The sequence below is a fragment of the Acinetobacter sp. CY81 genome (assembly GCF_059515925.1).
The window spans coordinates 1-57,671 of record NZ_JCAKNC010000012.1; the positions used below are offsets into that span (position 1 = coordinate 1).

The 57,671-nt window shown below is 39.6% G+C and carries 53 protein-coding genes, 4 tRNA genes, 2 pseudogenes and 1 riboswitch (1 of these 60 running past the window's edge); of the genes and pseudogenes, 22 read left to right on the forward strand and 37 right to left on the reverse strand.

Annotated elements, in window-relative coordinates:
- The 19 genes from tuf to AC5YDM_RS12555 form a co-directional block, all read right to left on the reverse strand.
- Complete coding sequence (tuf, locus tag AC5YDM_RS12465; RefSeq protein ID WP_496151238.1) at positions 1 to 1,191, reverse strand: elongation factor Tu; 1,191 nt, start codon at positions 1,189 to 1,191, stop codon at positions 1 to 3.
- A gap of 145 nt (positions 1,192 to 1,336) precedes the next feature.
- Positions 1,337 to 1,411, reverse strand: a tRNA-Thr gene (locus AC5YDM_RS12470).
- Between the two features lie 16 nt (positions 1,412 to 1,427).
- Positions 1,428 to 1,503, reverse strand: a tRNA-Gly gene (locus AC5YDM_RS12475).
- Between the two features lie 38 nt (positions 1,504 to 1,541).
- Positions 1,542 to 1,625 (reverse strand) — tRNA-Tyr (locus tag AC5YDM_RS12480).
- A gap of 57 nt (positions 1,626 to 1,682) precedes the next feature.
- Positions 1,683 to 1,758: transfer RNA gene (locus AC5YDM_RS12485), tRNA-Thr, on the reverse strand.
- Positions 1,759 to 1,856: 98 nt separating this feature from the next.
- Positions 1,857 to 3,350 (reverse strand): anthranilate synthase component I, encoded by a 1,494-nt coding sequence (gene trpE, locus AC5YDM_RS12490; RefSeq protein WP_496152415.1) that lies wholly within the window; start codon positions 3,348 to 3,350, stop codon positions 1,857 to 1,859.
- Positions 3,351 to 3,567: 217 nt separating this feature from the next.
- Positions 3,568 to 4,236 carry a phosphoglycolate phosphatase gene (gene gph / locus AC5YDM_RS12495; RefSeq protein ID WP_496152416.1) on the reverse strand — a complete coding sequence of 223 codons (669 nt, stop codon included), beginning with the start codon at positions 4,234 to 4,236 and terminating at the stop codon, positions 3,568 to 3,570.
- Between the two features lie 85 nt (positions 4,237 to 4,321).
- Positions 4,322 to 5,098 (reverse strand): FHA domain-containing protein, encoded by a 777-nt coding sequence (locus AC5YDM_RS12500; RefSeq protein ID WP_496152417.1) that lies wholly within the window; start codon positions 5,096 to 5,098, stop codon positions 4,322 to 4,324.
- A gap of 68 nt (positions 5,099 to 5,166) precedes the next feature.
- On the reverse strand, positions 5,167 to 7,440 hold the full coding sequence (gene gspD, locus AC5YDM_RS12505; protein ID WP_496152418.1) for a type II secretion system secretin GspD: 2,274 nt from the start codon (positions 7,438 to 7,440) through the stop codon (positions 5,167 to 5,169).
- 41 nt (positions 7,441 to 7,481) lie between these two features.
- Positions 7,482 to 8,348 (reverse strand): type II secretion system protein N, encoded by an 867-nt coding sequence (locus tag AC5YDM_RS12510; RefSeq protein ID WP_496152419.1) that lies wholly within the window; start codon positions 8,346 to 8,348, stop codon positions 7,482 to 7,484.
- Complete coding sequence (gspN, locus tag AC5YDM_RS12515) at positions 8,348 to 9,091, reverse strand: type II secretion system protein N (protein WP_496152420.1); 744 nt, start codon at positions 9,089 to 9,091, stop codon at positions 8,348 to 8,350. Before gspN ends, AC5YDM_RS12510 begins: the two co-directional genes overlap by 1 nt.
- A 169-nt stretch (positions 9,092 to 9,260) precedes the next feature.
- Complete coding sequence (locus AC5YDM_RS12520) at positions 9,261 to 9,587, reverse strand: H-NS histone family protein (RefSeq protein ID WP_496152491.1); 327 nt, start codon at positions 9,585 to 9,587, stop codon at positions 9,261 to 9,263.
- A 136-nt stretch (positions 9,588 to 9,723) separates the two neighbouring features.
- The gene (locus tag AC5YDM_RS12525; RefSeq protein ID WP_496152421.1) at positions 9,724 to 10,152 is read right to left on the reverse strand and encodes an acyl-CoA thioesterase; all 429 of its coding nucleotides are present in this window, start codon (positions 10,150 to 10,152) and stop codon (positions 9,724 to 9,726) included.
- Between the two features lie 7 nt (positions 10,153 to 10,159).
- Entirely contained in the window at positions 10,160 to 11,353 is a 1,194-nt protein-coding gene (locus AC5YDM_RS12530) for a heme biosynthesis protein HemY (protein ID WP_496152422.1), read from the reverse strand.
- A gap of 1 nt (position 11,354) precedes the next feature.
- Complete coding sequence (locus tag AC5YDM_RS12535) at positions 11,355 to 12,197, reverse strand: hypothetical protein (protein WP_496152423.1); 843 nt, start codon at positions 12,195 to 12,197, stop codon at positions 11,355 to 11,357.
- The gene (locus AC5YDM_RS12540) at positions 12,194 to 12,976 is read right to left on the reverse strand and encodes a uroporphyrinogen-III synthase (protein WP_496152424.1); all 783 of its coding nucleotides are present in this window, start codon (positions 12,974 to 12,976) and stop codon (positions 12,194 to 12,196) included. Before AC5YDM_RS12540 ends, AC5YDM_RS12535 begins: the two co-directional genes overlap by 4 nt.
- Before the next feature lie 15 nt (positions 12,977 to 12,991).
- The gene (gene hemC / locus AC5YDM_RS12545) at positions 12,992 to 13,912 is read right to left on the reverse strand and encodes a hydroxymethylbilane synthase (protein WP_496152492.1); all 921 of its coding nucleotides are present in this window, start codon (positions 13,910 to 13,912) and stop codon (positions 12,992 to 12,994) included.
- Positions 13,913 to 14,005: 93 nt separating this feature from the next.
- Complete coding sequence (locus tag AC5YDM_RS12550; RefSeq protein ID WP_496152425.1) at positions 14,006 to 14,743, reverse strand: LytR/AlgR family response regulator transcription factor; 738 nt, start codon at positions 14,741 to 14,743, stop codon at positions 14,006 to 14,008.
- 56 nt (positions 14,744 to 14,799) lie between these two features.
- Positions 14,800 to 15,810, reverse strand: a complete 1,011-nt coding sequence (locus AC5YDM_RS12555) for a sensor histidine kinase (protein ID WP_496152493.1) — start codon at positions 15,808 to 15,810, stop codon at positions 14,800 to 14,802.
- Between the two features lie 134 nt (positions 15,811 to 15,944).
- Here AC5YDM_RS12555 and argH point away from each other — a divergent pair, with 134 nt between their 5' ends.
- Positions 15,945 to 17,375 (forward strand): argininosuccinate lyase, encoded by a 1,431-nt coding sequence (argH, locus tag AC5YDM_RS12560; protein ID WP_496152426.1) that lies wholly within the window; start codon positions 15,945 to 15,947, stop codon positions 17,373 to 17,375.
- Between the two features lie 10 nt (positions 17,376 to 17,385).
- Complete coding sequence (locus tag AC5YDM_RS12565) at positions 17,386 to 17,655, forward strand: oxidative damage protection protein (protein WP_496152427.1); 270 nt, start codon at positions 17,386 to 17,388, stop codon at positions 17,653 to 17,655.
- Between the two features lie 719 nt (positions 17,656 to 18,374).
- On the opposite strand, the gene phoU is transcribed toward AC5YDM_RS12565, so the two are convergent.
- Both phoU and abuO read right to left on the reverse strand, forming a co-directional pair.
- Entirely contained in the window at positions 18,375 to 19,100 is a 726-nt protein-coding gene (gene phoU, locus AC5YDM_RS12570; protein ID WP_496152428.1) for a phosphate signaling complex protein PhoU, read from the reverse strand.
- Positions 19,101 to 19,336: 236 nt separating this feature from the next.
- Positions 19,337 to 20,671, reverse strand: coding sequence for a multidrug efflux outer membrane protein AbuO (abuO, locus tag AC5YDM_RS12575; RefSeq protein WP_496152494.1), 1,335 nt, complete (start codon positions 20,669 to 20,671; stop codon positions 19,337 to 19,339).
- A gap of 285 nt (positions 20,672 to 20,956) precedes the next feature.
- On the opposite strand from abuO, the gene AC5YDM_RS12580 reads away from it, so the two are divergent.
- From AC5YDM_RS12580 to AC5YDM_RS12615, 8 genes are all read left to right on the forward strand, one after another.
- On the forward strand, positions 20,957 to 22,015 hold the full coding sequence (locus tag AC5YDM_RS12580) for a hypothetical protein (protein WP_496152429.1): 1,059 nt from the start codon (positions 20,957 to 20,959) through the stop codon (positions 22,013 to 22,015).
- Positions 22,016 to 22,177: 162 nt separating this feature from the next.
- Entirely contained in the window at positions 22,178 to 23,221 is a 1,044-nt protein-coding gene (locus tag AC5YDM_RS12585; protein WP_496152430.1) for a hypothetical protein, read from the forward strand.
- Positions 23,222 to 23,272: 51 nt separating this feature from the next.
- Positions 23,273 to 23,399: riboswitch (TPP riboswitch) on the forward strand.
- A gap of 88 nt (positions 23,400 to 23,487) precedes the next feature.
- Positions 23,488 to 25,383 (forward strand): phosphomethylpyrimidine synthase ThiC, encoded by a 1,896-nt coding sequence (gene thiC / locus AC5YDM_RS12590; protein ID WP_496152431.1) that lies wholly within the window; start codon positions 23,488 to 23,490, stop codon positions 25,381 to 25,383.
- 76 nt (positions 25,384 to 25,459) lie between these two features.
- Positions 25,460 to 26,080 carry an NUDIX domain-containing protein gene (locus AC5YDM_RS12595; protein ID WP_496152432.1) on the forward strand — a complete coding sequence of 207 codons (621 nt, stop codon included), beginning with the start codon at positions 25,460 to 25,462 and terminating at the stop codon, positions 26,078 to 26,080.
- Positions 26,081 to 26,091: 11 nt separating this feature from the next.
- Positions 26,092 to 26,898, forward strand: coding sequence for a 3',5'-cyclic-AMP phosphodiesterase (cpdA, locus tag AC5YDM_RS12600; protein ID WP_496152433.1), 807 nt, complete (start codon positions 26,092 to 26,094; stop codon positions 26,896 to 26,898).
- Positions 26,899 to 27,107: 209 nt separating this feature from the next.
- Positions 27,108 to 27,632, forward strand: a complete 525-nt coding sequence (dksA, locus tag AC5YDM_RS12605) for an RNA polymerase-binding protein DksA (RefSeq protein ID WP_496152434.1) — start codon at positions 27,108 to 27,110, stop codon at positions 27,630 to 27,632.
- Between the two features lie 61 nt (positions 27,633 to 27,693).
- Entirely contained in the window at positions 27,694 to 28,557 is an 864-nt protein-coding gene (gene gluQRS, locus AC5YDM_RS12610) for a tRNA glutamyl-Q(34) synthetase GluQRS (RefSeq protein ID WP_496152435.1), read from the forward strand.
- A 313-nt stretch (positions 28,558 to 28,870) separates the two neighbouring features.
- A complete protein-coding gene (locus AC5YDM_RS12615; RefSeq protein WP_496152436.1) occupies positions 28,871 to 29,098 on the forward strand; it encodes a zinc-ribbon domain-containing protein in 228 nt (75 codons plus the stop codon).
- Between the two features lie 100 nt (positions 29,099 to 29,198).
- Here the strand turns inward: AC5YDM_RS12615 and ftsW are convergent, their stop codons facing one another.
- The 5 genes from ftsW to AC5YDM_RS12640 form a co-directional block, all read right to left on the reverse strand.
- On the reverse strand, positions 29,199 to 30,395 hold the full coding sequence (ftsW, locus tag AC5YDM_RS12620; protein ID WP_496152437.1) for a putative lipid II flippase FtsW: 1,197 nt from the start codon (positions 30,393 to 30,395) through the stop codon (positions 29,199 to 29,201).
- A gap of 20 nt (positions 30,396 to 30,415) precedes the next feature.
- Positions 30,416 to 31,762, reverse strand: a complete 1,347-nt coding sequence (gene murD, locus AC5YDM_RS12625) for a UDP-N-acetylmuramoyl-L-alanine--D-glutamate ligase (RefSeq protein ID WP_496152438.1) — start codon at positions 31,760 to 31,762, stop codon at positions 30,416 to 30,418.
- A gap of 159 nt (positions 31,763 to 31,921) precedes the next feature.
- Positions 31,922 to 32,173 (reverse strand): DUF6587 family protein, encoded by a 252-nt coding sequence (locus AC5YDM_RS12630; RefSeq protein WP_496152439.1) that lies wholly within the window; start codon positions 32,171 to 32,173, stop codon positions 31,922 to 31,924.
- Between the two features lie 32 nt (positions 32,174 to 32,205).
- Positions 32,206 to 34,062 carry a ferrous iron transporter B gene (gene feoB, locus AC5YDM_RS12635; RefSeq protein WP_496152440.1) on the reverse strand — a complete coding sequence of 619 codons (1,857 nt, stop codon included), beginning with the start codon at positions 34,060 to 34,062 and terminating at the stop codon, positions 32,206 to 32,208.
- Positions 34,059 to 34,319 (reverse strand): FeoA family protein, encoded by a 261-nt coding sequence (locus AC5YDM_RS12640; protein WP_496152441.1) that lies wholly within the window; start codon positions 34,317 to 34,319, stop codon positions 34,059 to 34,061. Before AC5YDM_RS12640 ends, feoB begins: the two co-directional genes overlap by 4 nt.
- Before the next feature lie 173 nt (positions 34,320 to 34,492).
- On the opposite strand from AC5YDM_RS12640, the gene xerD reads away from it, so the two are divergent.
- From xerD to thrC, 4 genes are all read left to right on the forward strand, one after another.
- On the forward strand, positions 34,493 to 35,410 hold the full coding sequence (gene xerD, locus AC5YDM_RS12645; protein ID WP_496152442.1) for a site-specific tyrosine recombinase XerD: 918 nt from the start codon (positions 34,493 to 34,495) through the stop codon (positions 35,408 to 35,410).
- Positions 35,411 to 35,602: 192 nt separating this feature from the next.
- Positions 35,603 to 36,418: a DsbC family protein gene (locus tag AC5YDM_RS12650; protein ID WP_496152443.1), complete on the forward strand. Its 816-nt coding sequence runs from the start codon at positions 35,603 to 35,605 to the stop codon at positions 36,416 to 36,418.
- A gap of 123 nt (positions 36,419 to 36,541) precedes the next feature.
- Positions 36,542 to 37,846: a homoserine dehydrogenase gene (locus AC5YDM_RS12655; protein ID WP_496152444.1), complete on the forward strand. Its 1,305-nt coding sequence runs from the start codon at positions 36,542 to 36,544 to the stop codon at positions 37,844 to 37,846.
- A 56-nt stretch (positions 37,847 to 37,902) separates the two neighbouring features.
- Positions 37,903 to 39,042 (forward strand): threonine synthase, encoded by a 1,140-nt coding sequence (gene thrC / locus AC5YDM_RS12660; RefSeq protein ID WP_496152445.1) that lies wholly within the window; start codon positions 37,903 to 37,905, stop codon positions 39,040 to 39,042.
- A gap of 83 nt (positions 39,043 to 39,125) precedes the next feature.
- Here the strand turns inward: thrC and AC5YDM_RS12665 are convergent, their stop codons facing one another.
- Entirely contained in the window at positions 39,126 to 40,181 is a 1,056-nt protein-coding gene (locus AC5YDM_RS12665; protein WP_496152446.1) for a serine hydrolase family protein, read from the reverse strand.
- A gap of 220 nt (positions 40,182 to 40,401) precedes the next feature.
- On the opposite strand from AC5YDM_RS12665, the gene gacA reads away from it, so the two are divergent.
- From gacA to AC5YDM_RS12685, 4 genes and pseudogenes are all read left to right on the forward strand, one after another.
- Positions 40,402 to 41,037, forward strand: coding sequence for a response regulator transcription factor GacA (gene gacA, locus AC5YDM_RS12670; protein ID WP_496152447.1), 636 nt, complete (start codon positions 40,402 to 40,404; stop codon positions 41,035 to 41,037).
- 68 nt (positions 41,038 to 41,105) lie between these two features.
- Positions 41,106 to 42,674 carry a sensor histidine kinase gene (locus AC5YDM_RS12675; protein WP_496152448.1) on the forward strand — a complete coding sequence of 523 codons (1,569 nt, stop codon included), beginning with the start codon at positions 41,106 to 41,108 and terminating at the stop codon, positions 42,672 to 42,674.
- A 24-nt stretch (positions 42,675 to 42,698) separates the two neighbouring features.
- Positions 42,699 to 43,863: pseudogene (locus AC5YDM_RS12680) on the forward strand (sigma-54-dependent transcriptional regulator); the annotation flags it as partial.
- Positions 43,864 to 43,955: 92 nt separating this feature from the next.
- Positions 43,956 to 44,126, forward strand: a pseudogene (locus tag AC5YDM_RS12685) (helix-turn-helix domain-containing protein); the annotation flags it as partial.
- Between the two features lie 52 nt (positions 44,127 to 44,178).
- Here the strand turns inward: AC5YDM_RS12685 and AC5YDM_RS12690 are convergent.
- The 4 genes from AC5YDM_RS12690 to lptF form a co-directional block, all read right to left on the reverse strand.
- Positions 44,179 to 45,354, reverse strand: a complete 1,176-nt coding sequence (locus AC5YDM_RS12690) for a S41 family peptidase (protein ID WP_496152449.1) — start codon at positions 45,352 to 45,354, stop codon at positions 44,179 to 44,181.
- A 36-nt stretch (positions 45,355 to 45,390) separates the two neighbouring features.
- Positions 45,391 to 46,938, reverse strand: a complete 1,548-nt coding sequence (gpmI, locus tag AC5YDM_RS12695) for a 2,3-bisphosphoglycerate-independent phosphoglycerate mutase (protein ID WP_496152450.1) — start codon at positions 46,936 to 46,938, stop codon at positions 45,391 to 45,393.
- Positions 46,939 to 47,111: 173 nt separating this feature from the next.
- On the reverse strand, positions 47,112 to 48,182 hold the full coding sequence (lptG, locus tag AC5YDM_RS12700; protein WP_496152451.1) for an LPS export ABC transporter permease LptG: 1,071 nt from the start codon (positions 48,180 to 48,182) through the stop codon (positions 47,112 to 47,114).
- Positions 48,182 to 49,282 carry an LPS export ABC transporter permease LptF gene (lptF, locus tag AC5YDM_RS12705; RefSeq protein WP_496152452.1) on the reverse strand — a complete coding sequence of 367 codons (1,101 nt, stop codon included), beginning with the start codon at positions 49,280 to 49,282 and terminating at the stop codon, positions 48,182 to 48,184. Before lptF ends, lptG begins: the two co-directional genes overlap by 1 nt.
- 142 nt (positions 49,283 to 49,424) lie before the next feature.
- Between lptF and AC5YDM_RS12710 the strand changes: the two genes are divergently transcribed.
- From AC5YDM_RS12710 to AC5YDM_RS12725, 4 genes are all read left to right on the forward strand, one after another.
- Positions 49,425 to 50,864, forward strand: a complete 1,440-nt coding sequence (locus tag AC5YDM_RS12710; protein ID WP_496152453.1) for a leucyl aminopeptidase — start codon at positions 49,425 to 49,427, stop codon at positions 50,862 to 50,864.
- Positions 50,857 to 51,264: a DNA polymerase III subunit chi gene (locus tag AC5YDM_RS12715; protein WP_496152455.1), complete on the forward strand. Its 408-nt coding sequence runs from the start codon at positions 50,857 to 50,859 to the stop codon at positions 51,262 to 51,264. The genes AC5YDM_RS12710 and AC5YDM_RS12715 overlap by 8 nt, the downstream gene beginning before the upstream one ends.
- 37 nt (positions 51,265 to 51,301) lie before the next feature.
- Positions 51,302 to 51,922 (forward strand): cell division protein BlhA, encoded by a 621-nt coding sequence (gene blhA, locus AC5YDM_RS12720; protein WP_496152456.1) that lies wholly within the window; start codon positions 51,302 to 51,304, stop codon positions 51,920 to 51,922.
- A gap of 137 nt (positions 51,923 to 52,059) precedes the next feature.
- A complete protein-coding gene (locus tag AC5YDM_RS12725) occupies positions 52,060 to 52,197 on the forward strand; it encodes a hypothetical protein (RefSeq protein WP_496152457.1) in 138 nt (45 codons plus the stop codon).
- Between the two features lie 147 nt (positions 52,198 to 52,344).
- Here the strand turns inward: AC5YDM_RS12725 and AC5YDM_RS12730 are convergent, their stop codons facing one another.
- The 6 genes from AC5YDM_RS12730 to AC5YDM_RS12755 form a co-directional block, all read right to left on the reverse strand.
- Entirely contained in the window at positions 52,345 to 52,890 is a 546-nt protein-coding gene (locus AC5YDM_RS12730; protein ID WP_496152458.1) for a VTT domain-containing protein, read from the reverse strand.
- Between the two features lie 113 nt (positions 52,891 to 53,003).
- Positions 53,004 to 53,663 (reverse strand): riboflavin synthase, encoded by a 660-nt coding sequence (locus tag AC5YDM_RS12735; RefSeq protein WP_496152459.1) that lies wholly within the window; start codon positions 53,661 to 53,663, stop codon positions 53,004 to 53,006.
- A 28-nt stretch (positions 53,664 to 53,691) separates the two neighbouring features.
- Entirely contained in the window at positions 53,692 to 54,984 is a 1,293-nt protein-coding gene (locus tag AC5YDM_RS12740) for a DNA adenine methylase (RefSeq protein WP_496152460.1), read from the reverse strand.
- 1 nt (position 54,985) lies between these two features.
- A complete protein-coding gene (ribD, locus tag AC5YDM_RS12745) occupies positions 54,986 to 56,092 on the reverse strand; it encodes a bifunctional diaminohydroxyphosphoribosylaminopyrimidine deaminase/5-amino-6-(5-phosphoribosylamino)uracil reductase RibD (protein WP_496152461.1) in 1,107 nt (368 codons plus the stop codon).
- A 41-nt stretch (positions 56,093 to 56,133) separates the two neighbouring features.
- The gene (gene nrdR, locus AC5YDM_RS12750; RefSeq protein ID WP_496125953.1) at positions 56,134 to 56,595 is read right to left on the reverse strand and encodes a transcriptional regulator NrdR; all 462 of its coding nucleotides are present in this window, start codon (positions 56,593 to 56,595) and stop codon (positions 56,134 to 56,136) included.
- A 170-nt stretch (positions 56,596 to 56,765) separates the two neighbouring features.
- Positions 56,766 to 57,671: the 3' portion of an ammonium transporter gene (locus tag AC5YDM_RS12755; protein ID WP_496152462.1), read on the reverse strand. The gene runs 492 nt beyond the window's last position; only the last 906 of its 1,398 coding nucleotides appear in the window; its start codon lies off the right edge, out of view; it ends in the stop codon at positions 56,766 to 56,768.

Consider the following 57,671-nt stretch of genomic DNA (forward strand, 5'->3'; position numbering starts at 1 on the left):
TTATGCAGTTACTTTAGCAACAACACCAGCACCAACTGTACGACCACCTTCACGGATCGCAAAACGTAGACCTGGGTCCATTGCGATTGGGTGGATTAATTCTACTGACATTTCTACGTTGTCACCAGGCATAACCATTTCAACGCCATCTTGAAGAGCGATAGCGCCAGTTACGTCAGTTGTACGGAAGTAGAACTGTGGACGGTAACCGTTAAGGAATGGAGTATGACGACCACCTTCTTCTTTAGAAAGTACGTATACTTCTGCATCGAATTTAGTATGCGGTTTGATCGCACCTGGTTTAGTCAATACTTGACCACGTTGAACGTCTTCACGCTTAGTACCACGTAGAAGTACACCACAGTTCTCGCCAGCACGACCTTCGTCAAGCAATTTACGGAACATTTCAACACCAGTAACTGTAGTTACTTGTGTATCACGGATACCAACGATTTCAACTGATTCGCCTACTTTAACGATACCAGACTCAACACGGCCAGTTACTACTGTACCACGACCTGAGATAGAGAATACGTCTTCGATTGGCATAAGGAATGCTTTATCGATAGCACGCTCTGGCTCTGGAATGTAAGAGTCAAGCGCTTCAACAAGAGCAACTACAGCTGGCTCGCCGTACTGACCTTGGTCACCGTTAAGTGCAAGAAGAGCAGAACCACGGATAACTGGAGTATCATCACCTGGGAAATCATAAGTAGAAAGAAGCTCACGAACTTCCATTTCTACTAATTCAAGAAGCTCTTCGTCATCAACAAGGTCGCATTTGTTTAAGAATACAACGATGTAAGGTACACCTACCTGACGAGAAAGAAGGATGTGTTCACGAGTTTGTGGCATTGGACCATCAGTCGCAGCACATACAAGGATCGCACCATCCATCTGAGCAGCACCAGTAATCATGTTTTTAACATAATCGGCGTGACCTGGGCAGTCTACGTGTGCGTAGTGACGAATAACTGAGTCATACTCAACGTGTGAAGTATTAATTGTAATACCACGTGCTTTTTCTTCAGGTGCAGAGTCAATTGCAGCGTAGTCTTTCGCTTCGCCACCGAATTGTTTAGCACAAACAGTTGCAATCGCAGCTGTTAAAGTTGTTTTACCATGGTCGACGTGACCAATTGTGCCCACGTTAACGTGTGGCTTATTACGTTCAAACTTAGCCTTAGCCATGAGATTCTCCTCGTTTACGTCGACACAATTCTTAGATTGCTAAAATCGACTAATCGCCTAAAAAATAGACACCCTGAATACTTAAAAAGCAGACTAAATAGCCTGCTTTATTTAACTTTGTGATAAAAATCACTAAACTGTAATCTGGAGCTCTTATCGAGATTTGAACTCGAGACCTCTCCCTTACCAAGGGAGTGCTCTACCACTGAGCTATAAGAGCAAAATTTTCGCTTCAATGGAGCGGGAGACGAGGGTCGAACTCGCGACATGCAGCTTGGAAGGCTGCCGCTCTACCAACTGAGCTACTCCCGCACGATGTTGGTACATCCACTTATTGAAGTCTTAAAAATTGGTGGTGAGGGAAGGATTCGAACCTTCGAAACTTTCGTAGCGGAGTTACAGTCCGCCCCCTTTGACCGCTCGGGAACCTCACCATTTTTACACTTACTTTCAGTGTTATTCTTTTACTTAATTTCTCAAACTTTCCAAGATGGTGCCGGCACACGGATTCGAACTGTGGACCTACTGATTACAAGTCAGTTGCTCTACCAACTGAGCTATGCCGGCGCTTCTTAGTGTTTGATACGTTTCGTATCGGAACGGTGTGCAGTTTAGCAAAACTTGAAATCCGTGCAAGTGTTTTTTTCAAAAAAAACGCTAAAAACTCACAAAATCAATCCGTTTGACGATAATTCAACCGCTTTGATCACTGCGCGAGCTTTTATTTGAGTTTCATTCCATTCAGATTCAGGATTTGAGTCCGCAACAAGCCCTGCTCCAGCCTGAACATAGACCTTATTTTCACGAATTACACAGGTTCGAATCGCAATTGACATGTCCATTTCACCATGCCAACCTAAATAACCAACAGCCCCACCAAAAATTCCACGTTTTACTGGCTCAACTTCGTCAATAATTTCCATTGCACGAATTTTTGGTGCACCTGAAAGCGTCCCGGCAGGGAAAGTTGCTTTAAAAACATCCAAAGCATCAACATCGTCACGTACTTCACCCTGTACATTTGAAACAATATGCATGACATGCGAATATCGTTCGATCACCATTTGATCAGTGACTTGCACCTTTCCAATTTTAGAAATACGACCAACATCATTTCGACCCAAATCGATTAACATCAAGTGCTCTGCAATCTCTTTTTCATCAGACAGCAAATCTTGCTCTAAAGCTAAATCTTCTTCTTTGGTTTTTCCACGTGGTCTGGTTCCCGCCAATGGACGCACAGTGGCAATACCATTTTCTAAACGAGATAAGATTTCAGGAGAAGAACCTACAATATGGAATGGTTTGTTATCACCCAGCGTTCTCCCCTGCACTAAGAATAAATATGGAGAAGGATTAAGATGTCTAAGGGCACGATACACCTGTAATGGATCACCATCGAAGTCAGAGACCATACGATGCCCAGGGACAACTTGCATCACATCCCCCGCACGGATGTATTCCTTGACGATTTCGATCGATTCTAAATACTTTTCTTTGCCTGTAAGCGACTCGAAATGTGGTGGGGTGTGTTTCTTCGCTTGTAAGCTAATCGGTGTAGCCAGTAATGCTTCTATATCATCGAGTTTGGTCTGTGCTTGAATGAATGCATCCTCATCTTGAGTATCTGCATGCACAATAATAAATAAAGTGTCTTTTAGATTATCAAATACAATGACTGTTTTTGATAACATCAACCATAGATCAGGAATCCCCACAGGATCGGCCTGTGGTACATTTTTCAAACGTGGCTCGATATAGCGAACAGAGTCATAACCCAAGTAACCTACAAGACCACCCGTAAAGCTCGGTAAGTTTGGTAATTCTTTTTGGGTCGGCACTTTAAACTGTGACTGAAAATCACGGATATATTGAAAAGGATCACTACAAGCTTGAGTTTCTACAGAACCATTCGCTTGCTGAATCGTCAACTGTCCTTCATTACATGAAAAAACGGTTGATTCTCCTAATCCAATAATCGAATAGCGCGCCCAGTTTTCACCACCTTCTACAGATTCAAATAAATAGGCTTGCTGGTGTTCTTTTAAACGCGCAAAAACAGATAAAGGTGTATCTGTATCAGCTAAACGCTGGCGATACACAGGAATAAGGTTATAGCCTTGTGATTGTAATTGTTGGAATTGAATTTGAGTGGTCATGAGGAATATCTCTTAAGTTTTCAATAGATCTAAGTTAAATAAAATGATGTCTAACTTAGCAACGCCATCGAAAAATGCTTTTACTTTCCATCCCTCTTCCCTTCTAACATTATTTTCAAAAATAAAGCTTCTAAAAGATTTAGCTTTCAGTTTTAATAATCAACCATCTTTGACTAAAGCCAAATTTAACCCACAAACTTCTTTTGCATAATTTCGCTTAAATGAGTAATGCCGTTAAATCATCAACCACTTGCTGCGGATGACAAAGCTGAATATCTTCGCCATGATTATAGCCATAGCTGACCACAATACAATCGATACCCGCACGTCGTGCAGCTTCTACATCATTACTTGAGTCACCAATCATTAAAGTTTGAGCAGGTGTTGTATCAAAAGCCTCAACACAATGTAAAAGTGGCTTAGGATCAGGCTTACGCACTTCAAATCGGTCACCACCGATCACATCTGCGAAATAATGATCCATCTTGAGTACTTCAAGAATTTTTTGTGCAGGACGTTCAGGCTTATTGGTCACACAAATTAAAGTTTTTTGTTGTGCAGAAGCCCAGTCCAAAAATTCGATAATGCCATGAAAGGGCTGAGTATCCACACATGGTTCCGCATTATAAATTTCCAGAAAAGTCTCGAGTAACAGTTGATGCTGTTCAGGCTTAACCTGACCCGTGAGATGCTTTAAAACACTCTCACAAAATAAAGAAGTCCCTTTCCCAATCCATGTTCTGACCTGTAGTTCAGTGACAAGTGGTAGCTCAAGCACATTGAGACTCATATTCATTGCACGATACAAATCAAATGCCGAATCAACCAAGGTTCCATCTAAATCAAATAAAATTAAGTCACGCTGATCAAGTTTTGCTATCGACATTTTTGTTTTCCTAAAGCTTTTCATTCACTAGATAGATAAAAGGCATGCGTAATGCATGCCTTGATCTTTCATCACTCAACAAGGCTTAATTAAAAATAAACCATGCAATTACAGCGACAAAAATAATTGCAAGCAGTGCCATTAATCCAATAGTTGCATTCTTTTGCGTTTCCTTTTCTTGCTCTACACAAGTTACAGGAATATCTACTTCACACTCTTCATGGCGAATTGGTTTTGCATTCAGATCTACATCGGCAGGAATCGGTGCAGGTTTTGGAATACCTACATTCTGTGGCATACCTTCAGGCGAAAGTTTCACATTAGTATCGCGCTCTTTCAGATCAGGCATACCTTGATCATTCATTTTTTCTGCGACCGATTTTTCTACTACAACTGGCTCAGCAATCACATCCTCTACAATCGAAGTGTCATTTTGCTCTTTCACCTTAATTGCTTCAGTCGATTCAGCCTGATTTGTTAAATCGACTTGTGCAAATGAAATTTCTGAAGTTGCAACAGCTTCTGCAGGCTGCACAATGACTTCTGGTTTAACAGCTTCAGCCTGAATAACAGCGGGGGCAAGGACTGAAAATTTCAAACTCGCAAATTGAACAATATCACCATCTTTCAGCAAAGCTTCATTTTCAACACGAAGATCATTTACAAAGGTACCATTTGAAGATTTCAAATCTTGAACATAAAGTGCCTGCTCTTTGAGCAAAAAAGCAGCATGACGACGTGAAATTTCAGCAGCTGCCAAAACAATATCTGCTTCTTGATGACGACCAACCAACATATCACGTTCGATTGTAATTTCCGTACCAGTGAATTCACCGTTAATGGTTTGCAATTTCCAAGTCATATTGATCTGCTCACTTCAAATTTTAAAATATCTTAACATGCTGGTTTGATTTTACTATGCCTATGCCATCAAGATGCAGAGCGAATCGTGGTTGTGGTCACGGTATTCTTGGTCTTTTCAACCTCTTGCTTCGGTTGAACCACCTGCACAGGTTGTCCATTTGGTACACGAATAGGTTCAACAGCGAGAGGTGTTGTTACCGCTTTTGAGCCTGTATTGCTCCCACCTGATGGGACACTTTGGTAAACTGTTGGTTTAGCTGGCGCTGGTGTTTTAGATACGGGTAAACGTGGTTGATAAATATCATCTACATTGTCCGGTAATTTAGCAAAGCTACCATTTTTATCCATTGCCAATTGCAAGCTATATAAACGATCGTATTTCTGACGAGTTATACGCTGTGAGTCAGCACTGCTACGAATAATCGTAGGATGAATAAAGACCAACAAGTTCCGTTTTTGAACACCTTTAGAATCAGCTCTAAATAGACGACCAATCCCCGGAATCGCACCTAATCCAGGAACAGCTTGACGACTATGTCTTGCACTATCTTCAATCAAACCACCCAAAACAACCGTTTGCCCATGATCTGCAATTACTGAAGTCTTAATCGCTCGCTTGCTAGTGACCAAATCTTGCGCATCACCTTTATCAGCAATCGCAGAGACCTCTTGCTCAACCTGTAAACGTACTGAGCCTCCTTCGCCAACATGTGGAGTCACTTTTAAAGTCACCCCAATATCTTTACGCTCTAAAGTCGTATAAGGGTTAACACCCGACGTTCCTGTCGTCACAGAACCAGTTTCAAATGGGACGTTTTGACCGACGACAATATAAGCCTCTTCATTGTCTAAAGTCACAATTGAAGGCGTAGACAGTAAATTTGAATTGGTATTACTTTTTAAAGCCTGAATAAGTGCACCGTATAACTTACGAGAACCATCAGACCCTTCTTTATAATCACCTAGTACAACAGATGTGCCTGAGCCAATTGCATTACCCAAGCCCGCCGCACCGCCCTGAAGAAATCCAGCAGCCAGACTCGATAAGCTTGAGCCAACATTGGAAAAATTAATTAAACCCACACCACTACTGATATCACCCATCGCCCACTGCACACCCAGCTGATCAGTATCATCACCTTCAACTTCAATAATCGCAGCTTCGATTAATACTTGCTCACGACGCGTATCAAGTTGCTGAATAGCGGCTTCGATTTCTCGCATCAATTGCGGGTCCGCCTTCACCACCAATGCATTTTGTGTATTGTCTGCAATGATACTGACACCATTACCACTAAAGCTGGTGATATTGTTTTGATTATTAGAATTGTTACCACTGTTCAAGCTGATGGCAGGTGTATTAATTGAATTATTGCTCGCACTATTCGCGTTTGAACTATTTGTTAAATTATTAGACGAGTTATTGAAACTAGAGTTTGAACTATTATTCGTTGAGGATTGAACTGATTGTCCAGTCACCAGTCCTTGTAAAATTTCAGATAAGTTCTTGGCACTAGCATATTTCAGCTTGAAAACCTTCAGCCCACCTAGACGGTCAGCAGAAGGCACATCTAGCATTTCAATCATATTACGTAAGCGCTTACGTGTACTGGTATCACCTTTCAGCACAATACGATTGGTACGAATATCCGCAATGATACGAACTCTTGAACCTGCAAAATCTTTTGATGAGCCTGTTGCACTAATTGCACTCAATTGTTCAATGATTTCTTCTGCTTGGCTGTGCTGCAAAGTCACAGCCTCAATATCATTTTGCCCCGTACCATCCAAATTACGGATCAAAGTTTCAATTTGAAAGATATTACTAGCACGATCAGACACAATCAGCGCATTCGTACCCTGCACTGCTGCTAGATGAGCAAATTGAGGCATTAAAGGACGCAAAGCAGGAATTAAGTCATTTGGATTGGTGTTTTCAAGCCAAATAACACGAGTAACGACTTGATCACCTCTAGCATTTTTAGAGGGATCATAAGGGACGCCTGCATTTTTTACATTACTGTCAGGAACTAAACGAATTGAATTCCCTGAAGGAATCGCCACCACACCATTAACATTCAAAACACCCAAAAATAAATCATAAACTTCATTTTTATTCAGCGCTTTATTTGAAATAACTGTGACATTACCTCTGACTCGCGGATCGACAGCAAAATTCTTCCCTGTAATATCAGCAACTTCACTAATAAAAGCCGTTAGATCTGCATCACGTAAATTAATCTTCCACGTCTGAGCTTGTGCAGATGCACTTAAGACAGCCAAAACAGGTACTGCCGCCACTGCTGCTAAAACTGAACGATTATGATTCCAAAAATCCATAACTTATTATCTATCCTAATAATTTTTCGTAATAGAACACATTACAAATCTTGCTGTATGGTCATCACTTGATCACCACGCTTTATTTCTATTCTGACTTTGCCTTCTTTCTTTGCTTGTTCTAACAGTTGGACATCAGATTGTCCTTGACCTACCGACTGTCCATTTAAAGAAAGAATGCGATCCCCAGATCTTAAACCCAATTTATTACGTAAAGCTGAGGGTGTTTGATCCGTCACTTCATAGCCTTGACCATTGGAAGCATTCACCCCCATATTTTTTAAATATTGTTCTCTATTTTCTTGGATTTGATCAATCGCCTGACCTAAAGCCTGTTGGCTATTATTGCTATTTGGTGATGATTGCTGGGCTTGGTTACTTATAGCCTGATGTGTTGCAGCACTATTTTGCTGAGCACCTTCTGGCAACATAGATTGATTTAAATTTTCAATTCCAGAAAACAATAACTCTTTGGTCGCACCACCTGATTGTTGTAAAACCACGCGATCCCAATAGACTTCTGACAATCGGTAAGAGCTACTCTCAATATTTTCACCGACAATATAACGATCCGAAACCTCATTGACTTTAATCACAGCAGATGAATTTGCACTCGGTGAAGCAACAAATACACCTTGCAATTGCATCACCAAATTGGCATCTGCACTGGATGCTGTCGCACCTGTTTCTTGAAACAATGAAAATGCAGAAATATTCGGTACTTGAGATTGTTGAGATCCAATATTAACAGGTTCAAGTTGAATCAATTGAGGCGGTGCTATTGTCCACCAAAATAAACTAGCCAATTTCCAACACAACATCAAAATAAGAATCAGTAAAACCACGGGTGCTAAACGATCAACTTGACTCCAAGATACCGTATCAAATTTTGCTTTCAGCTTTTGCATCAAGATCCCCCACCTAACAAAGGCTGTCTAGAACTTAATACATAGGTATCTAACCCTGCCTTACCAGTATAAGATGGGACACTTTGCAATAATCGCTGCGTCAATTGCACGTCCAGCATTAGACTTTGATCAATATTAAGATTTGCCATTTTTTGACCACGCTGATCTTGCACATCCAAAATCAGTTTTCCACCTTCATCTTTTATAACACTTTTTAAAGAAGGTACTTCCATACGATTTTGTCTTTGCCCAAAGCTATAAATCAATGGACCACCACCCCACTGCAAAGCACCATCCGCTTTAGAAAAACCTTTTTCACGATTAAAATTCAATTGAATATCTTGAAGCTGAATACTATTGGTCGGCCATTGCCAATTAATGACATTTTTCAAGGTATCTGCTGAAATTTGACCACTTACATTTTTTATATGTACTGTTTTACCGAATCCATAAGCGACCACAGCATCCATTTGTGTTTGACCGCTATGTATTTTTAAATCCGCACCTAAACGTAACAAAACCAAATCTAATGGACGTGTACGCCACTCCACTGATCCTTGTAACTGACCTTTTTTCCAATCTGCTTGGCCATGCCAAATATTGCCACTGACATTTTTAAGAATTTGATTATTTTTATAAAATTTAGAAATCAACCAAGATGCAGGTATTTGCAATATAACAAAAACAAGAAAAGCAACAACAGCAATTCCCCACCAAACTGTTTGCTTAGACTTTATCTGCATGTGATAACTACCAACCATCTCAATTTATTATTCCTTGTCTTATTTTATCTTATGAAACACCTATCCCATTATGCATATATTTTAGGGATCGCCAATTGATGCCGATAAAAAAACCAAGCATTTTTGCTTGGCTTTAAAATTCAATCACTTAAATAAAAATCATTGGAGCTCAGATTAGGAAGTCTTCCAACTTTGCACCCTTTTCAAGTTCTGCCACTAACCAACGCGGTTGTTTACCACGTCCAGTCCAAGTATCAGCACTATTATTTTTATTACGGTAGCGAGGCTCTACTGATTTACGCGTCGTTTTCTTACGCTTATGCGAACCATATTCAATAAATTGCTCTAAAGTCAGGCCAGCTGAGTTTGCAATTTCAATAATTTGATTATAAGCATCTTCAATCGCTTGATCTTTTTTTGATTCGATTAATGCTTCAGCCTGTGCTGTTAATTTTCTCAATTCTTCAACTGACAGATTACTAATATCTGGCATTATGCATACTCCAAATGAATTCAATAATATAATTATTAGAAATTAACTTCAAAATAACTGTAGTTATAATATTTTTATTATAAGTAATTATCAACTTGATTATTTAAAGATATACATAAATAAACACAATATAAGAATACTAAATTAAATCATTATTCACTTGTTTTTCTAAATCAATAATCGATACTTTAATATCTTCAGGAATTGCAGTTTTTTTCATTTCAATTTGATCTACACAGACAACGACAGCTTCGCCAATAGCCACCATGTCATTTTGCTTCTCACTAAATAAATAATATTCCATACGAAATGCAGAGTTTCGCAGCTCAACAACCTTCGCACCGATATGTAGCGTATCAGGATAAAATACAGGTTTTAGGTATTTACATTGGCTCGAAGAAACAACCGTATTGATCGGGTGAGAAAATAAATTTAATCGATTAAAATATTCAATTCGTGCACTTTCCATATAGCGATAATAGATCACATTATTGACATGACCAAAGGCATCCATATCGCCCCATGCTACCTTTTGCTCAAAGACAACCGCACAATTTTGATTTTTCATTTTAAACTCATATTTTAACTTGGATGAAATTACTGTCTTTTTCAAAAACTGAATTCAATTGTTGAATTAATAATTCATCACCATTTAAAGTCGACTTAATTCGCAAATAATTCATCATAATATTATCAGGATAAAGTTCTAAAAGATGAGAAGCTTCCTGCTCTCGCTCTGTTGCGATATATACATGCCATAAAGCAAAAGACAATATTGGCATACTCGGATATTTTACGTCTAAATCATTTATCTGCTTTTCGACCAAAGAAAAATCTGGGTTTTGTTTTAACAATTGTTGCTGAAACCACAAATAAAAAACCTCTTGATCAAATCGTTCATCGAGTAACTTTATTGCCAAATCGCCATGTTGCTCTGCCATATCGGGAAAACGTGATAATAGTTTGAGCCATAATATCTTTGTCTCAAAATTCAGACTTTGAATATAGTCTTGCTGTTCTAAATATCGTTTTTTTAATAAATCTAAATCAGACTCGGATGCTTGTTCTACATCTTTTAACAATTGAGAAAGCCACTCGTATTTAGCTACAGCCTCTAAATGGCCATGCTGAGTCGATTTTAAATAAATCCATGGAAATTGAACGGCAAAAACACCCCATAATTGAATAAGCTTCTGTTCGTAGCTGTGTTTTAAATCTATAAGCCAAGGAGATAATTGATGACCATTTAGAAACTCAAGATGGGTCAGTGCTTGCTCACCATTTTTCTGAGTTAAATATGCTTTGATACGTTGAAGCTCTGCCAGTTCAAAGGCATCAGCTGGGCTAGCCTCAAGTGTTTTTAAAGCATCGATAGGCTGATTTTTTTTAATTAATAAATTTGCCTGAATGGTTTGATTCAAGAGACCCGAATTTCCAAAAGTCGGTTGAATATAGCGCTCTTCCTGTGCTTCTGCACCCAATAACCAAAGAACTCCAAGTTGTTCATAACTATGTAAGTCTTTAAAATGCGTAACATGCTGTATTTTTCTTTTCTCTCGTTTTAAATAGCGCTTTAAAACAATCGAGCTCATTTTAATCAGAAAGCTCAACAACAGTCCTGCAAAAACGATTACCCAAAGATTGGTCTGTAACTGTACGCCATGCCAAAGCACATAAACATAGCCACCACCTACGCCATAGCTTAATACGCTCATCAAAGCAAAGAGCAACAATGCAAGCAATGCATAAACCATGATGATCTGCTTCATACTATGACTCCAAAATAGCTAAACTACTGAGTTTTGGCACTGGATTCATTTTGCTTTGTTTCAGCTTCATCATGCTTTGTTTTAATTTCAAACTGTAGCTATCAGGAAGTTGCTCTAATTCAACAATCATTAAATCCAACATGGATTGATATTCTAAAAGCTCACCACGAATAAGGGCTTGCTGTGCCAATATCATCCGTAATTGGATTTCTTTCAAAATCAGTTTTCTATTCACTAGTGAAGGAATATTTTGATCAACCCGATCAAGCTTAAACCACTGACTTAGCCATGATTGCTCAGAACCTTGATCAAGCTTGATTTCTGACGAATGCATTTCCGTCTTGAGATAACGCTCAATCGACTGTAAAGCTTCAGATAATTGTTCTTCTTGAATCGCACGAGATGCAACGTATTGTTGTATCGTTGTTTTATCTTGAGCAATAGCTTGGTGTAAAGCCAATTTCAAAGTCTCTGCTAATTCCGTTTGCTCAACGACCTGATCTGTTTCATTTAATTGCTCAATGGCATAAATATATTGTTGTTGCTGAACTGCAAAACCAACCAACTCCAATCGTTGTTTGATTAGAACAATAGGATTTAATCCTATAACTTCAGTCACAGCTGGCTGATGTTGAATCGTCGGATAAGTTTGCGAAGAGTTTACAGGTATAGATTTTCTCTGTAGTGAAACCAACTGATCATTCAAATGTGCTGTAGTCTGCTCACTTTTACGCAACGTATTCTGCGTTTCAAGCAATTGATTTTTCAGCAGCACTACGTCATAACTCAGCTTAGCCAGCCAACCGAGTATAAGAATGGCAATCAAATACAGAATTTTCTTCATAGCACCTTTTTTAAATCATTAATCGTACGCAAAATAAGAGATGGATCTAAATCACCTACACGCGTCATTTTAAAATCGATATTGAGATTTTTTTTATCATCCGTGAGCAATTGATACAAACGCCCACCTAAAACCAAAATATGGAAATGTCGCAAAATATCTAAATGTTGCTCACAAAGTTTCAGCCAATTCTTCCAACTTGCTTCACTACTAATACACATCCAATACGGTACATCAGCGTCATTCGCCAACCTTAAAAAGGTTTGAAAATTTTGCTCGGCACTTTCAGGGCAAAACCGCTCATACAATACAAAATTCAGCACCTGCCTTTGTTGTTGCTGAAGGGTCTGCATCATAAATTGACGACCACCCTCACCACGCCAAAATGCAACATTTTGATCTGATTTTAAACCTTCAAACAGCGGTAAACTCAACATCCCTTCTGATGTCTCGACATCTGGGATATGGCTTTCAATACCGTATTTCTCCAATGCGAGAGCCGTCTTTTTACCTACAGCAACCCATTGGATATGATCCAAATCACTCAATGAAAGTCCCGACTGCTCTAAATAAAACAGCCCAACTTCTACCGCTTTAGGACTCACAACAACTATGATTTGAGTCGAGTTCAATTTTAAATAAAGATCTTTAAGCGATTGATCCAATGGTCGTGCACGCAATTCCAACACAGGTAAAGCAATTACAGTAAAATTTGCCTGCTCAAGACACTCTGTTAATGCTTGAGCACGATCATCTGGACGAGTATTTACAAACAACATAAGGATAATTTAGGCTTATTGATAAAGGGCTTTGAGTAACTCACCAGCACCTTGATCTAACAGCTTTTTGGCAAGTTCAACACCCAGTTGTTCAGCATCATTTGGATGACCATAAACTAGAGCTTGCAATAAAACCTGACCATCCACACTGCCTACTCGACCTTCAAGTTGTAGCTGATCATTTTCCAAAGTTGCAAAACCAGCAATCGGTACTTGGCAACCACCTTCCAAATAAGCATTAAATGCGCGCTCAGCACGGACACATGCATTTGAATCTTGATGCATTAAAGGCATAATCAAATCTAATACTTGTTGATCCTGACTACGACACTCTAGACCAAGTGCACCTTGACCTACCGCTGGTAGACTCACTTCAGCAGTTAATGTATGTCGAATACGATCATGAAGATTCAAACGCTTTAAACCTGCGCTCGCCAAAATAATGGCATCATATTGACCTGCATCGAGCTTCGATAAACGAGTTCCCACATTTCCACGCAGATCAATGACATCTAAATCTGGACGTTGCTTCAAAATTTGAGATTTACGGCGCAAGCTTGACGTACCTAATTTTGCACCTTGAGGCAAATCATCAAAATGTGCAAATTGATTCGAAACAAAAGCATCAAATGGATCTTCACGCTCACAAATGACTGCCAATTCCAAACCTTCTGGTAACTGCATTGGTACATCTTTCATCGAGTGTACGGCAAGGTCAGCACGCCCATCCAGCAAGGCAGCTTCTAACTCTTTAACAAATAAACCTTTACCACCAATTTTTGCTAAAGGCGTGTCTAAAATTTTATCCCCTTGCGTGACAAAGGTAACCAATTCAACTTTAAGACCTGCATGTAAGGTTTCTAATCGCTCACGAATATGTTCTGCTTGCCACAATGCAAGCGGACTCTGACGTGTTGCGATTTTTAAGGTTTTGATCATTTCAGCACTGCCAAACTTTAAACACCCTAAACTTACCCTGCTATATCAAAAATGCAAGTAAATAATTTCATCATAGAATGATGTATACATTTAAAAATTTTGAATTCGCTCTCTCAGCATAGGCAAATGACGACGGCTCACGGCAAGTTTCTCATCCAGTTCACGGCATCTCACTTGATACTGCCCGGATGCAACCAATTCCAAACCATCTAAATAATCCAAAGCAATTAGAGCATTTCGATGAATACGAATGAACTTACTCGCAAATTCCTGTTCTAAATCTTTAAGCGTTTCATCTATTAATACGCTACCGTTTTTATGTCTCACCGTGACATATTTTTGATCGGCTAAGAAGTAATAAATATTTTCAATTGGAATGAGTTCCAATCCTCGATAGGTTTTTGCAGCAATCTGCTGTCTTTGCGCTTTTTCTTCCATATTTTCTTTTTGTTCTAGCTGAGACAATTGGGCCTGCGTTAGTTTTGTGACGTTATCTAACACTTGTTCTAGTTCTATTTTTGCAATGGGTTTAAGCAAATATCCTTTTGCTTGAGACTGAATTGCAGTTAAAGCATGCTCATCATAGGCTGTACAAAACACCACTGCTGGCATTGGATGCATTTGATTTAAGTGCTGTGCACAAGTCAAGCCATCCATTTCAGGCATATGAATATCAAGTAACACCACATCTGGTTCGTACTGTTGGACATAATCGATTGCTTGCTGACCATGATGCGCTGTTGCAACGACTTGATGCCCCAATTGAGTCACCAGTCGTGATAAACGTTCGACCGCGAGTGGCTCATCATCACAAATTAGGATGTCCATTGCTCCTCCTTGGCTTGAGTTAACGCTGTTTATTTTAATCTGTTAACTTGAATTTTCTACTTATATCGGTATTGGACAAAGGTCGTGAAAATTCCATTTCCTGTATGACTTCGAAATTGAACCTGATATCCAAAGTGCGCTTTCAATCTCTGCTTTACATTATCTAAAGCAATGCCATTACTCTCCCTCATTGCTATTTTATCTGCAATAAATGGGTTGGTAATGACTATAGTGACTTGATTTTGCAATATTTCAACCAGTATCCCAATTTTGCCATCGATCATCTTTTTCTCAACCCCATGAAAAATACTGTTTTCAATCAGAGGCTGTAAGGTTAAAAGTGGGATCAAAGCCTCTTGCAATAGTTGTGGTTGTTGAATGTTCCACTCCACCTCTAAACGCCCACCCAAACGTATTTTTTCAATTGACAAATAGTGTTTACACAGTTCTATTTCTTCTTTTAAGGACACCAATTTCATCTCTTTGAAACTGGCGCGGAATAAGCGAGACAAGTCGATCAACATTTGTTCAGCCTTATCTGGATCACTACCAATCAAGCTCACCACACTGTTTAAACTATTGAACAAAAAATGTGGATGAATACGCGCCTGGAGGGCTTGAACCTTGGCGTTCAATTCACTATTTTGCTGTTTCAACCACTCATCTCGCACATAAATATATCTTAAACAAAATGCACCAAGCAGCACCCCATAACTGCTGTGTAACACCAGTTGATTTATTAAAACTTGATAAGAAAAATTTTGTAAGGAAAAATTTCGACCATAATAGATCACCATATTTAATACGGTGCTACTGAGCAAAATAATCACTTGTAATAATACAAAACCAATCACGACTGCCTGTAATGGAGAAATCGATCTTAATTTCTTTTGCAATACATCTACAGCAGCGACAAAAGCTAAAATCACCCAATTGATGTAAAGAATATAAGAAATGACATGTCCCCATTGCACATTTTGCCAAGACTGCGCTTCTGCAAGTGACAACAATAGCGACAAAACGATACTGGCAATAAAAAGCTCAACTAAATATTGCCGTTCCCCAATTGACTTAAAAAAATTTAAATGCATTATACCCTTTTCATCATTTACTGAATTATCGTTGTTCAAGGCTTCGGCAAGTGAAGTTGAATTTGCTATACTCTGATTCAAATTACTGCTTTAAAGTTTATTGAGCTCTCATGACCACTTCTTCTCATTCCTCAAATCCGTCACAAACTCAAACTTCGGGTATGTGGGGCGGTCGTTTTTCTGAAGCGACTGATGCTTTTGTTGCTGAATTTACAGCATCTGTTCAATTTGACCAACGCTTTTATAAACAAGATATTGCAGGTTCTATTGCACATGCAACGATGCTTGCAAAAGTAGGCGTACTGACCAATCAAGAACGTGATGACATTATCGAAGGCTTAACTGCAATTAAAGCAGATATTGAAGCTGGTCATTTTGAATGGCGCATTGATTTAGAAGATGTGCACATGAACATTGAGTCTCGTTTAACTCAACGCATTGGCATCACGGGTAAAAAATTACACACTGGTCGTAGCCGTAACGACCAAGTGGCAACAGACATTCGCCTTTATGTCCGTGATGAAATTGATGCGATTTTGCAATTATTACAAAAATTACAAAAAGGTATTTTGAGTCTTGCAACTCAGAACACCCATACAATCATGCCTGGTTTCACCCATCTTCAAACTGCACAGCCTGTGACATTTGGTCACCATTTGATGGCTTGGTTTGAAATGCTAGTACGTGATTCTGAACGTTTAATCGACTGCCGTAAACGCACCAATCGTATGCCTTTAGGTTCTGCTGCACTTGCGGGTACAACGTATCCAATCGATCGTGCCTATACTGCTGAACTTTTAGGTTTTGAAGCAGTTGCTGAAAATTCACTAGATGCAGTATCTGACCGTGATTTTGGTATCGAGTTTAATGCAGCAGCATCTTTAATCATGATGCATTTGTCTCGTATGTCAGAAGAACTGATTCTTTGGACATCTGCACAATTTAAGTTTGTAAACATTCCAGATCGCTTCTGCACAGGTTCTTCTATTATGCCGCAGAAGAAAAATCCAGATGTTCCAGAACTTGTGCGCGGTAAAACAGGTCGTGTTTATGGCGATTTGATGAGTTTGTTAACGCTAATGAAAGGTCAACCTTTGGCGTATAACAAAGACAACCAAGAAGACAAAGAACCTTTGTTTGATGCGATTGATACCGTTCGTGGTTGTTTAATGGCATTTGCAGATATGATCCCTGCGCTTGTACCTAACATCGAAATTATGCGTGAAGCAGCACTACGTGGCTTTTCTACAGCAACTGACCTTGCAGATTACCTTGTTAAAAATGGTGTTGCATTTCGTGATGCACATGAGATTGTTGGTAAAGCCGTTGCTCTTGGTGTTCAAGAATCGAAAGATTTATCTGAGCTCACGCTTGAACAATTACAGCAATTTTCTAATTTAATTCAAGCAGATGTATTTGAAGAAGCATTAACACTTGAAGCATCTGTCAATGCACGTAATCACATTGGTGGTACTGCACCTGCGCAAGTTGCAGCAGCAATCGAACGTGCTCATGCGCGCTTAGAAACTCTTTACGCTTAAGGAACTCAGTATGACTCGACAAGTATTTTGCCGTAAGTATCAAACTGAAATGGATGCTTTAGACTTTGCTCCCTTCCCAGGTGCAAAGGGTCAAGAATTATTTGATACTGTGTCTAAACAAGCTTGGCAAGAATGGCTTAAACACCAAACCACGCTGATCAATGAAAAGCGTTTAAACGTGTTTGAACCTGATGCTAAAAAGTTTCTTGAAGAGCAACGTGAGAAATTTTTCAGTAATGATGAAAGCCTTGAAAAAGCTGAAGGTCTAAAGCCTGAGTAAAACTTAAGGGTTTGCTTTAAGCTTTACGCAAGAGACAAACACCGAAGGTGTGCGTAGACTTTAAATAAAAAAGAGATTCTTTTGAGTCTCTTTTTTATTTATGCAGCATTGCCATATCACAACACGAGAAGCCTGCCTTCGTGTAAAAATAAACCTTATCAAAGTGATTTACTCACTTATCTCACAGGACAATTCGCTACAACTCTGAATCGCTGAAATGCATAACTTTGCTTAATAGTCTCATCTACAAGACTAAATTATTCGACCTAAGATTAATTTACCAAACGGTTAAAGCTGGAATAATATATTGAATATGAAGAGTACTTAAGACAAACCTTGTCAAGGTCAAATCATGACATTATTTTAAGTATTTATTAAATCTAATCAACAAGTTAAATTTACATTAAAGTTGCTTATCTTTACATAGTTACACAATAAGCAAGCTGACGATTACATTAAAACGCGTTATATTAATTTCATCACAAAAGATTGAGTTAATGTAAAATTTAACACAGTTGATAATATTACACTGATCCCTTAATAAAAGATTCAGTTTTCCTTCCTAGATTTCCCCCAAAATCTAGGAATTTTTTTGTCTAAAATTTGCGATTCATTTCCATTTTTATCATGCTATGAAATTTATAAGCCTTTACTTCAATGGATAAACTTTAGATATAAAAAAGCCTCAATAAAATTGAGGCTTTTTACATTCAATCGGATTAATGACCGCCTTGAACCTTTTCTTCAATCTCTTCAACGCTGGTATGGCGCACATCAAAACCTTTTGCCATATAAATTACTTGCTCAGAAATATTACGAGCATGATCACCAATACGCTCTAGTGAACGTAACACCCACATTACGTTTAATACACGAGAAATGTGACGTGGATCTTCGATCATATACGTCATCAGCGTACGTGTAGCCGATTGATACTCACGATCAATATCAGCATCTGCTAATAAAACTTTCAAAGCTTGCTCTGCATCCACTCGTGCAAAAGCATCCAGCGCATCATGAATCATGACACGAACCTGATTGCCAATATGACGAGTTTCCATATACCCACGTGGCGACTCACCTTCCTCACATAAGTTTTGCGCAATACGTGCAATTTTTGCTGCTTCGTCACCAATACGCTCTAAATCAGTATTGGCTTTTGACATAGCAATCACCATGCGCAAATCACTTGCTGCAGGATGACGACGTACCAAAATCAAGGTTAGGCCTTCATCAATTTCACGTTCGTATTGATTGACAGCATTATCTTGGAACTGAACATCAACGGCTAAATTCACATTGGTGTCCAACAATGCATGAACTGCATTTGCAACTTGTTGCTCTACCAAGCCACCCATGGTCATAAATTTGGTGTGCACATCCTGTAAATCTTCATTAAATTGAGAAGAAATATGATGGCTAAGAATAGGGTTACTTGGACTCAAGATGCTTTACTCCACACGATGTACTTCTGTTTATAACAATTCATTATGACAAAGTGAGTAAATACTACAACTCTGCTATTTTAAAGCCGTATTAAACACCCAAATTATGAACAATTTATGACAGGAAGCAGTACAGCTTGGATTCATATCCTCTTGCTCTTAAATGATAGGTGTAATTGTTATTATTGCTCTGGTATTTAGTTCTATTCACATAGAAATAAATATTCTCTATCTCGTTATTTATGGATCAGCCAAGCATTCATTTGACGAATTTCCTCTTCATTCAGCTGCCCGACAGATGCCTTCAATTTCAAAACATTCATGACATAATCATATTGAGCATTGACGAACTCTTGCTTGGTTGAAAATGCATTTCGTTGCGCTAAAAGTACATCTACCATATTTTTCAAGCCTTCATCATATTGAGCTTTTGATGCTTTGGAAACCAATGCAGATGACTCCATTGCAGCCTTACGTGCTTGTAAGGTTGCCTGATCAGTTTCAACCTGCAAATATGATTTTTTGACATCAGTATTAGCTTTACGAACTGCTGCATCTAACTGTGCATCTGATTTTTGAACTATTTTTTTAGATTTCTCAATATTAGTTTTGGTTCGACCACCAGTGAATACATTCCAATTCATTTCCACACCGACTTGGTCAAACTGCCCATCACTTGAAATCATGGTTTTAGGGCTTTGCGCGTTATACCCATAAGTCGCCACAGCATCAATTTGCGGATAAATTGCAGCTTGCTCAACACGGCGTTGATCATTGGCATATTGCAGTTGTAAACGAGCTTGCTGAATATCCAGATTTTGATTTTGCGCTAAATCCACCCATTCATTTAAAACATTTGGAATCGGTTTTTGATATTGAAAATCGTCACGTAATACCGCGAGTTTTTCTTGATATGGTCCAATCAATTGTGCCAATTGCTCTTGAGCCAATATTAATTGAACTCCTGTCGCAATACGATTAGCACGTGCATTTTGATATTGAGCATTGGCTTCACTGACATCGCTTTTGGCAACCAGTCCTTCACGCAGCTTAGCATTCATCGTATTAAGTTGTTCTAACAGGGCCTTCTCTTCTTGAGCATTGGTCGCAGTTAAGCTCTGTTGCCGAAGTACATTAAAATAAGCATCTGAAACATTGAGTAGATGCTGCTGACGTTGAAGTTTTAAATTAACTTCACTGAGTTGAACAGAAGTCTTGACTTGTTTATAGCCCTGCCAAGCATCTACACGGAAAATCGGTTGGCGCGCAGTAATCGCTGCCTGCTTCGTCGTTGAGGTGCTACTCATGAGATTTGAGCCAGCAAATGCACCACTATTATTCGATTCATTTAGATCTTGATGTTTACGCGTAACATTCCCCGAAACAGTCACTGTCGGGAGTAAATACCCTCTAGCGACACCCACATCCAGTTGATCAGCTTGATATTGATAAAGATTAGCTTGCCAATTTGGATCGGCATTTTTAGCACGTTCGTAAGCCTCGACCAAATCCAAAGCAGAACTGAGCGGACTAAGTAAAAATAAGCTTGTGAGGACTAAGGTTCTTTTCATCATTTTTTTACATAGCCTTAAGCACTTGAATAAAATAATCTTTGCGTTTCATTTAGCATTGATATTAATGCCAACATAATCTTTTTGCGTATCATTTTTATTAATTTATTTCGTTCTAATGACGTTCCAACAAACAGTGACATAAATACCACCAGATTGATGCAAAATATGTTTCTTAATTAACCATTTATTGCGAATTAGATACAATTTATTTCATTGAATCACGCTACCATCAGCAACAATTAAGCATCACTCAACGCTTTTCAATTCATCTTCGATGGTCAAATGAATTTAAATTTTACACGTCTTTACTCTCATCCGATGATTCTCATGGTGTCACTTTGTGCCATGTTAAGCGCATGTAATAAACCCATTCTACCTGAAGATGTAAAAGCAGATATCAAACAACAACAAAAGGCCAGCTTAGTTGTCCCCGATGTAGATGCAATCTGTCACAATTTAAAAAAAGAAATGGGGGCAATGTCGGCGCAACGTACGACTTTTGCATTGGAAGAAATCAACCGTGATATTCGCTTATGCTTACCGATTATTTCTGTTGAAGAACAAAAGCATTTAATGAAAATGGCCGATCAAATGTACGCCAATTTTTTAACTGTTGATCGAACACCCGAGCAACAACGTGCATTTGATCAATATGCTTTTGACCAATCCCCATTTCCAACCATTCATCAAAGTCACATCGAACAGCTTCATACTCGTGATCAATATTTGCTTCGACACAAAGGGCAAGCATATATTGAACTAAGTGACCTTGGCGCTGGAAAAACAGCATATACACGTAATTCTCAATACTTAGCCAAAGTGTTCGCACCTTACTTTCCTGAAGCTGAAAAAGCCTTCATGATTGAATTAGGTCAGCAGAATCAAACTGCCACTTTTAATAAAAATACCTTAATGATTTCACCGCAAGAAACATTAAAAAGAGCATTATTTTGGGAATCTTACCTAAAAAAATATCCTCAAAGCCCATTAAAAAAAGATGCTGAGTATTTGCTCAATGCCTATAGTTATTTTTTCTTTATTGGTTTAGCTGATTCGCCTGTATCGATCAATTTTGAAGGTGCTATCGATATTCAACCGTCGACCTTAAGTGAAATTGAGCAACTGGCTACACATAAAAATAGTCCATTGGCAAAACAGGCCCGTCGCTTTCTCAAATTTATTGATTTAAGCAGCGATCAGCGTCATAAATTAGTGTCTTCAAATACGGAAAATACAACGCCACAGGTTCAGCTCATCCAATATCTAAAGTTAAAGCCGATTGATTTAAACCAAGTTCAATCAAGGAACTGTTTTACTGATGCCATTTGTCGTTCTAATTAATTTAATCATTTCTTGATTAGAATCCATTACTGTTTGACCTTGATGCGTGCTTTGATTGTATTTTGAGTACTGATCAAAACTCAAAATATCGTTTAATATTGACTTAATTATCAATATTCAATCATAACTATGCTTAATAATAAAAAATCCATACTGTTCTTTATGATCGTTTTTTTAGGCTTAACTGCCTGTCAAAAAGAGAGTTCCGTCCCTAACTCAGCAAAGACTTCTGAATCCTCGGATCAGAACTTAGAAAATCATGTAAAAGCTAATCTAACGGCTGAAAATCAAAAATTAACAGCGGAATCATGTGACACCGTCGATGCCAATATTAAGCTGTTAAAACAACAATTTTCACCACAACATTTACTCAGTTTAAATAAACAATTTCAACGATGTTTAGCTTCTGTAGACTTAGAGCAACGTTACCAGTGGCTCAGTGAAACTGATAAAATTTATACCGTTCAAATATCTAAACTTCCTGAAAATGTCAGCAATTATATCCGTCAAGTTTCCAACGATGGCAATACATTAACTGAAACTCAGCTCAAGCAAATGCGGTCTAATATGACAGATCAAGAAAATTTCATCATTGATCATCAAAAAGATTTATATCTCGCACCCTACAACCTTGGCGAGGGTGATTATGCAATTACACAAAGCCCACAATATGCTTATGAGATTTTTGCACCTCATCTCCCTCAAGCAGATCAAGTCTTTCTCAAAGCAATCTCAGATCAAAAAAATGCAATTAAAGGCTCAATTGATAAAGATGCGGGCTTATCAGTCTCTTTTGATCAATTAAGTAGTTGGATTATTTTTTGGGAGGATTATTTAAAGAAATATCCTGAAAGCCATTTCGTTAACGATGCTCAAAGTACAATCTCATTTTATGAAAAATATTTATTTTTAGGCTTAGAAAATACACCTGTATTTGAAATTAATGATTATAGCGTTGAGATGATCCCTGAAGCCCGTAAAGCCATAGTCAAACTTTCTAAGGCTGACTCGCCATCTGCACAAAAAGCACAGCAGTTATTAGATTATTTTGATCATTATGCATTTACTGAATCACAGTTAGATGAAGCTAAAGCAACTCAAGCTGAGTACAATTTATTTATGAGTGAAACACAGCAAGGCATTCAACGTTTTAAAGAAAACCATACCAAAGATTTAATCAAATTGCTCAATCTGAAAGCAGATTAAATCCATCACACAATTTAAATTATATCTTTTGGAGATATGCTAATATCTCCACATCGCTTGACGGAGCGCGAGTAAACACTCGCTGAGATCACCCAAATATGCTTTGCATCATTTGAGGGTGAGTACCGTTGAACCTGATCAGGTTAATACCTGCGTAGGAATCAAGCCATCTAAAAACTATGCCTCCATTTATCTTTTTTGGGATAAATCCGCCACCGTTTTTGGTCGTGCTTGATTCGTTGATGTCATTCATAAGGATCATTGCAATGAACCAATTAACGAATCTCACCTCTTCTGATCTTTCTGCTCAACATGAGCAAGATGCTAAAGACCTGACTCGAATTTTACCTGCCTCTCGCAAAGTATATATCCAAGGCTCACAACCCGATATTCAAGTCCCTGTCCGTGAAATTTCTTTAACCGATACGCCAACAGGCTTGGGTGGTGAAAAAAATATACCCATCATGGTGTATGACACATCTGGTGTGTATACCGACCCCAATGTCGTGATTGATCTCAATAAGGGCTTACCCAACGTTCGTGAAAATTGGATCGAACAACGTAACGATACCGAAATTTTAGACACACTTAGTTCTAAATTCGGGCAAGAACGATTAAGAGATATTCGCACTGCCGATATACGCTTCAAACACATTCAAAAGCCACGTCGCGCTAAACGTGATCAAAATGTCACACAAATGCATTATGCCAAACAAGGTATCATCACGCCTGAGATGGAATACATCGCTATTCGGGAGAATCAAAGACAATTAGAAGGTGTTGATATCCGTCAACATGCGGGTGAAAACTTCGGTGCTAAGAATTTAAGACAAATCACGCCTGAATTTGTGCGTAAAGAAGTAGCCGAAGGGCGTGCCATTATTCCAGCCAATATTAACCACCCTGAAATTGAACCGATGATTATTGGTCGTAATTTTTTAGTGAAAATTAATGCCAACATCGGTAACTCCGCCTTGGGTTCAAGTATTGATGAAGAGGTTTCGAAAATGACGTGGGCAACCCGCTGGGGTGCTGACACCATTATGGATCTCTCTACAGGCAAAAACATCCATGAAACACGTGAATGGATTATTCGTAACTCCCCTGTCCCGATTGGTACTGTTCCGATTTATCAAGCGCTTGAAAAAGTTGATGGAGTTGCTGAAGAGCTCACTTGGGAAATTTTCAGAGACACACTGATTGAACAGGCCGAACAAGGTGTCGATTACTTCACGATTCATGCAGGTGTGCTTTTAAGATACGTACCTCTAACCGCAAATCGTCTCACAGGAATCGTATCTCGTGGTGGTTCGATCATGGCACAGTGGTGCCTAGCTCATCATCAAGAAAACTTGCTCTATACCCATTTCGATGACATCTGCGAGATTATGAAAGCTTATGATGTCTCATTTAGCTTAGGAGATGGTCTACGCCCAGGCTGCATTCAAGATGCCAATGATGAAGCACAATTTTCAGAACTTAGAACTTTAGGTGAACTCACGCATCGTGCATGGAAACATGATGTGCAAGTGATGATTGAAGGACCTGGTCATGTTCCTATGCACATGATTAAGGAGAACATGGACTTGCAACTGGAAGTATGTAAAGAAGCGCCATTCTATACCCTTGGACCGCTAACAACCGATATTGCCCCAGGTTATGACCATATTACGTCCGCGATTGGCGCAGCCATGATCGGTTGGTATGGCACTGCGATGCTGTGTTATGTCACACCAAAGGAACACTTGGGACTACCCAATAAAAAAGATGTTAAAGATGGCATTATCACCTACAAAATCGCAGCACATGCAGCTGATTTAGCCAAAGGGCATCCGGGTGCTCAAGTACGTGATAATGCATTATCAAAAGCACGTTTTGAGTTCCGTTGGGAAGACCAGTTCAACCTCAGTTTAGACCCTGATACTGCCCGATCTATGCATGATGAAACCATGCCAAAGGAAGCACATAAGTCAGCACACTTTTGTTCAATGTGTGGACCTAAGTTCTGCTCAATGAAAATTACACAAAATGTGAGATCTTATGCGCTTAATCAAAAAGATGCGATGAATTCCGAGCAAAACAGTCAGGAAATAGAAATAGGTTTGGAAACCATGAAACTGGAATATCAAAAACAAGGAAAAAAGTTGTATCAACAGCAATAAATTCATAAATTTTTATTTGTCTTTCTAAAATCTTCGGTTAGGATGAAAAGAATACTTTCATCCTAACTTTTGACGAATGAAAATCCTTCAACAAGCCACTTATAACAATAAAGATTTTGAAATTCATTCTCGTGAATACCTCTATAAAGGATTTATTCAAATTGAGAAAGTCAGCATTCGCCATCAGCTTTTTAATCAAACAGAATATACCGCACTCATTCACCGTGAACTGATTCATCGTAAAGAGGCTGCCGGTGTTCTCATCTATAATGATCAGCAACAACGGTTCGCTTTAATTGAACAATTCCGAATCGGTGCGATTGATGATGAAGTTTCTCCTTGGCAACTTGAAATCATTGCGGGAGTGTTAGATGGCGATGAATCACCTGAAAGTTGCATTCGTCGAGAAAGTTTAGAAGAGTCTGGTTGTCAGATTGATGAACTAGAGCATGTATTTAGCTTCTATCCTTCCGCAGGTGCATGTGATGAAATTTTCCATTTATATGTCGCGCAAGCTGAACTACCGGAACAAGGTGGCATCTTCGGCATGCCAGATGAAGGTGAAAATATTCAGCTTCATATTCTAAATTATGCTGATTTGGATGAATTACTCAAATCACGACAGCTGAGAAATGCTCCTGTGATTATGGCACTGCAATGGTTGAAACAGCACATTGCATTGAACTCAAATTTATAGAGTGACATGCGATGACAGTATTAAAAAAACAACAAGCCACTGAAAAAATCATCATTCAAATTACCGATACGCATTTGATGGATCAAGCCAGTTCGACTTTTGTCAAAATGAATCCTGAGCAAAGCTTCCATGCTGTGATTGAAGACATTTTAAAAAATTACCAAGATATTGATGCGATTATTCACACAGGTGATTTGGCTCAGGTTGCAAAACCTGAGACCTATGCACGTTATCAAAAGTATATGCAAAGCTTGAACATCCCGTTTTATCAAATTCCGGGGAATCATGATAATGCAGTCTATTTTCCATTTTTGACGCCAGAGCCTATGCCTGGGGTACTCTCTTTTGGTAATTGGCGTGTGATTCTGCTCAATAGTGCAGTTCCGGGTAAAGTTGATGGTTGGATTCAACCTGAGCAACTGCAACATTTACGCGAACTCTTAGATGAAACTAAACAGAATGACGTGATTGTGGCTTGTCACCATCACCCACTTGATATGCAATCACACTGGATTGATCAACATAAACTTAAAAACAGTGATGAACTGAAAAATGTTTTGGCAGAGTATTCACAAATTCGCGCTGTCATTTGTGGGCATGTGCATCAAGATTCGTTGAATATTTGGAATCAGATCCAGTTTCTCTCGACGCCATCCACTTCAGTTCAATTTAAACCCAAAAGTTATGATTTTGCTTTAGATAGTGTTGCACCTGGTTACAGATGTTTACTTTTAAAAGACAATAGTACCTTTGAAACGCAAGTTCATCGACTAAGTCACTTTAAACAACATATTAATCAAGATATTTCAGGATATTAGCTTTTCTTTTGGTTAAATTTCGATTAGTTTATTCGACCAAATGGATTTGTATAAAGATAAAACCCGATATACATCACTTTCATCTTTAGTAAAAAATCTATATGATGACGCCCCCGATGGCTCCAATCTATCGGGAGCGATAAAAATATTTGGATATCACCATATTTTTTACGTACACATATATACGTATATGATGAGGAATGCCCTTTATGGCGAATGAAAACCAAAATCAAGTCTTGGACGATACAAACACTGTAGTTGAAGAGAAAGCTAAACGTGTGCGTAAAACCAAGCCAAAGACTTCTGAAGGTGGTACGACAGCAAGTCTATTTGGCATCGAGCCTTATCAGCCGAAAAAAAATGAAGAATACATGTCCGAAGGACAGCTTGAACATTTCCGCAAAATTTTATTGGCGTGGAAAGAAGAGCTTATGTCTGAAGTAGACCGTACTCTGAACACTATGCAAGATGAAAATACTGCACTTCCAGACGTTAATGATCGCGCAACTCAAGAAGAAGAGTTTGCAATTGAATTACGTACTCGTGATCGTGAGCGTAAATTGATTCGTAAAATCGAGCAATCAATTGAAGCGATTAAAAATGATGATTACGGTTTCTGTGAAACTTGTGGTATCGAAATTGGTCTGCGTCGTTTAGAAGCACGTCCAACTGCAACATTATGTATTGACTGCAAAACTTTGGCTGAAATCAAAGAGAAGCAAAACAACGGTTAATATGTTTGCGACTAATCCCCTCCTAACTTCTCCGTTACACAAGGAGGAGTCACATCAGGTGGTGGCTTATCGGGGTCGGTTTGCGCCATCGCCAACCGGCCCTTTGCATTTTGGTTCACTGATTACAGCGGTTGCTAGTTATTGTGAAGCCAAATCCCAACTGGGTGAATGGATTGTTCGTATTGAAGATACCGACCTTCCACGTATCTATCCTGGCAGCGAAGATCACATTCTCAAGTGCCTAGATGCTTTCGCACTCCAGTCAGATCACGAAATCATTTTTCAAAAAGATCGCCTCGATCTCTACCAGTCCATTCTAGAACAACTTCATCAACAAGGTTGGGTGTATGCATGCCAATGCACACGCAAGATGCTCGGTTCAAATCATATCTATCAAGGCACTTGTCAGCACTTAAACCTCCCCTTTGAGCAGCAAGCAATTCGACTCAAAGTCAGTGATGAGTTGATCTGTTTTACTGATCTTTTACAAGGTCAGCATTGTTCAAACTTAAAAGAGGACTTAGGTGATTTTGTCCTAAAGCGTCGTGATGGCATTATTAATTATCAACTGGCAGTTGTGGTCGATGATCATTTACAAGGAATTAATCATGTCGTTCGTGGATCAGATCTTTTAGACAACACTGAGCGTCAAATATGGTTAGGGCGTGTATTAAACTATCCTGAGATGACTTACATGCATCTACCATTGGCGATGAATGATCGTGGTGATAAGCTTTCTAAACAAAATCACGCCCAAGCTTTAGACCTTAAACAAGCCCCTGAATTATTATTAGCAGCACTCAAAGCTTTAGGGCAGTATTCTGTTGATATAGATACACCAGAGCGCATGTTGGCTCAAGCTGTCCATCAATGGGATCGTACCCGTATTCCCAAAGGAACAACCATTCAAGGTATGTTTGAATAACATTGAATACATTCTTGATCCATTTTCAATTCCCCTCTAAGAATAAAACCTTCCCATTCAGTAACTCATTCCATCATTCTCAAGTATTTTCCTCATTTTGGGGATAAATGATTAATACAGATGCTTTAACACCGCTATGTCAAACTAAGTACAATCCTCTTCTCAATTTTTAATACTCATGCACTCAAGAATCATATATGGAGCGATGTTCATGATTATCTAAATCAAGATCGTTTATTCATCCGAATTTTCTAGAAATGACGGCTTAAATCAATATTCAAGTTAGAATGCTTTTATTCATCAGGAGTTTGATATGTTTTTTATATTTGGTATCGGTCCTAAAACCATAAAAACGGACAAAGGGCAGTTTTTATGCCCAGTCTGCAAAACGTATAGTGCGTATGAACTAAAACAACAACGTAATTATTTTTCTCTGTTTTTTATTCCGTTGATTCCCCTCTCGAAACCTAAAACAGGTCAATTGGTCTGTCTCAATTGTGGAACACATATGCCACCTATGGTTTTAACCAATCATCCTTAAATTCTTTTTACATTTCAAATATCCAATAAAAAGCAGAATCTAAATCAATAGAGATTCTGCTTTTTATATGTCTAATGAAACGATTAAGATTCAGTTCAGGTTAGAAACTTGATTCTTCCTTAGAGGTATTCTTCTCTTGAGTTGTTGCATCAATTTTCAGCATAAGGCTGACCATCACAGCACACATAATCAAAGATGAACCACCATAACTAATAAATGGCAAAGTTAAACCTTTGGTTGGTAACATACCCAAATTCATGCCTGCATTTACAATGATTTGCAGTAAGAAAATAATACTAATGCCATAAGCCAAATATCCTGCACGAAGGTACTGATGTCTAAGCGCACGATGACCAATCTTGATACATGCAGCAACCATCAAGAATGACAAAATCATCACTGTGGTAATACCAAAGAAGCCAAACTCTTCAGCCAAAATAGCGAGCATAAAGTCAGTATGTGCTTCAGGCAGATAAGACATTTTTTGAATACTATGCCCTAGTCCAACACCGAACCACTCACCTCGACCAAATGCCATCAACGCATTAGTCAACTGATAACCCGTACCGAGTGGATCTGCCCATGGGTTAGTAAATGAAATCAACCGTTCAAAACGATAAGGCTCAAATACAATCAAGAAACCAAATGCACCGAGAATCGCACCTAGAGCAATACCAAATTGAATCAGTGGAGCACCCGCTAAGAAGAAAACACCCAGCATGGTCAGTGCAATTACTACAGTTGCCCCTAAGTCAGGCTCCGCGATGATCAAACCGACGGTTAACAGCATAATCACACCTAAGCGAATTAAACCTTTAACGTTGTTTCGAACTTCTTCCGCACGGCGTACTACATAATCCGCAGTAAAAATTGCCATCATCAATTTGGCGGCTTCCGTCGGCTGGAAGGTAAAACCAGCAACACGAATCCAACGGGTCGAACCATTGACCTCAGAACCAATGACTAATACTGTAATAAGTAAAACAATCGTCACTAACCACAATGGAAATGTATTTTTAAACCATGTATTGAGTGAGATACGATATGCCAACAACGCTGCTACAAATGCAACGACAATAGAAATCGCATGACGAATGAGATAGTGAAATGGATTTTCATGCAGTCGCTCTGCATACGGCATAGATGCCGAACCCACCATCACCGTTCCAATACATAGCAATGCAATCACACAGAAAATCAGTACATTTCTAGGCGTAATTTCACTGGGCACCCGAGGCAACCAGTGATTATATTTTTGAGAAATTTTATTGATCGTTGTCTGAGCCAACCCAGCCATAATCTATTCCTTGTTATTTTTTAATGTAGCTCATTCACTAAAGCAACAAATTGATGACCACGCTGTGGATAGCCACTAAACATATCAAAACTTGCACAGGCTGGCGACAGTAACACAACATCATTCGGCTGAGTATTTTGTTGACACAGTGCAACGGCTTCCGCTAACGACTCAGCATGCAATAAGGTGGTCGTGCCTTCAATCGCTTTTTCAATCACAGGACGATCTTCACCGATCAACACGGCAACTTTTGCAAACTTACTGAGTGATTCACGCAGTGCAGTAAAATCTTGACCTTTGCCTTGACCACCCAAAATAATCGCGACTTTGCCTTTTTGAGCTTCAATCGCAGCACCTAAACCATCTAATGCTGCTAACGTTGCACCGATATTAGTACCTTTAGAATCATTATAATAGCGTACACCATTCACATCTTTTACAAACTCACAGCGATGCTCCAAACCTTTAAAGGTTTTAAGCGTTTCAAGCATTGAGTCCAAAGGTAGATCAATCGCTTCACCCAAAGCCAAACATGCCAAAGCATTCGCTACATTATGTGTACCTTGCATATACATGTCTGAACTCTTGAGCAAACGTTCACGACCTCGTGCTAACCACATCGTGCCATCTGTTTCACGTAACACACCATATTGATTCATGTCAGGCGCATTTAAACCAAAACTTTGCATAGGCGTTGAATCAGGAACCAGTGGACGCGTCAGCGAGTCATCACGGTTATGCACGACTTTTTTTACGCCTTGGAAAATACGATGCTTCGCGGTGTGATAGCCCATCATATCGCCATGTCGATCTAAATGGTCTTCACTTAGATTTAATACAACAGCAACTTCAGCATCCAAGTTTGATGTTGTCTCTAACTGAAAGCTCGATAATTCTAAGATATAGAGTTCAGGATCATCTTTGGTCAGATCCAAGGCAGGACGTCCTAAATTCCCCCCTACCGCCACTTTTTTACCAGCATTTTCAGCCATTAAACCGATCAATGTCGTTACGGTACTTTTTGCATTTGAACCTGTAATTGCAACAATAGGTTTATCCGTTGCACGGCGTAAAATCTGAATTTCACTCACGACGGGAATGCCTTTGGCAATCGCCGCTTGAATTTGGGGAAGCTTCGGATCTAGACCAGGACTGATAATAATTTCTTCAGCACTGAGCAATAAATCTTGATCAAATTGACCAAAACTGGTTTGGACTTCTGCTGGAATTTGATCATGCCCCGGAGGAACAGCACGGGAATCGGTTACAGCGACACGGTAGCCCTTCTCATGTAAAAAATTGACCGCTGAAACACCAGAAATTCCAAGTCCAGCAACAACTTTAAGCCCACCGCGTTGTATTAACATTTTGCCCCACCAGCATTGATATTTTTAAACCTGCAAAATGTTAGCACTTTGCCGTTTTTATTGCTTTTTTTGTTTTCATTTTATGACAATTATTTTGTGTCCTTGCGTAAAAAAGCCGTCGAGTTCGACGGCTTTTTCAATCTAAACTTCAAACTGTGACTACTTCCACTTCACTGCCTGAACTTCAGTTTTATTCGAACTTTTCTGTTCAGTAGCAGGACAACTACAATTGCCACCACAACCTGCAGCCATAGATGGTTGTAGCCATTTGGCTAATCGAGTAAAGCCTTTCTTCTCGCATACCGTAGATAAAGAAGAGAAAACTGAATTTGACGTCTTCGGGAAAACCTTTTTAAAGACTACAACAGTACTCCAAAGTACTAAGGCAGCAATAATTACAATTTCAATCATCTCTTTCTCCTCAATCACTTACACAGAATCATTTATACAAAGATGCGTGAAGCAATTTGATACGTTAAGAATGCCATTAAGTAAGCTAGACCAAACAAATAAGCCGTCATAATGCCTACAGTTTTCCATGAGCCTGTCTCACGGCGAACCGTTGCCAATGTTGGTAAACAGTGTGGTGCATAGATGAACCATACCAATACAGCCAAACCTGTTGCCATTGACCAGCCAAGCTCACCACCACCACTAATAATGGCAGCTAAACCTTCAGACATTGCATCTTCATCTACTGTAGATAAGGCGTAGATGGTACCCAATGCAGCAACTGCAACTTCACGAGCAGCCATCGCTGGAATCAATGCAATACAGATCTGCCAGTTAAAGCCCAGTGGTGCAAAGATCGGCTCTAATACATGACCCAACATCCCCGCTAAGGTGTAATCAATCGCTGGAAGCGTTGCACCTTCTGGTGGTTGTGGGAAAGTACATAAGAACCAAAGTAGAATAGATAAGGCAAAAATAATCCCACCGACACGCTTCAAGAAAATTTTGGCACGGTCAAGCAGACCTATCCAAATATTTTTTATGTCTGGGAAACGGTAACTTGGTAATTCCATTAACAGCATGTGTTGTGATTTGTCTTTATGGAAAAACTTAATCACAAACGATACGCCGAGAGCACTCACAATCCCAGCCATATACAACGCAAACAGCACTAAACCTTGTAAGTTAAAAATACCACCAACGGTCTGATCAGGAATGAATGCGGCAATTAACAATGCATATACAGGCAAACGCGCTGAACAGGTCATCAATGGTGCAACAAAAATCGTGGTTAAACGATCGCGCGGATCACTAATCGTACGTGATGCCATAATACCCGGAATCGCACATGCAAAACTTGAAAGCAATGGGATAAATGCACGACCTGATAAACCTGATTTATACATCAGCTTATCAAGCAAAAATGCTGCACGAGGTAAATAACCTGATTCTTCCAGAATTAAAATGAATAAGAACAGGATTAAAATTTGAGGTAAGAAGACCAACACCCCACCAGCGCCTGCAATGATCCCGTCCACCACCAAGCTATTAAGCAAGGGGTGAGAAATACTACCTCCAACCACCTCACCAAGCCAGCCAAAGAAGCCTTCAATACCATCCATAAATGGTGCAGCCCAAGCAAATACTGCTTGGAAAATCACAAACATCATCACTGCGAGACTAATCAGACCCAAAACAGGATGTAAGAAAATTTTATCGAGAAAAGCCGAACGTTTGTCATCTTGCTCAACGAATTGAACAGCATCTTGAACAATTGCTTCAACTTTTTCATGATCAGTACCTTTCAAACCCGTCAATTCAGTTTGAGGAACCGTATATTTGCCTTGATCCAAAGCATTCATCAGGTTTTCGATGCCTGCATTACGCACAGCAACCGTTTCAACCACTGGAATACCGAGACGCTCAGACAACTTTTGCGTATTGATCTGCATCCCACGACGACGTGCTTCATCCATCATGTTTAATACAAGCAACATCGGACGACCTAAGCTGATCATCTCAAGAACAAGACCTAGATGTAGCTTTAAGTTAGTTGCATCGACGACGCACATGAATGCATCTTGTTGTCCTTCTTCTGCAATTTTACCTTGCACAACATCACGGGTAATTTCTTCATCAGGGCTGGTTGCATCTAAGCTATATGTCCCTGGTAAATCCAATACGCGGACTGCCTTGCCAGAAGGCAAAGTAAAATGTCCAACTTTACGTTCAACCGTTACACCCGCATAGTTCGCAACTTTTTGGCGTGTACCAGTAAGGTGGTTAAATAAAGATGTCTTACCACAGTTTGGGTTACCTACAAGGGCAATACGTAATGCATCACTCATGTAGATTCTCCATCAAATTGAATTTCAATTTTTTCGGCTTCATTTTTGCGCAGTGCAAATCGCGTAAATCCAATTTGGATTAAAATTGGGTCACCACCAAAGATACCTTTGGTAATCACCTGCACTTTTGTACCTGGGATAAAACCTAGAGTTTCTAATCGACTTGCGACCAAATCGCTTGAGATTTCGCCATCCAAAGTTCGATTCACTTTGCTAATGATGGCTGATTGTTTAACCTTTAAATCAGATAAACGCACTGCATCCAACCCTTTAATATTTTGAACAGTATACAAACAAATGAGAATAATTACCAAATAAGCTAGATAATGATTCGCATCTGTTATAACACATCGACATCAGATTATTATTACAATAGAGTGAATTAAACCAATCATATTTATCGGTTTAACAGATTAATTTTGAGAGCATTATGCTAAATAAAAAACCGCGTATTCCTGTTGCTGTACAGATCCCCGAACAGCTTTTCTTTTTGCAAGGATTTAAGGATTATTTAATCGCACAAACGGTTAGCCCACATACGCGAAATGCTTATTTATCTGATTTAATTCAATGCAGTCAGGCAACTTCCACATCTATGCAAGATTGGAATCATGATGATATTTCCGATGTACTTATTTATTTAACCAAGCTCGGTAAAAGCCCACGATCTATTGCACGTACACTGTCTGCGCTCAGATCATTTTATAAATTTTTAAGAGAACAAAAACTGCGAACAGATAATCCTGTCGCATCACATAAAACACCGAAACTTGGTCGTGCCTTGCCGAAAGACTTGTCAGAACAGGATGTTGAAGCGTTGATCCACGCACCTGATATTAATACAGCTTTAGGGCTCAGAGATCGTGCAATGCTCGAAGTACTCTATGCCTGTGGTTTACGAGTCAGTGAACTGATTAATCTTCGGGTAGATATGATTAATCTGAATCAGGGATATTTACGAATTTTAGGAAAAGGGAATAAGGAACGCCTCGTACCTTTAGGACAAATCGCGGCTGAGTGGATTGAAAAATATATTCAACAATCTCGCCCACAACTCTATAAGTCTGCGACTGATTATCTATTTTTGACTCAACTTGGTGGCATTATGAGCCGTCAAAATTTTTGGTATGCCATTAAACGTTATGCACTACAAGCCAACATTCAAATGGAGCTATCCCCGCATACATTAAGACATGCTTTTGCAACCCATTTGCTCAATCACGGTGCAGATTTGCGTGTCGTTCAAATGTTACTTGGTCACAGTGATCTATCGACAACGCAAATTTATACGCATGTGGCTCAAATTCGTATGCAACAACTTCATGCGACACACCACCCTCGTGCTTAGTTCGCTACATAGCGATTTGAGAGATAGTCATTTGAGAAGATCAAAGCTTATTAACTTTTACTGATAACTTGAATTAAAACTAAGAATCAAACCTAAGCTCAAGCGCATCGGTCATCTAAGTTTTTTGAAACACCCTTTTTTTTTGGTATGCTTGTGCCTCATACAATAATGTAAAACTTTAAAGGGTTGTTTATGCATTTTACCCGTTCAAAATTAGTATTGATGTGCGCACTCGCAACAAGCTTTATGCTCACAGCCTGCTCTCAATCCGATCAACCTAAAAAGGATGATGGCACGCTTACAGCAACCGCACCTGCAACAGGACAAGCATCTAACCTTACAGAACGTAATGCACAACAGCGACTCATTGAAAATCTGCAAAAGAATTTTAAAACTGCCAATATCAATGTCAAAGTACTTGAAATTAAAGCAACTGAAGTGCCGAATATTTACTGGGTAAATCTGGATGGTATGTCACCGATTTACACCACAGCAGATGGAAAATACTTAATTCAAGGTGAGCTCATTCGTTTAGGTGATAAAACACTTCATAACGTGGGTGAAGCATTCCAATCTGAAATCAGTAAAAAAGCTTTGGCTTCTTTAAAAGTTGAAGACCTGATTGTGTATCCAGCTAAAGGTAAAACCAAACACGTTGTGTATGTATTTACCGATATTAGCTGTCCGTATTGCCATAAATTGCATGAACATATGGCTGAAATCAACGCTGCCGGCATCGAAGTACGTTATATTGCATGGCCACGAGGCGATCAGTTCATTCCGGGCATGGAAAGTGTTTGGTGTAGTGCAGATCGTAAAGTTGCCTTTGATCAAGCTATTGCAGGTGCGCAACTTCCACCTGCAAATTGTAAAAATCCTGTTGTAGATCAATACAAATTGGGACAAAGTATCGGTGTCAATGGTACCCCAGCAATCTACAATGAAGCGGGTGTTTATCTGGGTGGATACCTCACACCAGCAGATTTATCCAAGCGCTTAAATAACTAATATTTATAAATTAAATTACTGTTTTTTATACCTAAAGATAAATATATATATGTGCTAGAGTCTGGCTGAGTTTTTAGCTATGATCTAGCATGAACAAAATTTTAAACTAATTTGGAGTGTGACGTGAAACCAGTTCGTCTGGCTATACTCGGTCTAGGAACCGTAGGTGGTGGAGCCCTTAAACTATTACAAGAAAACGCTGCTGAAATTAGACGTCGCACCGATCGTGAAATTCAAATTACCCATGTGGGTACTCGTCGTCCCCGTCCTGATCTGAACCTTGCCGATTCAGTAAAACAAAGTGCTGATTTAATGGAGATTGTACGTCAGCCTGATGTTGATGTGGTGGTTGAAGTCATGGGGGGAATTCACCCTGCTTATGAACTCATCATGGAAGCGATGAAGCATGGTAAGCATGTGGTTACAGCGAACAAAGCCTTACTTGCTGAACACGGTACTGCCCTGTTCAAAGCGGCTGACGAATATAAAGTACAGATTGCTTATGAAGCAGCAGTCGCTGGTGGCATCCCCATTATTAAAGTGATTCGTGAAGGCCTATCTGCTAACCGTATTGATTGGTTGGCTGGAATCATCAATGGGACAGGCAACTTTATTCTTTCAGAAATGCGCGAAAAAGGTCGTACTTTTGAAGATGTACTAAAAGAAGCTCAAGAACTGGGTTATGCAGAAGCAGATCCAACTTTCGACGTAGAAGGTATTGATGCTGCTCATAAGCTGACCCTTCTTGCCTCGATTGCTTTTGGTATTCCACTTCAGTTTGACAAAGTCTTTACAGAAGGCATCAGTAAAATCACTGCGCAAGATGTCAAATATGCTGAAGAATTGGGTTTCCGCATTAAGCATCTCGGTATTGCACGTCGTGCTGCCCATGGGGTTGAGCTTCGTGTACACCCAACCTTGATTCCAACTGAAGAGTTACTGGCAAATGTAAATGGCGTGAAGAACGCTGTTTTAGTTCAGTCTAATGCTGTTGGTCCAACGCTTTACTACGGTGCAGGTGCAGGCGCAGGTCCTACAGCATCAGCTGTGGTTGCAGATGTTGTCGATATCGTTCGTGACATTATTTACACAGAAGATGGTGCAGGTACGATTCCACAGTTGGCATTTGAAAATCTAAGCGACTTACCTATTTTAAGCCGTGAAGAAATGACCACTGGGCATTACATTCGTATCAATGCTGAAGATCAAACAGGTGTACTGGCAGATGTGACGACGATTCTGAGTCGTGCAGGTATCAGTATCGATGCAATTATGCAGCAGCCACGTCTAAAAGATTTAATTCCAATCGTGATTTTGACAGATCCAATCGTTGAATCAAAAATGGATGAAGCTTTAGCACAAATTCAAGCTTTGCCAGCTATTCATGGCGAAATTGTGCGAATTCGTTTAGAATCGCTTGATAATTAATCGGGTTGAGGGGATAACTCCCCTAACCAAGCTCTACATACAATTGGAACATCATCATGTCGAATCCAACTCGTTATACTGGTTTAGTTGACCGTTATCGCGACCGTTTACCGGTGTCTGCAACAACTCGTGCAATTTCTTTAGGCGAAGGTAATACGCCACTGATTAAGCTTGAGAATATTCCAGGCATTATTGGTAAAGATGTTGAAATTTATGTGAAGTACGAAGGTTTAAACCCGACTGGTTCATTTAAAGACCGTGGTATGACCATGGCTGTGACAAAAGCAGTTGAAGAAGGTTCTAAAGCGATTATCTGTGCATCTACAGGTAACACTTCAGCAGCTGCGGCAGCTTATGCTGCACGTGCAGGTATCAAAGCATTCGTTTTAATCCCAGAAGGCAAAATTGCTATGGGTAAAATGGCGCAAGCGATGATGTATGGCGCGATCACAATGCAAATTCGTGGTAACTTCGATGACGGTATGCGTCTGGTTAAAGAAGTGGCTGATCAAGCACCTGTAACGATTGTGAACTCAATCAATCCATACCGTTTACAAGGTCAAAAAACCATTGCTTACGAAATCGTAGAAGCTTTAGGTCGTGCTCCTGATTACCACTGCTTACCAGTAGGTAATGCGGGTAACATCACTGCACACTGGATGGGTTATACAGAAGCTGTTGCAAACCAGCCTAAAGAAGAATTTGAACAAGTCGTTTATGATGCTGCTACTGATCAGTTCACGGGTCCAAAACCTGCGGGCTTACCAATCATGGCTGGTTACCAAGCGTCAGGTGCTGCTCCATTCTTACGTGGTGGTCCTGTAGAGAACCCTGAAACTGTTGCAACTGCAATTCGTATCGGTAATCCACAAAGTTTCAACCATGCTAAAGCTGTGGTTCGTGATTCAAACGGTTGGTTTGATGAATTGACTGATGCTGAGATTTTAGATGCTCAACGTCTACTATCTATGTATGAAGGTGTGTTTGTAGAACCTGCTTCTGCTGCTTCTGTTGGTGGTGCAATCCGTGACATTAAAGCGGGCAAAATCAAAGAAGGTTCAGTGATTGTATGTACAGTAACGGGTAACGGCTTAAAAGATCCTGATACAGCGATCAAACAATGCCAAGATGCTGTAATGCTGTCAATTGATGCAACAATGAGCCAAGTGAAAGACTCTATTCTTTCAAACATGTAATGCTATGTTCTGAATGAAAATAAAAAGCCCTGCAATAGCAGGGCTTTTTATTTATCTCATCAATATGAAATAAATAAAATTCTTTAGATGCGTTTTGGTAATTGGCTCGCCCAATTCATCAAACGTGTTGCATCATTGGTACGTGCTTGGCTATTACTCGCGCCCAATAACACCACAACTGCTGGACGTGAATTATTCAACGTTGTATGCATCACCACACAACGACCAGCCTCATTAATAAATCCAGTTTTGGAAATATTGATATTCCAGCCACCATTACGTACCAATGCATTGGTATTATTCGATTTCAGAACGCGGTAGCCCAAATTAAAATCATAGCTAGGTGTGGTCGAGAACTGACGAATCAAACCGTATTGAGATGCGGTACTGACCAAAATACCCAAATCACGTGCAGAGGCAACATTACGTGGATCTAAGCCACTTGATTCAGTAAATCGGCTTGAACTCATCCCTAAGGCACGTGCTTTAGCATTCATTGCATTTACAAAGGCTGTACGACCACCTGGGTAGGTACGCGCCAATGCAGCTGCAGCGGGGTTTTCAGATTTCATCAAAGCAAACAATAAAGCTTCTGCACGATTTAACGTATCGCCTGCACGCAAGGTCGAACTTGAGTTTTTACCCCCTGCGCCTGCGAAATCAATCGACTGAAGGGTAATATTTTCAGACATATTGAGTTTTGCATCTGCAATCACAACTGCTGTCATTAATTTTGTCACTGAAGCAATTGGTAATGCTGTATTGGTGTTTTTGCTATACAACACTTCACCAGTCTGAGCATCCATCACTAATGCAGCGCGTGCATTAACAGAAGGCTGACTGCTATAACTATTGGTATCTAAAATACGAACCGATTGCGAACTTGGATTCTGATTCACCACACCATTGGATTGGCGAATCGTGGTCGTGACGGTCGTCGTTGCCTGTGGTGTTTCAACTGCATTCTCAATAGTTGAAGCACTGTCGTTATTTAAGAGTTGGCTCACATCTTCCGATGACCAACTAATCGCTGCCTGACCCGTTGAGTTATTCACAAGTTCTGCAGAGCTCAATGAACTCAAACTGAGTAGTACTGATGCACTCAGTACATGCATTAACGTTTTTCCAGATTTTTTCACGATAACTTACTCATTTCATAGAGGTTCTCTGCTGAATTGCGAATCACCTCAAATATGACTTACATTTACACGCAAACGTGATTAATATTAAACCACGTGATTATGCACATTATTTTAGTAAAGATTAGGAATAGGATTGCTATTTTTGTTATGACAATGCAAGTATTTTTTGCATCGTGTAACAAAATAATTGCGATGAGAATAAATAAAGGAGGTCTTAGTGATCACGGTTTTAGTGGTAGATGACCATGAATTGGTTCGAACAGGCATTTGCCGAATGCTAGAAGATCAAGATGGTATTCAAGTGATTGGTCAAGCAGAATCAGGTGAAGAAGCAATTAATATCGTGAGACAACAACATCCGAATGTTGTGCTCTTAGACGTCAATATGCCTGGCATTGGTGGTGTTGAAACCACTCGCCGCCTTTTACAGACAGCACCAGAGACCAAGGTGTTAGCAGTCAGCGGTTTAGCTGAAGAGCCCTATCCTTCTTTACTACTCAAAGCAGGTGCACGAGGTTATATCACTAAAGGTGCCCCGATTACTGAGATGGTTCGTGCCATTAATAAAGTGATGCAAGGCGGAAAATACTTTAGTGCTGATATTGCAGAACAATTAGCCAGCTCATACTTATCAGACACGCAGACCTCACCCTTTGACTCTTTGTCAGAACGTGAAATGCAAGTGGCGATGATGGTGGTGAACTGTATCAGTGCTCAAGAAATTTCAGATAAACTCTTCGTCAGTGTGAAAACAGTAAACACTTACCGTTATCGGATTTTTGAAAAACTGAATATCGACAGTGATGTAAAGCTAACCCATCTCGCGATTCGCTACGGGCTGATTAAGCCTTAGTTATGATTTTAAAAAACTGAGTTATTGCTTACCACTTAATTCCTTTTTATACATTCAGGTCGACTTGTATGACGCCTACGGGATCAATTCCGCTTTATCAAACGATTTATCGCATAGGCACGTTATATACCAACTATCGACTGATTATTGCTTTAAGTTTAACGCTGATTTTTCTCATCACCATTGAAAATTCATCTGAGCATTTTGAATATCCAACGCTATATTTCTATGCTCTGATTATTTACAGTGCTTTAAGTTTAGGGCAATTACTCTTACTCAAATATTTCCCACATACGCTAAGTAAACAAATTTTATCGCTCTATATCGTAGATTTGGTTTTTCTGAGTGCACTCACTTTTGCCTTAGGTGGACCGAATATTTCGATTGGTTTGCTCTTTGTCATTTGTGTCTTTACGTCAAATTTTTTACTGAGTAAACACCAAGCCCTGTTTATGACCCTTGTAGCGGTTATTTGCGTGGTGTATCAACAATTTTTTGGAAGTTTATTTACCCAAACCAGCTTAAACAATATTGGGAACAGCGCTTTTTTAGCCTTCTTATTCTTTGTTGTGTACGGGCTAGGTCAATTTGCGATTCAACGCTTTCACGTTTTGGAATCACTGAATACTTTCCAATCCAATGAACTGTTTAAGCTTCAAAATATTAATCGCTATATTTTGGAGCAAATCGAAGTTGGCTATTTGGTTTTGGATGAACATTTTAAAATTGTGGTCAGTAACCCTGCAGCATGTACTTTACTTGGGATTTCTCCTCTTTACGCACATGAGCAATTCCATCTTGCGACCTTCCAACCTGATCTTTATGACATTCTTCGACAGAAAACCATTCATGATGGTGAACGATTTCAGTTTGAGTCAACGCAATCCACTTATACAGTCGATGTTCGTGTTCAAAACCTAATTGTACCTAATCAAGCTCTCACCTTGCTCACACTTGAAGATACACAAAGACTGAATCAGAAAGTACAACAATTAAAATTGGCTGCCTTAGGTCAACTCTCTGCGAGTATCGCGCATGAAATTCGCAATCCTTTGGCTGCCATCGTTCAAGCCAATGAATTGAATTCAGACAGCGATGATGATCAGAAGTTATTATTGAACACTATGATTGCTAAACAAGCGCATCGTATTGATCGAATCATCAAAGATACTTTAGATATGGCTAAAAATCGAAAAACTGAGAGTTCGATTATAGCCCTGTTGCCATTTATGAATGACTTACTCATTCAAGATTTGTCAGACATAAAGCACCGAATCAAGTTAGAGATAGATCCTAAACTTCATACGCAATTTGATGAACCTCAATTACGCCAAGTGATGATTAATTTGATCCGTAATGCAATTCGCCACAATGCAGTAGATATTGAGCAGATTTCAATTCATGGCTATGTACAAAATGCTATCATTCATATTGATGTGATTGATTATGGTCAAGGCATTGATCAAGAAAATTTAAAACAATTGTTCCAACCATTTTTTAGTACCGAAATCAATGGAACTGGTTTAGGATTGTACTTATCACAAAGTATTTGTGAAGCAAATCAAGCCAAGCTTTCTTATGTAGAGCGACAACAACAAGGTGCTTGCTTCAGAATTGAGTGCCAATTTATAAAATAGTGATTTTTTGGGTTTTGTGGGGATATGGCTAAACAACAACCATTGGTTCTATTGATCGATGATGAACCTGATTTATGTATGCTGATGCAAATGACGCTGTCGCGCATTGGTATCAAAACACATATAGCACATCATTTGGCTCAAGCTAAACACTTCCTGAGTGAATATAAATACGATGCTTGTATTACCGATCTGAATTTGCCTGATGGTAATGGCATTGATCTGGTTAAATACGTTACTCAACATTATCCGAAGACACCTATCGCTGTTTTAACCGCATATGCCAATATGGATATTGCGATCTCTGCTCTAAAGTCGGGTGCTTTTGATTTCGTGAGTAAACCAATCAATCAACAACATTTACATCAATTGGTTAAAAAAGCACTCAGCGTTCCTGAAGTCGATCCAAGTATCGACCAACTGCCTTTAGAACAAAAAATGCTGATTGGCTGTTCTGAAAGCATCAAAAAACTTAGAGAATCGGTTAAAAAAATTGCCCGCTCGCAAGCCCCTGTTTTTATTACAGGTGAATCTGGTACAGGAAAAGATATTGTCGCTAATTTGATTCATCAATTAAGCAATCGTCAAGATCATCCTTTTGTTGCGATTAACTGCGGTGCAATCTCTGAAGATTTGATGGAAAGTGAGCTTTTTGGGCATATTAAAGGCTGCTTCTCAGGTGCGACTGAAGATAAACAAGGACTTATTCTAAGTGCTGATGGCGGTAGTTTATTTTTAGATGAAATTGCTGAATTATCTCTCGCGATGCAAGCCAAATTGCTCCGTGCTGTACAAGAAAAGAAAATTCGACCTTTAGGCAGTGAAAAAGAAATCGAAGTTGATTTTCGAATTATTAGTGCCAGTCATCAAAACCTTGAACAATTGGTTCAACAGGGCAAATTCAGACAAGATTTATTCTTCCGAATCCATGTGATGGATCTTCGAATTGCAGCATTACGTGAGCGTCCAGAAGATATTTCAGTATTAGCCAATCACTTTATTCAAATGATTTGCGCTGACTGGGGAATTCCAGTCAAAAAACTTTCAGATAAAGCCTCAAAATTTTTATCGAACCAATACTTTTCAGGTAATGTTCGTGAGCTGCGCAATATCATAGAGCGCGCGATTACGTTAAGTGATGATGATTTCATTGAAATTGAGCACTTACAATCGAGTGCGCTTCGCACTCCGAGTCATGCTTCCGAACCACCAGTAACAACTCAAGCAATCGAAATATCTACTGCTGTACAAGCTGCTCAAAACAATAAATTAGACAATCGACTGCCAGAAGAAGGATTAGAACAATATCTAGAGAAGGTTGAGAAAGAAGTACTCATCAATGCACTGAATTTAACGCATTGGAACAGAACACTTGCTGCCAAAAAACTCGGCATGACCTTCAGATCACTACGCTATCGTCTGAAAAAGTTCGGTTTGGATACAGATGACTAGTCTTTCATTATGAAATATGACTTTTCATCTGACATCTTAGTTTAAGAATGGATTACTTAGCTCTTAATAATTGATCTGCAGAATGTAAGACGTACGTTTCTTCTTTCATCTCATTTGGCCATGGAAATTGGATATTTGGCACAATACCCTGTCCATCGATCGCATGACCATTCGGCGTTAAATAGTGTGAAACGGTCATTTGCAAGGCAGCACCATTTTCGAGTGGAAATAGCTTTTGCACCACGCCTTTACCATAACTTTTATCACCAATAATCGTTGCACGATTTAATTCTTTCATCGCAGCAGTAAACACTTCGGCTGCAGATGCAGAACGGTTGTTAATGAGTACACCCAATTTTAGCTGACTAAATTCATTCCCCGGCAAGGCTTGAAACTGTTGATTCCCTTCAGAGCGACTTTTAGTTGAAACTATCGTACCCTGATTTAAAAATAAATCTGCTGTTTCAACTGCTGAGGACAATAGACCACCCGGATTATTTCTCAGATCAATCAATACCGCTTTTAAACGATGATTCTGATGCTCTTCGATCAGTCGTTTAATTTCATTCGCAGTATCTTGTTGGAAAACTTTGACTTTTAAGACGAGAACTTGATTGCTGAGCATAGTGGCTTGAATATCAGCCACATCTAATTTTTGATTGCGTATGAGGCTAAGCATGGGTGTCGCAGGAGACAATTGGATTTGTACAGCTGTACCCATTGCACCATTGAGAACATCATCTACCTGCCCTGCATTAAGCAGTTTTAATTCTTGTTGATCAATTTTATAAACGTTCAAACCATTCTTTAAGCCTAATTTGGCTGAATCAGAATCAGATTTTAAATTTTTGATCTGCCATTGTGACTGAGTCGCATCGTAAGCCAAATCAAAATCAACTGTGGCTAGATCACCTTCAGTATATTGCAATAACTGGCGATATTCTTCTGAACTTAGATAGCGTGAATAGCGGTCTAAACCACCCACTAAGCCTTTAATGGCTTGAAGAAATAATACATCGTCAGATTTTTCGCTGACATAATTATCTTTGACCGTACCGTAGATCTGTACAAATTGCTGGATAGATTCAATCGGAACTTCAGCAACATTTTCAACCCATTCATCACTGGATTTTAATGTTGCAGATCCTTTTGAATCCGCAACAGCAACAGAATGAACCGTCATCAAAAGCGCAATAGCGACAAAGCATTGGTGCCAATTTCGATTCATTCCGTTTTCCTTTTTTATTCTATTTTAAACATCTGCTTATGATTTTAAGGTCACAAGATTACGACCTTTCATATCACTTGGGATTGGCAAGTTCATTAAGCTTAATAGCGTTGGTGCTACATCTGCAAGTACACCACCTTCCGCAATTTCCGCAGCTGCTGGACCAACATAGATGAAAGGAACATGCTCAGTGGTATGTTGTGTATGGACTTGACCACTCACATAGTCTTGCATTTGTTCAACATTACCATGATCAGCTGTAATCAGCATATGACCTTTTTGTGCACGAACCGCCTCGTATACACGCCCAAGACTGATATCTACGGCTTCCACAGCTTTTACTGCCGCATCGAATACACCTGTGTGTCCAACCATGTCACCATTGGCATAGTTCACCACCAATAGGTCAAACTCACCTGAATTGATTGCAGCAACCAACTCATCTGTCACTTCATAAGCACTCATTTCAGGCTTTAAGTCATAAGTCGCAACATTTGGTGATGGAATCAAGATACGCTTCTCACCTGGGTATTCATCTTCACGACCACCACTAAAGAAGAAGGTTACATGTGCATATTTTTCAGTTTCAGCAATACGTAATTGGGTTTTACCTAAATTTGAAAGATATTCACCAATTGAATTAACCAATGGTTCTGGCATATAGGCAACAGGTGCATCAATCGTTGCTTGGTAACGCGTTAACATGACAAATTTAGCTAAATTTGGCACAACTTTACGTTCAAATCCTGCAAAATCTTTTTCTACAAAAGCTTTAGTAATTTCACGTGCACGATCCGCACGGAAATTCATGAATACTATGCTATCGCCATCTTCAATTTTGGCTAAATCACCAATACGTGTCGCTTTCACAAACTCATCAGATTCTTCAGCTGCATATGCTGCTTCTAAGCCTTCTACTGCAGTTGCTACAGTACGTGTCGCTTCACCTTCGGTCAGCAAACGATAGGCTTGTTCAACACGATCCCAACGATTGTCACGATCCATAGCAAAATAACGACCAATCATTGTGGCAATACGACCTTGACCTGGATATTGAGCAAATAGAGCATCTAATTTTTCTAAAGATGGTTGAGCACTTTTTGGTGGAGTATCACGACCATCCAAGAATGCATGGAGATAAACCTGAGCACCACGTTTCAAAGCCAACTCTGCCATCGCTACAATATGGTCTTCGTGAGAGTGAACACCACCTTCAGACAATAAACCGAGGATATGTACAGCTTTTTGATTCGCTTTGGCTTTTTCGACAGCATCGATGAGCACTTCATGTTCAAAGAACGCACCAGTACGAATGTCTTTGGTAATGCGGGTAAAATCTTGATATAACACACGACCTGCACCCAAGTTCATGTGACCTACTTCTGAGTTACCCATTTGACCATCAGGCAACCCCACATCTTCACCAGAACCTGAAATTAAACCATGCGGATGATTGTTTTTCATAGCAGTTAAATTCGGCGTTTTCGCTGCTAGAAATGCATTATCCTCTACCGCTTCACGATGCCCCACACCGTCCATAATTACCAATACGTGTGGGATTTTGCCAGCAGTTGCATCCGTCATGATGTACACTCTTTTGTTTACAAATTAATCAATATATCTTACCTTTTTTTAAGGTAAGACTCTATCTGAACACGATGGCTTTGACTGATCTCCACCATCTAATTTTCAATTTAAAAAATCTTTTACTTCATACTTATCGACGTAACGATCATCTAAAAGTACTGAAATAAAGCCTAACGCGCGCGATAAAGCAGGTAACTACCGATACCGAACATTAAAATAATCGGTAAAAACACAAACCACGCAGGTGATGGCGAATACACTAAACTTGCGTATCCTAAGAAATCTTGTAAATAATAAAAACCTAAACCCACAAACAACGCGATCACTAAGCGAAAACCCATCGACTGTTGACGCAAAGGCCCAAAAATAAAAGAACACGCAATCAATACCAAAGCCAATAAAGCAAATGGTGAGCTGACTTTTTGCCAAAATGCCAATAAATAAGTCTTTGGAACTTGGCTATATTCATGCATATAGCCCATAAAGCTAATCAATTGGCTTGGTGCTAAATCTTCAGGATCAATCGTCACCATATGTACGTATTTAGGTTGCAATGCCAAAGCCAAATCTTGCTTCTCTGTTTGAAGCATTTGTGAGTCGCCAGTTTTTAAAATATCGACTTGCTGGGCATTACTTAAGCTCCACTGACCATTTTGAACAAACTGACCACTTTCTGCTTTTAAAACTGAGTTCAAACGATATTGATCGTCAAAGTCATACATATCAACATTATTCAACTTTCCTTGGGAGTTCGCATAGTCAATATAAATATAACGCTGACCTTCACGTGTCCAATAACCTTTCACCTCACCCAACTCAGCTGCTGAACGATGGCTCTTGACGCTTTCAGCCTTCTCACTGGTATAAGGAATGACATATTCACTTAAGGCAAATGACAATACCACCAAGAGCATCGCTGAACGCATCACCCAACCCACGATACGCCAGAGACTGATCCCTGATGCACGCATCACAATCAATTCACTATTTGAAGCTAAGGTGCCTAAACCAAGCACTGCACCGATTAATGCTGAAATTGGTAAAATTTCATACAAATACTGAGGTGCACCCCAGAGTACGTAGATCAAAGCTTGCCAAGCGCCATAGCCGTCTTTCAAGCTTCCCAATTCACCCATATAGGTAAAGAGCACCTGTAAAGCAGACAAAATAGCAGTAGCACCTAACATCGCAAGCGCTGTAGTTTTGGTGACATGTTTGGCGACAATTTTACGTGCTAACATTAAGATCTCACCTGCTCTATACGTTTTTTCAATTTAGGTGCTAATTTTTGTTTTCTTGAGAAAATAGCTGCGGCAACTGCGTAAATTAACAATACAGCAGGATATGCCCAAATCCCAATTTCATCTTTTGAAACACGCGTTTTAATCGCCATCAGTGCCACGATCAAACTGGCAAAAATAAGCAAGGCTGGGAATAATTTTAAGTAACGACCTTGTCGTGGACTCACCTCAGACAATGCTGTGGCTAACATTAATGCCACCATCATCGTAAAGGGTACAAATAATCGCCAACCTAATTCACTTGCAACCACAGGGTCTTGATGCGTTTCGAGTAATTTACCGATTGGTAGCGCTTCTACTTCCGCACTTTCAAATTTTGCTTCTTTATCACTTTCCAAACGTAAACGATAAGACTCAAATTCCGTTTGACTATATTGCGGACTATTCGGGTAAATCTCATAACGGCGACCTAGTGTCAGATCAACCACGCTAGCAGAATCATCTGCCATTTCCACACGTGTCGCTTCTTTTGCCAAGATCATGACATCAGGCTTATCCGCTTTTTCAGCACGCTGATAGAAAAACACTTCTGTTAAGTTCTTTCGATCTTCAGACAATGAACCTGCATAGATGGTATAAGGCCCTGAGGATATAAACTCTTTAGGTCGCACCAAGTCAAAACCAGAACGTACTGCCTGACTGGTGGTCAATTGTTCGAATTGACGAATTCCCCAAGGTGACATCCACACCATCAAAACTGTTTGCACCACCAAAAAGCACACCGTTAACGGCATTAACAAACGTGCTAATTGATTTCGACTCACCCCGCTTCCGTTCAGTACTGCCATTTCATGATCGACATAGAGGCGACCAAACACTAACATCAGACCAATAAAAAAGCCCAAAGGTAAAATCAGCGTCAAAAATTCAGGTAAGCGATAGCCAATGATGCTAAATAAAATACTGGCATCTAAGCGCCCTTGTGCTGCCACACCGAAGTACTTGATCAAACGCCCACCCATCATAATGAGTGTCAGTAAAGATACGACGACTAAAGAGGTCGACAAAACTTGTTTGACGAGATAACGTCTGATAATCAAATTAATCTTCCAAAATGGGGTGAATTCGGCTAGCGCTAGTTTACCCGAATGTTAAAAATATAAAACCTCATTGAAATTCTATCATTGGTAGTGGTTCAATGGTTTAATGATTTAAAACGTCTCATTAGGCACACATAAGCATATGAAACTTACTATTAATACGTCATTTCCTGAGAATTCGTCTAGCCAACATTTGTTGATTTTAGTTGATGCTGAAAATATTCAAACTCAATATACAATCAATGGCTTAGACCAAGCAATTCAAGCAACACAGTTTAAAGCATCGCTCAATGAAAGCTTGCCTTTAATTGGAAATATCCAACAACAAGCCAACAGTGCATTGCTCGGTTTAGATAAAGCTGCTGAACTCAAGCCTGCTAAACTTGCGAAAATCGCACAAAATATTATCAAAGCAACACAAAAAAAATTCAAACACATCAGTATCGATATTTCTGCATTGCCCGTAGAGCATCATTACTTATTTGCATTGGCTTTAACCCAAGCTGATTATCGCTATGATCAATATAAATCTAAAAAAGCTGAAACAATTTTAGAACACATTGATTTGATCGCGACTAAATCGACCTTGGATGATGCACAAATTGCATTAATTGCTGCCGTAGAACAAGGTCAATCTACAGCACGTGATTTAGGTAACTGTCCACCAAATATCTGTTTCCCAGAATATTTAGCTGAACAAGCACTGCAACTAGCTCAAGAATTCCCAAACCTTGTCAAAGTAACTGTACTCGATGAACAGCAATTGGCTGATTTAGGAATGAATGCTTTCCTCGCAGTGAGTAAAGGTTCTGAACGCCCAGGTCGTGTAATTACCATTGAATACCTAGCAAAAACAGAAGATGCTCCTGTGGTTCTGGTCGGTAAAGGTGTGACTTTTGATACAGGTGGTATTTCTTTAAAACCAGGCTTAGGCATGGATGAAATGAAATACGATATGTGTGGTGCTGCATCTGTTCTAGGTACGATGCGTGCTTTGTGTGAAGCTAAACTTCCGATTCATGTAGTCGGTGCAATTGCTGCTGCTGAAAACATGCCATCTGGTCATGCAACACGTCCAGGCGACATCGTAACAACGATGAGCGGTCAAACCGTTGAAATTTTGAATACCGATGCAGAAGGTCGCTTGGTGTTATGTGACACGCTTACCTATATCAAACGTTTCAATCCAGCATTAGTGATTGATATCGCAACCTTAACAGGTGCATGTGTGGTTGCACTAGGTTCGGTTCTCTCTGGTTTATTCTCACCTGATGATGAATTAGCACAAGAAATTGAAACCGCAGGTCAACAGTCATTTGACCGTGTATGGCGTATGCCTGTGATTGATGATTACCAAGAACAATTGGATTCACCATTTGCAGATATTGGTAATATTGGTGGTCCGAAAGCAGGTGCAGTCACTGCTGCATGTTTCTTACAACGCTTTACCAGTGACTATCGTTGGGCACATTTAGACGTTGCAGGCACAGCGTGGAATTCTGGTGCTGCTAAGGGTGCTACAGGTCGTCCTGTTCCACTTTTAGTTCAATTCCTTGCAAATCGTGCGAAGCTCAATGGCTAAAATTAGCTTTTATCTGTTTGAAAAAAGCCCTGAACGACAAGTGGAAAGCACTTGTCGTTTATGTCGTAAAATCTCACGACAAGCGGCTAAGATTTGGATCCACTGCCCAGATACAGACATTCAACAGCAGTTGGATCAACGTTTATGGAGCTTTGATCCGCAATCTTTTTTGGGACATGGAATTGATCAAGTTGATGCACCTATCTGCATTTCAGCAGGATTACCAGATCAATTAGACTGGATTGTTTTTAATTTTAACAATCGGCCACTTGAACAAGCGATGCAATTTAGTCACATTATTGAAATTGTGGAAAATGATGAATCTGCCAAACAAATAGGTCGAGAGAAATACAAAGCTTATCGTCGACTTGGCATCTCCCCACAAACCCATAAGCTATAACAGATATGCATAATACCTTTCAAAAAGGAGAAATACGGTGACACTTAATGTCGGTCAGGATTTTAAAAAACGCTGGCTCGGTGCGCCTGAAGCTGTACGTGAGGCTTTTTTAAATGATTTAAATCGTATCAGTGATTTACTCAATCCTGAGTCGAATATACAAGCTTGGTTGGACAATGATCAAAGAGCCCAACAAGTTGCACAGCTTAAAGTAGAACAAGCTTATGCCGATGAAAAAGCTCGTTTAATTGAAGCAGCTCGTGTCCGTAAGCAACAGGCTTTAGAAAAATCATTGGCTGAAAAGCGCGCTGAACAAGATGCCTTTAATCAACAACTGATTAAAGATGAATTGATCCGTTTTCAGCAACAAACTCAAGATCTACATGCTTTACGCCAAGAAATTGATCAAGAATCACGTCAGTATAGTGACCGCTACTCCAAAAATCCGGATGAAGTTGTTAACTTTGCGCGTGGAAATCTACATATTGCAGATGATCAAATACAAAATGAACTCGAAAGTGTTAGATTGAGATTAGAGCTTGAAGCAGAAACTCAAATTGAACAAGCTGTAAAACTATTTCGTGAAAAACTTAAAATCGCAGCTCAAGAAGAAATTGAATATATTTTGAAACACACTCAAGATGAAAAAAATGCATAAAATGGTGCATTTTTCGTTCTGATCAATTTTTGTCATTAAACTGAAATATTATTGAAACAAGATATTCATATTCCGATGTCGTCGGAATTTTACCCATTTATAAATCGATTAACTCGACTTTAAATTAGGAAATTCAAATGGATATTTTGAATCAACTCACAAACGAAATTGAAAAATTATCGGTTGGAGAGAAAAGAAATATTACTGCACAAGAGCTATTTTTGAGCCGTAACGATTTCCAGTCCATTTCAGCCTATCTCACTCGCGAAGCTTAAAAAGGACATTTTTCAATTTCTAAACATTCAGAAACGAATTCTCATCTTGCACCGACTTCTCTTACTGTTGTAAAACACTAAATATTCAGACCAATACGCCCACTTCAGTGGGCTTATTTTTTAGCTTTAATTTTGTTTAAAAAAAATTTATAAAATTGAAATGACTGTCGACAGTGTTTCTCCAACACCATAACCCATGGCTAATAATAAGCCAATCCATATAAAACCGCCCAATACATTGTAAAAAGTAAAACTCGCAAGGTTCATGTGCGTCGCACCTGCTGCAAAAGGTGCTGAAGAACGAACAAAAGGAATAAAACGTGCAACCAAAATGGTCTTACCACCATGCTTAATAAAATAGTAATTGGTCTTTTCTAAATATTCAGGCTTGAAGTAGCGAGTATGTTTATTAAAATATTTGAGTCCTAACCAACGACCTGTATAGTAATTTACGGTATAACCCAACACACTGGCGATAAATAAAGTCACGCCCATATAATGTAAATGGATCAGTTCTGTTGTGGAACATAAAGCACCAATAGCGATAAGCAAACTATCACCTGGCAAGAAGAACATGAAGACTGAACCTGTTTCAGCAAAAATCACTAAAAATAGAATGGCGTAAATCCAAATACCGTACTGCTCCAGTAACATTGGCAGCAACTGTTCAAGATGTAGTAAAAAATCAATCATTCACACGTACTCGTTGCATGTTGTTTCTCCACATCATTTCTAAGATATAAAGTTGAATATTCACAAAACAAAACAGCCTAATAAATTAGGCTGTAGTCTATTTTAGTCTGTTTTTAACGCAAAAATCCATTCGCTGCTAAAAAATCCATACTGAGTTTGGACTCAGGTTTCTGTTCAGCAGCTTTATCACCCAAGAGTAAACGCTCAATATAACGTGCTAAAACATCAACTTCTAAGTTTACCTTAGACCCTGTTTTCCACGTACCAATATTGGTTCTTTCTGCTGTATGAGGAATCAAATTCAAGCTAAGAATATTTCCGCGTAAGTGATTAATGGTTAAACTAATACCATCTACAGTCACAGACCCTTTTTCAGCCAAATATTTTGCAATTTCTACAGGTGCTGTCACTTCAAAATATAATGAACGCGCATCCTGACGAAGCATCGTAATTTCACCAACAGCATCAACATGCCCACTAACGATATGCCCACCAAAACGTGTAGTTGGTAACATCGCTTTTTCAACATTGACCGCTTGACCAACTTTCCATTGACCCACGGTTGAACGATTTAAACTTTCACGAGAAACATCAGCTGCGTACCAATTATCGCCCCAATCAATCACTGTTAAGCAAATTCCGTTGGTTGCAATCGAGTCACCCAAATGCACGTCTGACATATCCAAATTACTTTGAATACGTAAACGAATATCCCCACCTACACTTTGAAGACTTTCTACTTGACCTAAACTTTCAATAATGCCTGTGAACATATCTGTATCTCTAAATATTCTTTAATTTTTACCACAAATCTAACTGTGTCGCGACGCCTGTCGCATCCACGCCACCTAACTCAGCATAATGATGCAACTGCCCTAATAACTGACGAATCGGAGGCCCAGACTTCGCATGGGTATCTGTGATCACAATAAACTCTAGCACGCGTGCACGTTCTGATTGACGTTGTTTACTTACGCGGTAACGTGGTACATCTTGCGTCAATAAAGTGACACGACCACGCTCAAGGTTAGCTTTAAGTAAATCGCCTGCCTCAATATTACCATCGGTTGAATAACTGGTTAGAATGTAACGTGCATTGATGGTCGACAATAACTTTTCATAGGCTTCTTTTGCATATTTTGAAGAGTTATAAGGACTTGGACGCTCTTTACGCCAAGCACGATCAATTCCACTTTTATAACCTTTAGTATCTGGTGTCGGTAAATCGACTTGATCCCATAAAGTTAAAGCATTCAAAACATGATAATTGCTGCTATATGCATGTTGATTATACGGAGGATCTAAATAAGCCACATCCACTTCAAAGCCACTCATTTGATTCGCCAAATGTTGTGCATCAACGCACCACATTTCAGCCATAGGCACTTTAGGATCACCTATTTCACAGAAGCGGTTCGGAGTTAACCACAGTAATGATTCGATCCGTTCCAATGCAGTCTGCGTCTTGCCCCCCCAACCATGGTGAAAGCTCTTAAATACGCCTGAAGTGTTACTGACGAAACTTGCTGAATAAAGAAGTGGTGACAATAAAGCACTCATTTCAACATCATCAATCGCACCCTGAGCCTGCCAAGTGGCAATTTGCTGACGAATCGCGTCAATTTTCATACCATTACGGCGTTTGAAGAATAGACGATCACGACTTGGATCATAAATTTCATCATTACGCGGGCAAAGATTATGTGTGACCCAACCTTTAACTTCAGGTAAGCGATTTAAATAGTCTAAGGCCTTTTGATAACCGCCTAACTCTTTAAATGCGGGTGCATCTGTACAAGAAAGAATCGCATTATTCAGTGCATGGCTATACGGTTCCCAGTCATTGGCAATCACTCGATAACCATTTTGACGTGCCAAACGTGATACCACACCACTTCCTGCAAAAAAATCTGCAAAAATAGGCGCACGACCATTTTTATTATTGAGTGTTCCTGTGCTTTCTAGTGCTTCTAAAATAAGATGTAATAAACGACGCTTGTTCCCTAAATAGGGTACAAGTTGGTTAAATAAGTATTCATCTGTAGTGCGTGCTGCATGACGACGTTTATGGTAAACCGTTGACTCTGAATTCATACTAACTCTTAGAAGGGGTGAGTTTTAAACGGATATCGCCACCCACTTGGGTAACTTCTTTCAGTTCAAAACGAAGTTGTTCTGCCATGCTGATAAATTCAGCATTGAACATGGCACGAGCAGATTGACCAAGGAAAGTAGGTGCAATATAGCTGATCATTTCATCAACCAAATTTTCCTGCAAAAATGCAGTCGAAAGTGTTGCACCTGCCTCAATCAATACATCATAAATTTGAAAATCTTTTAATGCTTTTAACAAGTCAGTCAATGACTGAACTTCAAGCTGAATCACGCCACGTTGTGCAAGCTCAGATCGAAAAGGTCCCATGACCATGACAGTTTCTGGGTGCTCTAAGAGCTTTGCATCTAAAGGTAAACGACCATGACGATCTAAAATAACACGCTTTGGTTGTACAATCTGTTCGACATTCGCATCAGGCAATTGACGTACATTTAATTGCGGATCATCTGCTAAAACCGTTTCAATCCCTGTAATTACAGCACCTGAGATGGCGCGCCAATGTTGTACATCCAAACGTGCTTCGCTTCCTGTGATCCATTTTGATTCACCTGAAGCCATTGCCGTCCGTCCATCAAGGCTCGATGCAACTTTTAATCGAACATAAGGCATTCCAGTAGCCATGGCTTTGAGAAAACCTTTATTTAATTGTTTAGCTTCTTCTTCACATATTCCAACTTCGACTTCAACACCTGCTTGACGCAAAATATCGATGCCCTTTCCAGCCACCAATGGATTTGGATCAGTACATGCAACCACAACTTTTTTTACCCCAGCCTCAACCAAGCCTTTGGCACATGGAGGTGTACGACCATAATGTGCACAGGGTTCTAGAGTGACATATGCAGTCGCACCACGTGCAGCTTCACCCGCCTGACGAAGTGCAAAGACCTCGGCATGCGGGTGGCCTGCTTGAGGATGAAACCCTTCACCAATCATCTGCCCATCTTTGACAATCACACAACCAACATTCGGATTAGGTCGCGTTGCATACTGTCCTTTTCGAGCCAAAGCAATCGCACATCTCATCCAAACTTGATCTTGCGATTGAGAATTAAGTTGATTGGGCTCATGTGGTAACACAGACATAATTTTCCTAAATCTGAAATGAAGAACAATGGCGTAGAATGTTAATCAGAATCTCGATTTTGCATTTGTTCAATTTGACGACGAAATGCTTCTACATCTTGGAAGTCTTGATACACTGAAGCAAAGCGTACATAGGCAACATGATCAAGCGCAAACAATGCCTTCATCACGATCTCACCAATGGTACGTGACCGCACATCACGCTCACCTAAACGGCGAATTTGTAGTTGAATATCACTGAGTACAGTTTCAATCTGTTCTTGTGTTACAGGACGCTTTTGTAAAGCATGCATCAGCGAACGACGAAGTTTTGCCTCATCATAAGGCTCATTTTTTCCATCAGATTTGGTGACACGCGGCATCACCACCTCAAAACTTTCAAAAGTCGTAAAGCGTTCATTACAAGAAATACATTCTCGACGACGACGGATTTGACAGCCTTCAGCAGCTAAACGAGAGTCTATGACTTTACTGTCTGCCGCGTTGCAAAATGGACAATGCATAGCGTTTTAATTGAACAATTTGTATTTAAGCTTAGTGTATCAAAAAAATATTCGATTGTTGAGCTTTCATCAATATATAGAAAAAAAACAGCCCCGAAGGACTGTTTCACACAATATATTGATATTTGTTTTTAGCGAATATATTGTTTCATTAAATCTATCACTTTCAATTATTCGATTCGTTCGCCATGTTGACTCAAATCGAGACCCATGCGTTCATCATCATTTTCAACACGGATACCAATCACAAGATCAATCACTTTAAGAATAATGAATGTTAATACTGCTGAGTAAGCGATCGTTGCAAGTACACCTTCAACTTGTACCCATAATTGGCTCATTACACTCGTAGGTGCTTTATCACCCATGATGAATTCGCTTGCAAAGAATGCGGTCAAGATTGCACCAACGATACCACCCACACCGTGTAGACCAAAAGCATCTAATGAATCATCTGCTTTCAGAGCGCGTTTAAGTGCAGTAATACCCCAGAAACATACGACACCACCGATCAGCCCCATTGCCAATGCACCACCCACTGTTACGAATCCAGCAGCAGGTGTAATCACAACCAGACCCGCGACAGCACCAGAAGCACCACCAAGTACCGAAGCCTTACCGCGTACAACTTTTTCAGTAATTAACCAAGCGATTGCTGCCGCTGCTGCTGCAACTTGCGTTACAACCAATGCATAACCTGCAGAACCATTTGCGCCTAGAGCAGAACCACCATTGAAACCAAACCAACCCACCCAAATTAAACTTGCACCGATCACAGTCAATACAAGGTTATGAGGGGCCATTGATTCACGACCTAGCCCCATACGCTTACCAAGCATGTATGCAGCAACTAGACCGGCAACACCAGAGTTAATATGTACAACCGTACCACCAGCAAAATCTAGCGCACCATCGTTACCTAACCAACCACCACCCCACACCCAGTGAGTAATTGGTGCATAAACCACGATTGACCAGATTGTAATAAAGGCTACGAAAGCACCAAATTTCATACGCTCTGCGATAGAACCTGTAATGATGGCTACAGTAATAATGGCAAAGGTCATTTGGAAAAT

What these genes read in the sequence shown, in the direction of transcription:
- AC5YDM_RS12690 (WP_496152449.1), bottom strand. Translation starts at nt 45,354, where the DNA reads ATGAATCGAAATTGGCACCAATGCTTTGTCGCTATTGCGCTTTTGATG.
- thiC (WP_496152431.1), top strand. Translation starts at nt 23,488, where the DNA reads ATGAACCAATTAACGAATCTCACCTCTTCTGATCTTTCTGCTCAACAT.
- AC5YDM_RS12580 (WP_496152429.1), top strand. Translation starts at nt 20,957, where the DNA reads ATGAATTTAAATTTTACACGTCTTTACTCTCATCCGATGATTCTCATG.
- AC5YDM_RS12630 (WP_496152439.1), bottom strand. Translation starts at nt 32,173, where the DNA reads ATGATTGAAATTGTAATTATTGCTGCCTTAGTACTTTGGAGTACTGTT.
- AC5YDM_RS12740 (WP_496152460.1), bottom strand. Translation starts at nt 54,984, where the DNA reads ATGAATTCAGAGTCAACGGTTTACCATAAACGTCGTCATGCAGCACGC.
- gspD (WP_496152418.1), bottom strand. Translation starts at nt 7,440, where the DNA reads ATGGATTTTTGGAATCATAATCGTTCAGTTTTAGCAGCAGTGGCGGCA.
- AC5YDM_RS12500 (WP_496152417.1), bottom strand. Translation starts at nt 5,098, where the DNA reads ATGACTTGGAAATTGCAAACCATTAACGGTGAATTCACTGGTACGGAA.
- AC5YDM_RS12595 (WP_496152432.1), top strand. Translation starts at nt 25,460, where the DNA reads ATGAAAATCCTTCAACAAGCCACTTATAACAATAAAGATTTTGAAATT.
- AC5YDM_RS12550 (WP_496152425.1), bottom strand. Translation starts at nt 14,743, where the DNA reads ATGGACATCCTAATTTGTGATGATGAGCCACTCGCGGTCGAACGTTTA.
- murD (WP_496152438.1), bottom strand. Translation starts at nt 31,762, where the DNA reads ATGTTAATACAACGCGGTGGGCTTAAAGTTGTTGCTGGACTTGGAATT.
- AC5YDM_RS12650 (WP_496152443.1), top strand. Translation starts at nt 35,603, where the DNA reads ATGCATTTTACCCGTTCAAAATTAGTATTGATGTGCGCACTCGCAACA.
- gpmI (WP_496152450.1), bottom strand. Translation starts at nt 46,938, where the DNA reads ATGACGGATGCAACTGCTGGCAAAATCCCACACGTATTGGTAATTATG.
- xerD (WP_496152442.1), top strand. Translation starts at nt 34,493, where the DNA reads ATGCTAAATAAAAAACCGCGTATTCCTGTTGCTGTACAGATCCCCGAA.
- abuO (WP_496152494.1), bottom strand. Translation starts at nt 20,671, where the DNA reads ATGAAAAGAACCTTAGTCCTCACAAGCTTATTTTTACTTAGTCCGCTC.
- AC5YDM_RS12535 (WP_496152423.1), bottom strand. Translation starts at nt 12,197, where the DNA reads ATGAAGAAAATTCTGTATTTGATTGCCATTCTTATACTCGGTTGGCTG.
- thrC (WP_496152445.1), top strand. Translation starts at nt 37,903, where the DNA reads ATGTCGAATCCAACTCGTTATACTGGTTTAGTTGACCGTTATCGCGAC.
- AC5YDM_RS12675 (WP_496152448.1), top strand. Translation starts at nt 41,106, where the DNA reads ATGACGCCTACGGGATCAATTCCGCTTTATCAAACGATTTATCGCATA.
- nrdR (WP_496125953.1), bottom strand. Translation starts at nt 56,595, where the DNA reads ATGCATTGTCCATTTTGCAACGCGGCAGACAGTAAAGTCATAGACTCT.
- feoB (WP_496152440.1), bottom strand. Translation starts at nt 34,062, where the DNA reads ATGAGTGATGCATTACGTATTGCCCTTGTAGGTAACCCAAACTGTGGT.
- gph (WP_496152416.1), bottom strand. Translation starts at nt 4,236, where the DNA reads ATGTCGATAGCAAAACTTGATCAGCGTGACTTAATTTTATTTGATTTA.
- AC5YDM_RS12715 (WP_496152455.1), top strand. Translation starts at nt 50,857, where the DNA reads ATGGCTAAAATTAGCTTTTATCTGTTTGAAAAAAGCCCTGAACGACAA.
- argH (WP_496152426.1), top strand. Translation starts at nt 15,945, where the DNA reads ATGACCACTTCTTCTCATTCCTCAAATCCGTCACAAACTCAAACTTCG.
- gspN (WP_496152420.1), bottom strand. Translation starts at nt 9,091, where the DNA reads ATGCAGATAAAGTCTAAGCAAACAGTTTGGTGGGGAATTGCTGTTGTT.
- AC5YDM_RS12530 (WP_496152422.1), bottom strand. Translation starts at nt 11,353, where the DNA reads ATGAAGCAGATCATCATGGTTTATGCATTGCTTGCATTGTTGCTCTTT.
- trpE (WP_496152415.1), bottom strand. Translation starts at nt 3,350, where the DNA reads ATGACCACTCAAATTCAATTCCAACAATTACAATCACAAGGCTATAAC.
- ftsW (WP_496152437.1), bottom strand. Translation starts at nt 30,395, where the DNA reads ATGGCTGGGTTGGCTCAGACAACGATCAATAAAATTTCTCAAAAATAT.
- AC5YDM_RS12725 (WP_496152457.1), top strand. Translation starts at nt 52,060, where the DNA reads ATGGATATTTTGAATCAACTCACAAACGAAATTGAAAAATTATCGGTT.
- ribD (WP_496152461.1), bottom strand. Translation starts at nt 56,092, where the DNA reads ATGTCTGTGTTACCACATGAGCCCAATCAACTTAATTCTCAATCGCAA.
- AC5YDM_RS12730 (WP_496152458.1), bottom strand. Translation starts at nt 52,890, where the DNA reads ATGATTGATTTTTTACTACATCTTGAACAGTTGCTGCCAATGTTACTG.
- tuf (WP_496151238.1), bottom strand. Translation starts at nt 1,191, where the DNA reads ATGGCTAAGGCTAAGTTTGAACGTAATAAGCCACACGTTAACGTGGGC.
- AC5YDM_RS12585 (WP_496152430.1), top strand. Translation starts at nt 22,178, where the DNA reads ATGATCGTTTTTTTAGGCTTAACTGCCTGTCAAAAAGAGAGTTCCGTC.
- AC5YDM_RS12565 (WP_496152427.1), top strand. Translation starts at nt 17,386, where the DNA reads ATGACTCGACAAGTATTTTGCCGTAAGTATCAAACTGAAATGGATGCT.
- AC5YDM_RS12525 (WP_496152421.1), bottom strand. Translation starts at nt 10,152, where the DNA reads ATGAAAAATCAAAATTGTGCGGTTGTCTTTGAGCAAAAGGTAGCATGG.
- AC5YDM_RS12510 (WP_496152419.1), bottom strand. Translation starts at nt 8,348, where the DNA reads ATGCAAAAGCTGAAAGCAAAATTTGATACGGTATCTTGGAGTCAAGTT.
- dksA (WP_496152434.1), top strand. Translation starts at nt 27,108, where the DNA reads ATGGCGAATGAAAACCAAAATCAAGTCTTGGACGATACAAACACTGTA.
- AC5YDM_RS12615 (WP_496152436.1), top strand. Translation starts at nt 28,871, where the DNA reads ATGTTTTTTATATTTGGTATCGGTCCTAAAACCATAAAAACGGACAAA.
- cpdA (WP_496152433.1), top strand. Translation starts at nt 26,092, where the DNA reads ATGACAGTATTAAAAAAACAACAAGCCACTGAAAAAATCATCATTCAA.
- AC5YDM_RS12710 (WP_496152453.1), top strand. Translation starts at nt 49,425, where the DNA reads ATGAAACTTACTATTAATACGTCATTTCCTGAGAATTCGTCTAGCCAA.
- AC5YDM_RS12540 (WP_496152424.1), bottom strand. Translation starts at nt 12,976, where the DNA reads ATGTTGTTTGTAAATACTCGTCCAGATGATCGTGCTCAAGCATTAACA.
- AC5YDM_RS12735 (WP_496152459.1), bottom strand. Translation starts at nt 53,663, where the DNA reads ATGTTCACAGGCATTATTGAAAGTTTAGGTCAAGTAGAAAGTCTTCAA.
- lptG (WP_496152451.1), bottom strand. Translation starts at nt 48,182, where the DNA reads ATGTTAGCACGTAAAATTGTCGCCAAACATGTCACCAAAACTACAGCG.